At 43.0% G+C, this 57,671-nt stretch carries 43 protein-coding genes (1 of these 43 running past the window's edge); 25 read left to right on the forward strand and 18 right to left on the reverse strand.

Annotation, left to right across the window (positions count from 1 at the left end; translation table 11 throughout):
* Window positions 1-74: 74 nt before the first annotated feature.
* Together SKC38_RS01505 and SKC38_RS01510 are read right to left on the reverse strand one after the other, a co-directional pair.
* The gene (locus SKC38_RS01505) at window positions 75-560 is read right to left on the reverse strand and encodes a GNAT family N-acetyltransferase (RefSeq protein WP_377974483.1); all 486 of its coding nucleotides are present in this window, start codon (window positions 558-560) and stop codon (window positions 75-77) included.
* Window positions 561-636: 76 nt separating this feature from the next.
* Entirely contained in the window at window positions 637-2,697 is a 2,061-nt protein-coding gene (locus SKC38_RS01510; protein WP_377974863.1) for a glycoside hydrolase family 97 protein, read from the reverse strand.
* 217 nt (window positions 2,698-2,914) lie between these two features.
* Here SKC38_RS01510 and SKC38_RS01515 point away from each other — a divergent pair, with 217 nt between their 5' ends.
* From SKC38_RS01515 to SKC38_RS01525, 3 genes are all read left to right on the forward strand, one after another.
* Window positions 2,915-3,736, forward strand: a complete 822-nt coding sequence (locus tag SKC38_RS01515; RefSeq protein ID WP_377974484.1) for a sterol desaturase family protein — start codon at window positions 2,915-2,917, stop codon at window positions 3,734-3,736.
* Between the two features lie 338 nt (window positions 3,737-4,074).
* Window positions 4,075-8,685 carry a T9SS type B sorting domain-containing protein gene (locus SKC38_RS01520; RefSeq protein WP_377974486.1) on the forward strand — a complete coding sequence of 1,537 codons (4,611 nt, stop codon included), beginning with the start codon at window positions 4,075-4,077 and terminating at the stop codon, window positions 8,683-8,685.
* Between the two features lie 31 nt (window positions 8,686-8,716).
* Window positions 8,717-9,643 (forward strand): PorP/SprF family type IX secretion system membrane protein, encoded by a 927-nt coding sequence (locus SKC38_RS01525; RefSeq protein ID WP_377974488.1) that lies wholly within the window; start codon window positions 8,717-8,719, stop codon window positions 9,641-9,643.
* A 258-nt stretch (window positions 9,644-9,901) separates the two neighbouring features.
* Here SKC38_RS01525 and SKC38_RS01530 read toward each other — a convergent pair whose 3' ends face one another.
* Window positions 9,902-10,966, reverse strand: coding sequence for a lactonase family protein (locus SKC38_RS01530; RefSeq protein WP_377974490.1), 1,065 nt, complete (start codon window positions 10,964-10,966; stop codon window positions 9,902-9,904).
* A gap of 6 nt (window positions 10,967-10,972) precedes the next feature.
* Entirely contained in the window at window positions 10,973-11,593 is a 621-nt protein-coding gene (locus tag SKC38_RS01535) for a hypothetical protein (protein ID WP_377974492.1), read from the reverse strand.
* A gap of 65 nt (window positions 11,594-11,658) precedes the next feature.
* On the opposite strand from SKC38_RS01535, the gene SKC38_RS01540 reads away from it, so the two are divergent.
* Window positions 11,659-12,093 (forward strand): GNAT family N-acetyltransferase, encoded by a 435-nt coding sequence (locus SKC38_RS01540; RefSeq protein WP_377974493.1) that lies wholly within the window; start codon window positions 11,659-11,661, stop codon window positions 12,091-12,093.
* On the opposite strand, the gene SKC38_RS01545 is transcribed toward SKC38_RS01540, so the two are convergent.
* Complete coding sequence (locus SKC38_RS01545) at window positions 12,085-13,851, reverse strand: T9SS type A sorting domain-containing protein (protein WP_377974495.1); 1,767 nt, start codon at window positions 13,849-13,851, stop codon at window positions 12,085-12,087. The genes SKC38_RS01540 and SKC38_RS01545 overlap by 9 nt on opposite strands.
* Before the next feature lie 155 nt (window positions 13,852-14,006).
* On the opposite strand from SKC38_RS01545, the gene SKC38_RS01550 reads away from it, so the two are divergent.
* The 3 genes from SKC38_RS01550 (at window position 14,007) to SKC38_RS01560 (ending at window position 19,572) form a co-directional block, all read left to right on the forward strand.
* Window positions 14,007-17,021 (forward strand): amidohydrolase family protein, encoded by a 3,015-nt coding sequence (locus SKC38_RS01550; protein ID WP_377974497.1) that lies wholly within the window; start codon window positions 14,007-14,009, stop codon window positions 17,019-17,021.
* A 4-nt stretch (window positions 17,022-17,025) separates the two neighbouring features.
* Complete coding sequence (locus tag SKC38_RS01555; protein ID WP_377974499.1) at window positions 17,026-18,321, forward strand: amidohydrolase family protein; 1,296 nt, start codon at window positions 17,026-17,028, stop codon at window positions 18,319-18,321.
* A 75-nt stretch (window positions 18,322-18,396) separates the two neighbouring features.
* A complete protein-coding gene (locus SKC38_RS01560; protein ID WP_377974501.1) occupies window positions 18,397-19,572 on the forward strand; it encodes a glycosyltransferase in 1,176 nt (391 codons plus the stop codon).
* Here SKC38_RS01560 and recF read toward each other — a convergent pair.
* Entirely contained in the window at window positions 19,541-20,638 is a 1,098-nt protein-coding gene (recF, locus tag SKC38_RS01565) for a DNA replication/repair protein RecF (RefSeq protein WP_377974502.1), read from the reverse strand. The two genes, SKC38_RS01560 and recF, sit on opposite strands and share 32 nt — an antisense overlap.
* Window positions 20,639-20,778: 140 nt before the next feature.
* Here recF and pdhA point away from each other — a divergent pair, with 140 nt between their 5' ends.
* Window positions 20,779-21,789 (forward strand): pyruvate dehydrogenase (acetyl-transferring) E1 component subunit alpha, encoded by a 1,011-nt coding sequence (pdhA, locus tag SKC38_RS01570; protein ID WP_377974504.1) that lies wholly within the window; start codon window positions 20,779-20,781, stop codon window positions 21,787-21,789.
* A gap of 51 nt (window positions 21,790-21,840) precedes the next feature.
* On the opposite strand, the gene uvrB is transcribed toward pdhA, so the two are convergent.
* Complete coding sequence (uvrB, locus tag SKC38_RS01575) at window positions 21,841-23,859, reverse strand: excinuclease ABC subunit UvrB (protein ID WP_377974506.1); 2,019 nt, start codon at window positions 23,857-23,859, stop codon at window positions 21,841-21,843.
* A gap of 84 nt (window positions 23,860-23,943) precedes the next feature.
* Between uvrB and SKC38_RS01580 the strand changes: the two genes are divergently transcribed.
* Window positions 23,944-24,795 (forward strand): glycoside hydrolase family 16 protein, encoded by an 852-nt coding sequence (locus SKC38_RS01580; protein WP_377974508.1) that lies wholly within the window; start codon window positions 23,944-23,946, stop codon window positions 24,793-24,795.
* Between the two features lie 2 nt (window positions 24,796-24,797).
* Window positions 24,798-25,595 (forward strand): nucleoside triphosphate pyrophosphohydrolase, encoded by a 798-nt coding sequence (mazG, locus tag SKC38_RS01585; protein ID WP_377974509.1) that lies wholly within the window; start codon window positions 24,798-24,800, stop codon window positions 25,593-25,595.
* Window positions 25,596-25,634: 39 nt separating this feature from the next.
* On the opposite strand, the gene SKC38_RS01590 is transcribed toward mazG, so the two are convergent.
* Window positions 25,635-26,774, reverse strand: a complete 1,140-nt coding sequence (locus SKC38_RS01590) for an aldose epimerase family protein (RefSeq protein ID WP_377974511.1) — start codon at window positions 26,772-26,774, stop codon at window positions 25,635-25,637.
* 147 nt (window positions 26,775-26,921) lie between these two features.
* On the opposite strand from SKC38_RS01590, the gene rpsA reads away from it, so the two are divergent.
* The 7 genes from rpsA to SKC38_RS01625 all read left to right on the forward strand — a co-directional run bounded on the left by rpsA (window position 26,922) and on the right by SKC38_RS01625 (window position 37,569).
* Window positions 26,922-28,742, forward strand: coding sequence for a 30S ribosomal protein S1 (gene rpsA, locus SKC38_RS01595; RefSeq protein ID WP_377974513.1), 1,821 nt, complete (start codon window positions 26,922-26,924; stop codon window positions 28,740-28,742).
* 196 nt (window positions 28,743-28,938) lie between these two features.
* Window positions 28,939-30,372, forward strand: a complete 1,434-nt coding sequence (locus tag SKC38_RS01600) for a Gfo/Idh/MocA family protein (protein ID WP_377974515.1) — start codon at window positions 28,939-28,941, stop codon at window positions 30,370-30,372.
* A 75-nt stretch (window positions 30,373-30,447) separates the two neighbouring features.
* Window positions 30,448-30,969 carry a cupin domain-containing protein gene (locus SKC38_RS01605; RefSeq protein WP_377974865.1) on the forward strand — a complete coding sequence of 174 codons (522 nt, stop codon included), beginning with the start codon at window positions 30,448-30,450 and terminating at the stop codon, window positions 30,967-30,969.
* Window positions 30,970-31,064: 95 nt separating this feature from the next.
* Window positions 31,065-31,670, forward strand: a complete 606-nt coding sequence (locus SKC38_RS01610) for a TetR/AcrR family transcriptional regulator (protein ID WP_377974517.1) — start codon at window positions 31,065-31,067, stop codon at window positions 31,668-31,670.
* Complete coding sequence (locus SKC38_RS01615; RefSeq protein ID WP_377974518.1) at window positions 31,667-33,010, forward strand: TolC family protein; 1,344 nt, start codon at window positions 31,667-31,669, stop codon at window positions 33,008-33,010. Before SKC38_RS01610 ends, SKC38_RS01615 begins: the two co-directional genes overlap by 4 nt.
* A gap of 7 nt (window positions 33,011-33,017) precedes the next feature.
* Entirely contained in the window at window positions 33,018-34,130 is a 1,113-nt protein-coding gene (locus tag SKC38_RS01620; RefSeq protein WP_377974520.1) for an efflux RND transporter periplasmic adaptor subunit, read from the forward strand.
* Between the two features lie 64 nt (window positions 34,131-34,194).
* Window positions 34,195-37,569, forward strand: coding sequence for an efflux RND transporter permease subunit (locus SKC38_RS01625; protein ID WP_377974866.1), 3,375 nt, complete (start codon window positions 34,195-34,197; stop codon window positions 37,567-37,569).
* Between the two features lie 279 nt (window positions 37,570-37,848).
* Here the strand turns inward: SKC38_RS01625 and SKC38_RS01630 are convergent, their stop codons facing one another.
* Entirely contained in the window at window positions 37,849-38,517 is a 669-nt protein-coding gene (locus SKC38_RS01630) for a hypothetical protein (RefSeq protein WP_377974522.1), read from the reverse strand.
* A 301-nt stretch (window positions 38,518-38,818) separates the two neighbouring features.
* On the opposite strand from SKC38_RS01630, the gene ggt reads away from it, so the two are divergent.
* The 3 genes from ggt to SKC38_RS01645 all read left to right on the forward strand — a co-directional run bounded on the left by ggt (window position 38,819) and on the right by SKC38_RS01645 (window position 42,795).
* Window positions 38,819-40,507, forward strand: coding sequence for a gamma-glutamyltransferase (gene ggt, locus SKC38_RS01635; protein ID WP_377974523.1), 1,689 nt, complete (start codon window positions 38,819-38,821; stop codon window positions 40,505-40,507).
* 65 nt (window positions 40,508-40,572) lie between these two features.
* Window positions 40,573-41,646, forward strand: a complete 1,074-nt coding sequence (nagA, locus tag SKC38_RS01640) for an N-acetylglucosamine-6-phosphate deacetylase (RefSeq protein WP_377974525.1) — start codon at window positions 40,573-40,575, stop codon at window positions 41,644-41,646.
* Between the two features lie 3 nt (window positions 41,647-41,649).
* On the forward strand, window positions 41,650-42,795 hold the full coding sequence (locus SKC38_RS01645; RefSeq protein ID WP_377974527.1) for a methionine aminotransferase: 1,146 nt from the start codon (window positions 41,650-41,652) through the stop codon (window positions 42,793-42,795).
* Here the strand turns inward: SKC38_RS01645 and SKC38_RS01650 are convergent.
* Window positions 42,790-43,884 (reverse strand): glycerate kinase, encoded by a 1,095-nt coding sequence (locus SKC38_RS01650; protein WP_377974529.1) that lies wholly within the window; start codon window positions 43,882-43,884, stop codon window positions 42,790-42,792. The two genes, SKC38_RS01645 and SKC38_RS01650, sit on opposite strands and share 6 nt — an antisense overlap.
* A gap of 49 nt (window positions 43,885-43,933) precedes the next feature.
* Between SKC38_RS01650 and SKC38_RS01655 the strand changes: the two genes are divergently transcribed.
* Window positions 43,934-44,308, forward strand: coding sequence for a hypothetical protein (locus tag SKC38_RS01655; protein ID WP_377974530.1), 375 nt, complete (start codon window positions 43,934-43,936; stop codon window positions 44,306-44,308).
* A 33-nt stretch (window positions 44,309-44,341) separates the two neighbouring features.
* Here the strand turns inward: SKC38_RS01655 and rnr are convergent, their stop codons facing one another.
* Window positions 44,342-46,588: a ribonuclease R gene (gene rnr, locus SKC38_RS01660; protein WP_377974532.1), complete on the reverse strand. Its 2,247-nt coding sequence runs from the start codon at window positions 46,586-46,588 to the stop codon at window positions 44,342-44,344.
* Between the two features lie 79 nt (window positions 46,589-46,667).
* Between rnr and SKC38_RS01665 the strand changes: the two genes are divergently transcribed.
* From SKC38_RS01665 to thrC, 4 genes are read left to right on the forward strand one after another with little or no spacing between them, the layout of a single operon-like run.
* Entirely contained in the window at window positions 46,668-47,669 is a 1,002-nt protein-coding gene (locus SKC38_RS01665) for a M28 family peptidase (protein ID WP_377974534.1), read from the forward strand.
* Window positions 47,669-48,748, forward strand: a complete 1,080-nt coding sequence (gcvT, locus tag SKC38_RS01670; protein WP_377974536.1) for a glycine cleavage system aminomethyltransferase GcvT — start codon at window positions 47,669-47,671, stop codon at window positions 48,746-48,748. Before SKC38_RS01665 ends, gcvT begins: the two co-directional genes overlap by 1 nt.
* A 1-nt stretch (window position 48,749) precedes the next feature.
* Entirely contained in the window at window positions 48,750-49,451 is a 702-nt protein-coding gene (locus SKC38_RS01675) for a 2-phosphosulfolactate phosphatase (RefSeq protein ID WP_377974537.1), read from the forward strand.
* A complete protein-coding gene (gene thrC / locus SKC38_RS01680; protein WP_377974539.1) occupies window positions 49,448-50,752 on the forward strand; it encodes a threonine synthase in 1,305 nt (434 codons plus the stop codon). The genes SKC38_RS01675 and thrC overlap by 4 nt, the downstream gene beginning before the upstream one ends.
* Window positions 50,753-50,791: 39 nt before the next feature.
* On the opposite strand, the gene SKC38_RS01685 is transcribed toward thrC, so the two are convergent.
* The 7 genes from SKC38_RS01685 to SKC38_RS01715 form a co-directional block, all read right to left on the reverse strand.
* Window positions 50,792-51,154 carry a hypothetical protein gene (locus SKC38_RS01685; RefSeq protein WP_377974541.1) on the reverse strand — a complete coding sequence of 121 codons (363 nt, stop codon included), beginning with the start codon at window positions 51,152-51,154 and terminating at the stop codon, window positions 50,792-50,794.
* Between the two features lie 196 nt (window positions 51,155-51,350).
* Entirely contained in the window at window positions 51,351-52,091 is a 741-nt protein-coding gene (locus SKC38_RS01690) for a glycosyltransferase family 2 protein (RefSeq protein ID WP_377974543.1), read from the reverse strand.
* The gene (locus SKC38_RS01695; RefSeq protein WP_377974544.1) at window positions 52,091-53,155 is read right to left on the reverse strand and encodes an NAD-dependent epimerase/dehydratase family protein; all 1,065 of its coding nucleotides are present in this window, start codon (window positions 53,153-53,155) and stop codon (window positions 52,091-52,093) included. The genes SKC38_RS01690 and SKC38_RS01695 overlap by 1 nt, the downstream gene beginning before the upstream one ends.
* On the reverse strand, window positions 53,152-54,204 hold the full coding sequence (locus tag SKC38_RS01700) for an NAD-dependent epimerase/dehydratase family protein (RefSeq protein ID WP_377974546.1): 1,053 nt from the start codon (window positions 54,202-54,204) through the stop codon (window positions 53,152-53,154). The genes SKC38_RS01695 and SKC38_RS01700 overlap by 4 nt, the downstream gene beginning before the upstream one ends.
* A 50-nt stretch (window positions 54,205-54,254) precedes the next feature.
* Entirely contained in the window at window positions 54,255-55,991 is a 1,737-nt protein-coding gene (gene recJ / locus SKC38_RS01705) for a single-stranded-DNA-specific exonuclease RecJ (RefSeq protein WP_377974548.1), read from the reverse strand.
* Between the two features lie 144 nt (window positions 55,992-56,135).
* Window positions 56,136-56,696, reverse strand: coding sequence for a sugar transferase (locus tag SKC38_RS01710; RefSeq protein ID WP_377974549.1), 561 nt, complete (start codon window positions 56,694-56,696; stop codon window positions 56,136-56,138).
* Window positions 56,693-57,671, reverse strand: the 3' portion of a protein-coding gene (locus tag SKC38_RS01715; RefSeq protein ID WP_377974551.1) for a trans-sulfuration enzyme family protein. Its footprint extends 149 nt past the window's final position; the window shows 979 of its 1,128 coding nt (coding positions 150-1,128); its start codon lies off the right edge, out of view; it ends in the stop codon at window positions 56,693-56,695. The genes SKC38_RS01710 and SKC38_RS01715 overlap by 4 nt, the downstream gene beginning before the upstream one ends.

Here is a 57,671-nt window from a genome sequence, read left to right on the forward strand (position 1 = left end):
CAACGCGCCAACTGTCGCCGCGGCGGGGGCCCCCCCCCCCGCCCCCCTCAACCCCCCCCCCCTCTCTTTCGTGATTATTGATTCAGGTAATATCGATGCATAGCTTTTCCTTCTTTCTCGAAAACTGCTTCTTGCATGAAATTTAGTTTTTGAAGTAATTTAATGGATGCCAGATTGTTGGCCTGGCAAATAGCTAGTACGGTTTTATGCGTTTTTTGTTGGTAGGCCAACCACGCTTTACTCGCTTCGAATGCATATCCTTTCCCTTCATATTCAGGTAGAAGCGCAAAGCCTATATCAGGACTAGGTAGAAAATCGCGTTTGACCCAGGTTACAACCCCTATAGGCTCTTGCTTATCTTTTGTTTCGACAACCCAATAGGTGATGTAGGGATTGGAAAGCATGTTTTGTAGGTATGAATTTGCTTGATCTAATGTTCGGACTTTTCGGTCACCAATAAAACGAATAAAGCCCGGGCAGTTTATCAGTTTCAGCATAAAATCGATATCATCAAGGCCGATTGGGCGCAATAGAAGCCGATTTGTTTCGATGGATTGCATATATCAGGAAACTTTTAAAGTAAGGCGCTAACTTAGACGCTGCCGGGGTCGCAGACCCCGGCAGCGTCAACCCACCCTACAATTTTTTTAACACCACTGCGCATCCACCCCCACGTTGCAGGCGGAAGGTTAAATTGGAGCTTTTGGAAACTAGTTTCTTTTCAATAACATAGGCTTCCGGGTTTTTTTCAAAATCGGCATCATCTGCATCTCGGTATAACATCGCTTCATAGGCCGTTCCTGCATCCAAGAAATCCAAAGCCAACGAAACATTCCGCGCATTCTCGTCCGTAATGGAACCGATGAACCAAGTATCCTTATTTTTAGCTTTGCGCGCGATGCTTACATAATCCCCTGGTTCAGCCGAAAGTACTTTCGTATCATCCCAGTCTACTGCTACATCTTTAATGAACTGAAATGCGTCCAAATGACCCTCATAATTTTCCGGTAAATCTGCCGCCATTTGCAAGGGACTATAAACCGTAATATACAGCGCTAATTGCTTTGCCAATGTCGATCGAACCTTCTGCGTACGAGTCGAATCAAATTGATTTAAGGACATGTGGAATAAACCCGGAGTATAGTCCATCGGTCCACCCATCAAACGCGTGAAGGGGAGAATCGTTGTATGTTCCGGTATAATTCCCAACGTAGGGGCATTGTTAAATTCGGAGCCGCGTGCTGCCTCAGCTGCCATCCAGTTCGGATAGGTGCGGTGTAAGCCGGTTGGGTGCACCGACTCGTGGGAATCAACCATCAAGTGATATTTAGCCGCTTTTTCCGCCACACGATTGTAATGATTCACCATCCATTGGCTGTCGTGATGCTCCCCACGCGGAATGATTTTCCCTACATAGCCTGTTTTCACCGTATTAATTCCTTTTGAAACCATGTACTGATAGGCCTCATCCATCCGGCGCTCATAATTCGTTACAGAACCCGAGGTCTCATGGTGCATGATCAAACGCAAACCTTTGGCCTGCGCATATTGCGTCAAGGAATCTATCGCATAATCCGGATAAGGGCTCACAAAATCGAATACTTCCTCTTTCCAATTTCCAAACCAGTCTTCCCAACCTTGATTCCAGCCTTCCACCAAAACGCCATCAAAACCATGTTGGGCCGCAAAATCAATGTAACGCTTCACATTCGCTGTATTTGCCCCATGTTTTCCTCCTGCCAAAGGCCAATTCGCCTTCCCAATATGCATCTCCCACCACATTCCCATGAATTTCTGAGGCTTAATCCACGTGGAATCCCCAAATTTGGCAGGCTCATTTAAATTCAAAATCAATTTGGATTCCAAAATCTTCTCCGCCTTCTCACTCATGACCATCGTCCGCCAAGGTGTCGAAAACGGCGTTTGTAAATAAGCCTTATTTCCCACAGCATCCGGGACTAAAACGGATTGGAAGGTCTGTGTCGTTTGGTCCAAACGCAAATGCATTGCCGGATAATTGACCAAAGCCGCTTCGTGAATGTTTAGATAAAAGCCATTTGCCGACTTCATCATCAAGGGTGTCTGAACCACATTCTTCCCCATCAATGCCGTTACTGCAATATCCTTTTCCTTCGCCGCAGCTGTCGTCGCGTCAATCTCGCTTAGCTTTGTCTTGTTGTAGGTATATTCGTTTGTGTCATAATCCCCCGGAATCCAGAAAGCAGTATGATCGCCGGACATGTTGAATTGCGTCAACTCTTGATCAACAATGAAATGTTGGAAATTCGCCTGTACTGGAAAATGATAGCGCAACCCCACACCATCATCGAAAATTCGAAATATCAGATCGATCAAAATTCCATTGCTCGTCGTATGTAAAACTAATTCATTGTATTGGTTGGATATTTCCTTCACTTCGCCCCAAATAGGCTTCCACGTCGATGAAACGGCGGAAGAATCGATGCTGAGCACGGTAAACTTCTTCAGCTCTATTGCCGGCTTTTTCAGAATAAATCCTAAGGTTGAGTTCGAAATAACCTCTTTCCCTTTTAGCTGAACTTGATATGTCAAGGATCCGTCGACTGTTTTTACGGTACTTAATTGAATTCCTTTATTTGGGGAATTTAACACCGCAACTTGTTGGGCTAAACTTGGGAATACGACGAATGCCGAAAGCAGGCAAAACAAAAACCTCATCATCTTGTTATCTTTAGGGTGAACAAAAATAGCCAAATCTTTCTTTCTGCCCAATTTTGATTTTGTTTAGGCAGTTTATCATAATACATATAAATGAGCGGCTTTAGGCTATGTTTTCGTAGATAATGATACAATATCAAGAAACTTTTATAAAAAGCTACTAACTTAGACGCTGCCGGGGTCGCAGACCCCGGCAGCGTCAACCCCTACCAGACCTATGCTTGAAAATTTAACTCATTATTTTAACACAATTCCCAGCGCGCATCGCGCCTTCATTTTAGCCGGAGGAATTGCCTTTTTTTGGTTGGTAGAAGGAGGGATTCCTCTTTTTCGTTTCGAATATAATAAATGGAAACATGCGGGGCTCAACTTGTTTTTCACGCTCACAACGATCATCATCAACTTTGCATTTGCCACGCTGATTGTACGAGCAAGTGATTGGTCTATTCAGCATGAATGGGGTTTGTTGCCTTGGTTTGGTCTTAGCGGTTGGGCTCAACTGATTGTGGGCTTATTACTCCTAGATTTAGTAGGGGCCTATTTTATTCACTGGATTGAACATAAAATCAAGGTTTTGTGGAAGTTTCACATGATTCACCATGCAGATACCATGGTGGATACGACAACGGCTAATCGCCATCATCCTGGGGAAAGTGTTTTCCGTGCCATCTTTACGCTTCTAGGTGTTTTGATTTGTGGTGCTCCTATGTGGCTGGTCATGTTATACCAAAGCATCAGTGCGCTCCTTTCTCAATTCAACCATGCAAATATTCGTCTGCCAAAAAGCTTGGACCGGGCCATTTCTTACATTATTGTATCGCCTGATATGCACAAGATTCATCACCATGTCACGCGGCCACAAACGGACTCAAACTTTGGAAATATTTTCGCGATTTGGGATCGTATTTTTGGGACTTTCAACGTCACACCCATTGAGCAAATTCAGTATGGCTTAGATGTTTTACCCGATGAAACGACGGCTGATATACGTTTTCAACTGGGTATTCCTTTCAATTCTCAGATCAAAACGGACGAGTAATTCAATTCTATAGAATCCTAAATCTTTGAAATTTGGCATGCTCATAGGGTAAAATAGATCTGATCAGGATGGTCACATGTCCGGATTTTCGAAAACAGGACATGTAAATTTTCCCCGTTTATGCCTTAATTTCGCTCCCATGGCCTTTTTTTGATTTTGGTACACTCGATAGCTAGGCTCGCGATGCGACTTGACTTGTTTTACTATAGTTGATTCACTTAATTTTACTTTTTGTGAAATATAACGTTTGCTTCCAATTAGCTCCGTTTTCTAAATTATAATAAAAAATGATTGATCAGTCTACACAGAGATCCTCTGGGGGTTTGGCACTAATTCGAGTGCTTAAGTCTCATGTTATTAAATTCTTTCTTTTTTCGCTCGTTTTGGGATTGAACACGACACAATTAGTCGGTCAATGTATCCCCACGGACAAATACGATAAAATCATCAGTTCCTTTCATCAGTCATTGGCAATTAAAACCGATGGTACATATTCCGTATGGGGTGATAAGATGTCCAATAATGGAACTACAGAGGTTCTTTCGCCTCAAGATATTAACTCTACAAATTATCCTGCGTTAACTGGAACTGTTTTAAAAGCGTCTGTTGGTAGTAATGGATTTAATCAGTTAAGTGCTCAAGCTGTATTGTTGTCAACTTCTGGTTTGTTCGCTTGGGGAACGGCTGGGGCTGTTTTGGAATCATCCTTGACAGGTGGGGGCGATAGTTTTCGCAGAATTACAACACCTACGGGAGGCGATGGTTCTACAGGACTTCCTACTGGAGTTGCGCCAACAGATGTAAAAATGTTGTTTACGAGCTATCAAACGCTCGCTATTGTAACTAATGCTGGTAATGTTTGGGTATTAACGCAAGCAGCTATGCAATTAACAGGAAATGGTTTAACAGGGGTACCAACAACTGCACAATCGAAAACTTGGTACAAGGTTAAAACGAGTGCGGGTGTAGATTTGGCCAACATAGAAGCAATTCGTGGTCAAGTTGCAGATGATGCTCATAATGCATTAATGGCCGTATCCACAAGTGGGGATATTTACACATGGGGTGCTTCTACTTATTTGGGTAACGGATCTGCTGTATCAGCTAGAACTTATGCAACTGCCATGAGTCTACCTTCAGGTGTAGTCGGCTCTGATGTAAAAATGATCGGTGTGAATGGAGGTAATCAAACAACCAATTCGACAAATAACACCTATTATATTCTTTCCAACCAAGGCTTTTTGTACGCCATGGGTGAAAACAACAACAGGCAAGTCGGAGATTTTACAACTACTGATCGTTTAACTTGGGTCAATGTAAAACAGAATGCTACGACAAACATGTCGGGAATTGCAACATTTTCCGTACAAGAACATGACGCTAATTTCTCTGCCGCTGTAGCGGTTACTAATTCTGGTGATTTATACACCTGGGGTGAGAATCCTAGAAATATGATCGGTCGGCCAACCTCTAATACAATTTATGATCCGGGAATTCCCTCATCCTTTAACCAAGGAACAGATTTAGCTATTTTTGCAGAAGTTGGTGGACATACTTTGGTTTATTTGAAACAAGGAACTACGCAGTTTTGTTACGTTGGTCACAAGGTAAAAGGAAGTATGGGAGATGGGTCGGCCGTTGATGCCGATATTACAAATTTTGATTGTAGTAATACGCCCTCCCTTTATATTTGCGGCTCTATTCCCGTCGTAGCAAGTCCTATTACGTCACTTATTTCAGCCAGCCAAACAAGTATCAATGCGGATGGTTCATCTACTTCAACGATTACTATTCAGTTGAAAGATGCTTCAGGTAATAACTTAACAACAACAGGTGGAACTGTAACCGTTGCAACTTCTGCCGGAACACTTGGAACTGTTGTAGATAACAATAACGGTACGTATACGGTCATTTTGACGAGTTCAAATACGGCAACGACCGCCAATATTACTTACGTTCTTAATAATACTAATGGCACGAATACTGCGTCAGTAGCTTTTGTTTCCGGAGGAACATCCGCCCCTACAGGAGCCGCAAGTCAAACTTTTTGTATAGATGCATCGCCTACACTGGCCTCAATTGTGGCAAGTGGAACTGCCATTCAGTGGTACGCCGCCTCATCAGGTGGTTCAGCATTAGCAAGCTCAACTGCATTAACGAACGGAACAACTTATTATGCCACTCAAACCGTCAGCAGTGTGGAGAGTGCTAGCCGTTTGGCTGTAACGGTTACCATATCGCCAACAGTCACTATGGCTGTTAGCCCTTCAAGCGCTACACTTACACTCGGCCAGTCGGTTTCCTTAACCGCATCAGGTGCTTCAAGTTATGCATGGTCTCCTTCAACCAATTTATCGGTTGCAACGGGTGCTACAGTCACTTCCACGCCGACCTCGACAATTACATATACCGTTACAGGTACTTCTGGCGCATGTTCTTCATCAGCAAACGTAACAGTTACGTTGGGCTCACTTGACACTGACGGCGACGGTGTGTCCGACACACAAGAAGCTTTAGATGGCACAGATCCCAATAATGGATGTAGTTATAATGCAAGCAGCCAAGTGCTAGCTAATACCTCAACAGCCTGGAGAAATGCAGACTGTGACGGTGACGGTAATCCAAACGGTACGGATTCAGCGCCATTGAATTATTGCCAAGATGGATCTGGCCTCGCCCCACAAGTGGGTACTCCAGCGTATGACTTTTTCCGTGATGCTGATTGTGATGGCGACGGCATTTCTAATGGTTTAGAGTGTCATAATGGCGGTTCAAATTGTGAAGACTTTGATCGTGACGGAACTCCTGATTATTTAGATCAAGATTCTGATAATGACGGAATTTTAGATATTTCAGAAAAGCGTGTTGATTCAGATGGTGACGGACATTTTGATTATATCGATATTGATTCTGATAACGATGGTATCTTAGATAGCCGCGAAACGGCTGCTGATTTCGATCAAGATGGAACACCTAATTTCCTTGACTTGGATTCAGATGGAGACGGGATCTTAGATAGCTTCGAAGGCCTGATTAAATTCCGTAATCAAGTTGACAACAACAACGATGGTCGTGTAGATTGCACAATTGATGCCAATGGAAATGGTTTATTAGATTGTGTTGAAACCGCGATGGGTGGAGCATCTGATGAAGTTCCTGACACGGATGGTGATGGCGCTGCCGACTTCTTGGATTTAGATTCAGATGCCGACGGAATATTAGACCGCATCGAACTTCGTGGCGATATGGATGGTGATAACCTACCAAACTACCGTGATTTAGATTCTGATGGCGATAAATTGGGCGATTCAGTTGAAGGCATATCCGACAAAGACGGAGACGGTGCACCTAATTTCTTAGATTTAGATAGTGATGGTGATGGAATTTTGGATCGAATCGAAGGACCTACAGCTTGCGTAACTTGTACAGATCGCGTTGATAACAATGAAGATGGTTGGGATGATCGTTCCCAATTCGTAGAAGGTGGCTGGTCAGTTGATACAGATAAAGATGGTTCGCCTGATTTCTTAGATATCGATTCAGACAACGATGGTATTCCTGATGCGGTAGAAGCTGGTTCAGATCCATTGAACCCAGTAGACACGGACAAAGACGGCACTCCTGATTTTAGAGATTTGGATTCCGATAACGACGGTATTCCAGATGCGATCGAAGCAGGTAAAGATCCTTCGGTACCTGTTGACACCGACAAAGACGGAACACCTGATTTCAGAGATTTAGATTCTGACAACGACGGCATCACTGATGCAATCGAAGCGGGAGTGGATCCAACGAAACCTTTGGATACTGATGGCGATGGCATTTACGACTTCCGGGAAACCGACAGTGATAATGATGGTATCTTAGATAAAACCGAAGCAGGTGCAGATCCAAGCAAGCCGATAGACACTGACAAAGATGGTTTACCAGATTACCGTGATATCGATTCAGATAACGATGGTATCATCGATAACATCGAGAAAGGACCTAACGGCACGCCGATAGACACGGATGGTGACGGATTACCTGATTACCGCGATTTAGATTCAGACAATGATGGCATCTCGGATAATATCGAGAAAGGTCCAACAGGCACACCGATAGATACGGATGGCGATGGCTTACCGGATTACCGTGATTTAGATTCTGATAACGATGGTATCTCGGATAACACTGAGAAAGGGCCTACATCTACACCAGTAGATACAGATGGCGATGGCTTACCGGATTACAGAGATTTAGATTCAGATAACGATGGTATCTCGGATAACATCGAGAAAGGACCAACAGCTAATCCAATCGACACGGATGGTGACGGTTTACCGGATTACAGAGATTTAGATTCAGATAGCGATACGCTTTCAGATAACATTGAAAAAGGACCAACGTCTACGCCAGTCGATACGGACAAAGATGGCAATGCGGACTTTAGAGATTTGGATTCTGATAATGATGGAATCACGGATAAAGTAGAGGCAGGTCCAGATCCAAAGAATCCATTGGATACTGATAAGGATTTGACTTATGACTTTAGAGATATCGATTCGGATAACGATGGTATTTTGGATAGGGATGAGGACAATTTGAATATAAGTGGCTTAGCGGATTGCGACCGTGACGGTATTCCAAACCGTTTGGATGCTGATAAATGTCCAAGCTTCATGCCACAAGGTATTTCACCAAACGGTGATGGTAAGAACGACACGTTCATCATTCCAGGGATATTGTCTTCGCAACCGAATACGGTAACGATCTTCAACCGTTGGGGTAATATTGTCTATGAGAAAGACAATTACCAAAACGATTGGCATGGCCAAACAGATCGTGCTTTTGATTTATTAGCGAGTGATGGACTAGTACCTGATGGAACGTACTATTATGTCGTGGATTACAAAGGCAACAAATCAAACGTGAAGTCATTTATCTACGTAAACCGATTGGAAAAGTAATCGTCGGATCACATTAAGAACAAGCAATAGCATGAAAGCAAATATAAATTTTAATCAGAGAGTAGATCAATTTAAGTGGACCAAGGGTCTTTTGACCCTTGTTTCCCTTGTTTTGTTGACCTTAACTGCTCAAACAAGTTTGGCACAAGTGGAGTCGATGTATTCATCTTACCGCTTGAATCCACAGATTTTATCTCCAACTCATGTGGGGAGCGATTCTGTGAGTGATATTACGGTCATCAACCGCCAGCAATGGGTTGGTGTGGAAGGCGCTCCGGTAACTTATGCAATTTCCGGAGATTTTAAATTCAAGCAACAAAGTGGCATTGGCTTCAATGCTATGTACGATCAAGCAGGTCCTGTGAAGGTAACAGCGCTTAGTGGGGATTATGCTTATCATATCCGCTTAAACGATCAATGGCGTTTTTCAGGGGGTATCCGTGCAGGCTTATCAAACTTGAGTTTGGACTTTTCCGGATTGTCTTTAGTTCATGACGGGGATGCCTTATTCAGTGGCAGTCGCTCGACGGGTTTGATGTTTAACACAGGATGGGGCTTGAAAATTAACAAAGGAGATGGCTTTTTTGTCAGCTTATCGCAACCTCGTTTATTTAAATATGATTTAGGCAGTGGTTCTTATAAAGATGTTGCCTACTTCTACACGATGATTGGAACGAAATTGAAGTTGAACGACCATGTGAGTATATATCCTTCAGCCTTATTCCGCAGCGCGAAAGATGTTCCGTTGAGTTGGGATGCCAACGTATATGCACATCTGCATGATCGTTTTGATGTGGGATTCAACTACCGCCACCAAGACAGTTGGGGCGTTCGTTTGGGCGTTCAAGCCACTAAGAAGATTTATATAGGTTATGTATATGAGATGCCTACCTCGGCGATGAGCAAGATGAGTTTGCAGTCGCATGAGATTGCACTAAGATATTCATTAGTAAAATAATTAAGAGATAAGAACGAAGAGTTAAGGGGTAAACTGAGTAGCATCCTATTTCAATATTGCTCCTTGTTAATTATTAACTCTTCGTTCTTCATTTAATTTCTAAGAAGAGACCCAAGGTAATTTTTAGGTAGTTGCAATAATTCTCGCGCTACATTTTACTTCTAAACTCTTACCTCTAAACTAACGTCCAACGTCTAAAATGAGGCATCGCGTCACAAGTATAGTTTCATCTCTTACCTCTTAGTTCTTAACTCTTAACTAAAGTCCAATGTCCAATAGCGCCACCGGACTCTTCACCTCAATATCAGCTTTTAAATCAGCCATCTCACCGGTTTCCGGGTTGAATGAAAATTGCTGAATTCGGTTTTCATCTTTACAAGCAACAAATATCTTTTTACCTGATCTGTCAAATTGGAAGTTTCGAGGAACTTTACCTACCATAATTTCACGTGTAAAATTTAGTCTACCTGACTCCCCTATACGAAACACAACCAAGGAATTTTGCGTGATGCGATTCGATGCTAATAACCATTGGCCATTTGGTGAGATGTGAATATCGGCGCTTGCTTTAGGTTCTGTCCCTTTGGAAAAATCAATTGTCTCGCGTTGAATGGCTTTCCATTCTCCGTTTTGGACTGCATAAACATCAACCGTCCCACTTAGTTCTCCCACGATGTACACAAATTTTTCGTCGGCAGAAAAAACAAAATGCCGCGGACCCGTTCCTGCCGGGAATTGCGTGATGCTGTATTTTGTCTCCAATAATCCATCCGGACGAATGGCATAATGGTAAATTTTATCTGCGCCCAAATCCGAGACATGTAATTGATCTTCTTTGGCGGATAATACAACCATGTGCGCATGGGATTCGCTTTGTTGGGGATAAATTCCCTTGCCAAAATACTCCAATTTTTGGCTCATGGCACTAATTTCCCCCTCCTTTGTTTGAAACACCGACACACTACCTCCCATGTAATTGGCCGTGTAAAGTGTTTGGCTTTTCTTCCGAAAATTGATGTGGCAGGGTGCATCTCCTTCAGTCAATTGCTGATTGACAAATTCCCATTTGCCCTGCTTATTTTTCTTGAAACTATGTACAGCACCCGCATTGTTCACTTGCTCGGAAACCGAAAATAAGTATTGCTTGTCGGGCGTCATGTACTGATACGACGCCTGCGGAACGTCCAAGGATTCTAACACCTGTTTGGTTTTGGTATCCATAAATGCAATGCCCGGATTTCCTTGCTGGGTGTAGGAGCCCACTAACAATGTGTCTGCGGGTGTGCTAAACAATGAAATCAAGGTGTGAATGAATACCAACATAGCCAATTAGTTTAAAGGATATAATGTAGCCAAGCTCTGAATCCAGGCTTGAAATAATTTGTTTTCTAAGTCACAGGCCACCGCGGCATGTGTTTCCCAGTCGGGGGAGAATTCCGCCAACTGCGCCTTCATCTCATTCAAATGACCTACCTCTTCCACAATGATTGATTTCACCTGGATTTTGGATTGTTGGGCCGTTAAAATATCTTGATAAATAGGATACAATTCATCTGCGCGCACCTCGATGGCATAAGTAACTAAAAGGTAGGAAGCCCATTTTAGCTCATACCCACTTAAACCCAAGGTTTTTTTGATGTATTTACTTACCCAGACATCTAACATATCTAAATAATATTTCGATGTTTGAGGGCTGATTAACCATGCGTCATCATAATTTTCAAAGCCTTTGGTAGCTAATTTCGAAATCTGCTTCTTTAAATAATATGCATGGCGATGTTCCTCTGCGGCATGTTTTAGGATGAGCAAACTCACATCTGTCTTAGACTCAAAACGGGATATTTTTTTTGCTCCAGTATTCTCCATAAACGATAGTGTATTTAACCATTGCGCATGGACAAAGGGGTCTTTCGTAATTTGTTCGATTAAAGGTTTTAGCAATTGTGTCATGAAGGCGGATTTTAATTCGTTGTAAAGATAAGTTCTCTGTGCTGAAATGAGAAAATAAATTAAATTTGACTCACTTAATTCCTTTTGCGATGTCCATCACTTATCAAGTTAATCCACCCATCACGGCCTCCCATTTCATCGACATTTTGCAGCGATCTACCTTAGGTGAGCGCCGGCCCTTACATGATATAGCGGCCATGGAACAAATGTTTAGCCATGGGAATGTCTATGTAGGGGCTTATGAAGGGGTGAAACTCGTGGGTTTGGCTCGCGTAATGACTGATTTTGTTTTTACATCCTACTTGTCGGACCTAGCGGTAGACGAAGCCTACCAAAATCAAGGAATTGGTAAACAGCTTATTCGTGAGGTACAAAAAGCGATACCTAAAGCCAAGATTATTCTATTAGCTGCTCCTGCCGCCGAGGGCTATTATCCGAAAATCGGCATGCAGCATCATGAACATTGTTATACACTAGCTCCAGGAGAGGAATTAATGTAACACAACCAAACGTTTGCTATAAGTTCTTCCTGTGTTTGATTTGAACGAGACGAAGTAATTAGCCGAAATCCAAGCGCTCGTATTGATTGCTAGATATTTAGCCTTCGTCAGTGCATTTCGATAAACCATTTTACCGGCCATATCATAAATTTCCAATTCGCCATTCGCAGGGTTTTCCCACGATAGTTCTACCTGATCAGTGCTTGGGTTCGGGGTACAATTAAAATCAAAATTTAACTTATCCAACGAAATAACAGGAAAAGCGGAAAATGCGAAAGCACGCATTCCTAACTTATTTTTGATGAAGGGGCCTTGGAATGCAAATTCGCTTTTCCCGCCAATAAAATCGCGGTTATAATCAGGTAAGTATCCGATCACATTACCCAAGTAGTCTTGTGTAAATGTAATAACAACTTTGTTTTCAGTCGCCTCAATCGATTTAATGTAGGGCTCAAATGAACCCATATTGATGGAATCCCAAAAGAAATTTTTGGCTAATTTTCTCGTTACACGGTTCCCTTGATTATCTATGATCGTGGTATCCTGCGTAATACTGATCTCTTGACCTTCATCAAATTCCAAAAAGAGCTTATTTCTTGTTTGCTCAGACTCAAAATATGCACGCTTAATGTTAGGGCTTTCAATCTGTGGACTATATGTTTTTTTATAGATGTATTTCGAGATTAATCTAAATTGCTCGAGTGCCGTTTGCTGGTATCCTTTAATCGAATAATGAAGTCGGTCAAACCCAACGGTCCCAACCGTTGCAAAAGACTTGACATACGGATTACTCGTATGTAATTGTCTTACTGTTTCACGCAATTTTGAAGCCTCAGAACAGGTGAATTCATACACGTTTAATTGTGGCGCGAATACATACTGCACCGATGGGAAAAACTGCTTGTATTTAGCCAATAACTGGTTGAGTTTCCCCGACCAAAGTAATGCTGCATCCTTTTCCGCCGTTTCATTTTCTCCTTGCCGGTATATGATTCCTTTTACATCATTTAGGACACCCGACTTCAGTGCTTTGTAATACATGATATTACCCCCATCGATATTACCATCTATTTTACCATCTAATTGTAGGTGAAAGTCTATGTAACTTCCGCCTGCGCCAGAATTGATCATGGCAACCGGGATGTTTTCGGATTCAATAATTAACCTGGCCATTTCTGCGGCAAATGGTCCTATACGATTGACTTGTTTCGTCGAAACATCGTTTGGAACTGACCATAATGTATCTGCTTTATTATAGGGCCCATAATTATTGGGTGGCTGAACCAGGCCAAATGAGCGAACCCACTCTTTCATATAAACCGTTTCGTCAATCCCCCCAGTCCATGCATTGGATTGCCCAGTAACAAAATATACATCACCTGCGACTAAATTAGTCCTCGATGTGATTTTGGTTGAATCTTTCCCCGTATATGCATATACCTCAACGCCATATTCTGCTAGCTCAGCTTTAATTTGAAATTTCTGCGTAAATGGCGCCGAGTTACCAGAAAATGTTAATTTTTGTTTTGATTGAGCTGCCAATTTTCCATTTCGTAACAGAAAAAAGCCTATGTCAGAATAAGTGTTTTTAGTTGACTTGCCGACAATCGAAATTGTCGCTTCATTGGTTGATTTTCTTGGATATAGCTGAAAATCTTGCGGCAAGGCTGAAAAAGAAAAGTCACCAATTTGCTGCGCAGAAATATTCGTCGTTCCGAAAAATAGGAAAACACAAAATGGCAATAATTTACGAAGCATAGCTGTCCTTTAAATGAAGGTGTTTCTTTTCGCCCACAATTTACAATAAATCGGGTATTAATAATAATTGAAGAATGAATATCGCCGCTCACAACAAGATGGAGCGAAATATTGAAAATTTAACTAACTTGTTTGTTCATCAATAAAGCATACCTATGAAAATATTCTCCTATCGGAGTCTCGGGGTCCTACTCGCTTTCCTCGTGCATGGACTTCAAGCCCAAGTAACTTTTCCTATTAACGATGTCGCCAATCCACGCGCAGGTTATTATGCCTTCGTTCATGCGACTGTCGTAAAAGATGCCAAAACAACTTTGCAAAATGCGACCCTAATTATCAAACAAGGACGCATTGAGGCAGTTGGAACTTCGGTTGCCATCCCAAAAGATGCCGTTGTCATCGAATGCAAAGGCAAATTTATCTACCCAAGTTTCGTGGATGCATTCAGCGATTATGGCATGGATGCTGTGACAGCTAGCAATTATAGCTACCGCGCTCCCTCACAAATGCTGAGCAATACTAAAGGGCCATTCTCTTGGAATCAAGCATTAAAATCAGAAGTTGAACATGCGAAACATTTCGCTGTGAACGAATCCAAAGCGAAAGAACTTCGCAAATTGGGATTCGGTGCAGTTTCTACCTTGCAGCCTGATGGAATCTCTCGCGGAACAAGTGCCCTAGTTTCTTTAGCGAAAGACCGAGAGAATATGGTTATTCTAAAAGAAAAAACGGCCGCTCATTTCTCTTTTGAAAAAGGTTCTTCTACGCAAGATTATCCAGGCTCTTTGATGGGTAGCGTTGCATTGCTTCGCCAAAATTTCTTGGATGCGCAATGGTATAAATCAAAGCCTGCACAAGAAGGTTTGAACTTAAGCTTAGACCGATTCAATCAAAACGCTGGCCTTCCACAGATTTTTGCGGTGACCGAAAAATGGAATGTATTACGTGCCGATAAAATCGGTGATGAATTTGGTGTGCAATACATTATCAAAGGTTCTGGGGATGAATACCAACGAATCGATGAAATGAAAGCGACGAAAGCGTCCTTCATTTTGCCACTAGCTTTTCCACAGACAATTGATGTGGATGACCCGACCGACATGCGTTTTGTGAACGTGGCGGAATTGAAGCATTGGGAATTAGCTCCCACGAATCCAGCCGCTTTTGAAAAGGCAAACATTTCTTTTGCTTTAACGGCGAATGGATTGAAAGACATTAGCTCGTTTATGCCAAACCTTCGCAAAGCCATTCAATATGGTTTGTCGGAGCAAAAAGCAATGGAGGCATTGACGACAATACCAGCACAATTATTAGGTGTTTCGGATTTAGTGGGTAGTCTAGATCAAGGCAAAGTAGCCAATTTTTTCATTGCAAACGGACCGGTTTTTGCTGAGAAATCAGCCATCATCGAAAACTGGGTGCAAGGCAGTGGCTACGCCGTTCAGTCCGATTTATGGACGAATTTAGCCGGAACTTACCAAATCAACTTAGGTTCACCAGCGAAATTAGTCATTCAGGGAGAGCCAGGTTCTTACAAAGCGTCCTTGATCGCTAGTGATACGACGCAAGTAGATTTGACTCAAAAAGAGCAATTAGTGAATCTTGGCTATGCAAGCAAAGCGGATAAATCACAACGTGTTCGTTTGACGGGATCATTTGATGGATCTAGCATTTCAGGTACAGGCCAATTAGCATCAGGCAATTGGATTTCTTGGAAAGCCGTTCGTTCTGAAGCTGCGAAATCAGATTCTGTTCAAGTAAAAACGAATAAACCTGAAGCTGTAGGTGATGTAGTTTTCCCTTTCAATGGTTTTGGTCAAAAGACGATTGCTAAGCAAGAGAACTTGTTAATTCAACACGCTACGGTTTGGACGAACGAAAAACAAGGGGTGTTGAAAGATGCCGACGTACTCGTAAAAGCAGGTAAAATCGTCCAAGTAGGCAAAGGCTTAAAAGACCCAACTGCACGTATCGTTGACGGAACGGGAAAACACGTGACAGCGGGTATCATCGATGAGCACTCACACGTGGGTGCTACCGGCGGAATCAATGAATGTACACAATCTGTTACGGCGGAGGCACGTATCGCCGATGTCATCGATCCCGATGATGTGGATATCTACCGCCAGTTAAGTGGAGGTGTGACTGCGAGTCATATTCTACACGGAAGTTGTAACGTGATCGGTGGACAAACACAATTGTTGAAGTTCCGTTGGGGTCAAAACGCGGAGGCGTTGAAATTTGCCAACTGGGATCCTTTCATCAAGTTCGCTTTAGGTGAAAACGTGAAGCGTTCTTGGAACACATCTAATCCACGTTTCCCGGATACGCGTATGGGGGTTGAGCAAGTGTTGACGGATGCGTTTACACGTGCAAGAGATTATGAGAAATTAGGTCCAGGTAAGCGGATTGATTTGGAGTTAGAAACGCTTTTGGAAATCTTAAACAAGAAACGTTTTATTACTTGTCACTCCTATGTACAAAGTGAGATTAATTCTATCTTGAAAGTGGCTGATAAATTCGGTTTTACGGTGAATACGTTGACGCACATTTTGGAAGGTTACAAAGTAGCTGATAAAATGAAAGCGCACGGAGCAAATGCCTCTACATTCGCGGATTGGTGGAATTACAAAATGGAAGTATTGGATGCCATTCCACAAAACGCGGCTATCATGCAGGCGGTGGGTGTGAATGTTGCGATCAATTCGGATGATGCGGAAATGGCACGTCGTTTGAACCAAGAAGCGGCTAAATCAATCAAATATGCAGGCATGTCGGAAGAAGATGCTTTGAAAATGGTGACCTTGAATCCTGCCAAAATGTTGCACGTCGCTGATCGCGTGGGTAGCATCGCACCCGGAAAAGATGCCGATTTAGTTATTTGGTCAGATCACCCATTAAGTATTTATGCGAAGTCGGAGAAGACCATCGTAGACGGAACCGTTGTGTTTGATCGTGCGGAAGATGCGAAACTACAAGTGGCCTTACAAACGGAAAAACAACGCTTGATTCAAAAGATGATTGCGTCGAAAAAAGGGGGTGCTTCCACGCGACCATCTGCTCCGTCAGTGAAAAAGCAAAACATGTGTGAAGAAGATCACAACCATGATAAGAGCCTTTGGGAGCGTATCGCAAGTCGTTTTATTGATGAAGACCATATTAATGAATAAGAACATGAAAAAGCTATTAATACCTATATTTTGCTTTTTGGGCCTATCATTGATGGCTCAAGAAACCATGCATCCTTCCCCGGCACAAACGAAAAAAATCGTGATTACCGGGGCAACCTTGCATATCGGCAATGGCCAAGTGATTTCCAATGGAACCGTTTCTATCGATAAAGGGAAGTTGACGATTTTGTCCTCAGCTCCGGCTATATCTGCTGATGTTGAGCACATCGATGCGACAGGAAAACACATCTATCCAGGTGTCATTGCACCGAATACCAATTTAGGTTTGGTGGAAGTAAGCTCCACGAAATCGACCGTTGATTTCGACGAATTAGGCGAAATGAATCCGAATATTCGTTCGATTGTCGCATACAATACGGATAGTAAAGTGATCAATACCTTGCGTACAAATGGCGTATTGTTAGCTCAAATCGTTCCGCAAGGAGGCTTGATTTCAGGTTCTTCTACAATCGTTCAATTGGATGCTTGGAACTGGGAAGATGCAGCGTATGCCTTGGATAATGGCGTTCACATGACTTTTCCTGCGTTGATCAATCGTCCAAATGGCGGAGGCGGTCGTCGCGGTGGTGATTCAGATCCCGTGAAAGCGGGATTGGAGCGAATCGAAACGGCACGAGTATTTTTCCGTGAGGCAAAAGCGTATTTGAATGAGAAATCACATGCGTCGGTCAACTTGAAATTTGAAGCAACAAAAGGCCTTTTTGATCGTTCAAAATCACTGTATGTGCATTGTGATTTGGTGAAGGAAATGCTCACGGCGATTGATTTTGCCAAGGAGTTTAACTTCAAATTAGTGATCGCGGGCGGTACGGATAGCTGGATGATTGCAGATATTTTAGCTGCGAACCAAGTGGCTGTTATTTTGCACGAACCTCACGCGCTCCCTGCTGCAGAAGATGATGCGGTAGATCAACCGTATAAAACGGGTGCCCAATTGCAAAAAGCAGGCGTATTGTTTACCATTTGTCAAGACTCAGGTGATGGCTATACACAGATTCGTAACTTGCCTTTCTTGGCTGGAACGATGGCTGCTTATGGCTTAACGCGTGAAGAAGCTTTGTCGGCAATTACCCTAAACCCAGCCAAAATCCTAGGCATCGCTGATCGCACAGGAAGTTTGGAAAATGGGAAAGATGCGAACATCGTAATTTGTCAAGGGGATTTGTTAGATATGAAATCCAGTGTTGTGACACATGCGTTCATTCAAGGGCGTGCTGTCGATTTGAATAACAAGCATACGCAATTATACAATCGTTACAAGTACAAGTATAACTTGTAAGCTTTGTGTTTATTCTTGGGAGGGTCGGCAAAGCAATTTGCCGACCTTTTCATTTATTTAGCCTATTTTTGTTTTGTGAAACAGCGAATTCTTTTATTTGATACGATTCTAGATGGTCATCATCCAGATTACCTTTTCAATCTAATTGGCTATTACAGCGCGTTTCCGGAAATTGATTTATTTGTTGCAACGGGGGCTCTATTTCAAGAACAATTTGAATCTAGGAAACAACAAGAGCAGCTCGTTTGGGGTAAAAACATAACATTTTTGCCTATTCCCATGGAGAAAATCCAAGGTATCCATGCACTGTCGATTTACAAACGCTCCTTTGTCGAGTGGAATTTGATGTTAGATTTGGCCAATCAGGTTCATGCAAGTCATTCACTCCTCATGTATTTTGATTATTTTCAGTTAGGGGCATGGCTGGGTAAAAGAGCGTCTATTCCTGTTTCAGGGATCTATTTTAGACCTAATTTTTTAGCGAATCAAAAGGGTTTTTATCCCCGATTGAAAAAATGGATTCTGAAAAAATCGTTACAATCTGGCCAATTAAAAAACTTGTTTTGCCTTGGGACGGAATCATTGGCTGCCATCCAGGCATTATCGCAAGAGGTTAATGTTGAGGATCTATGTGATCCCGTTAGATTATTCAATATTGATCAAAAAGACCATTCGGACTTTCAGGAGAAATTACAGTTACCTGCGAATAAAAAAGTATACTTAAATTTTGGACACCTTGATAACCGAAAAGGGATTGAATCCTTTTTAAAAGGATGTGAAAATCTGCCAAATTCGGTTTTAGAATCAATGTGCTTGTTGCTCGTGGGTCCTATACGGCCAGCATACCAACAAGTCATCGAAGCTGCAATTGCTCGAGTACCGGGATTACAAGTAATTTGTCGATTTGGGTATCTGCCCGCCCCTGAGGTACAGATGTGTTTTGAAGCGTCTGATGTGGTTTTATTATTATATCAAGGACACCTAGGTTCTAGTTCTGTTCTTGTACGCGCAGCCATGGCGAAGAAGTTGATGTTAGGTTCTGACAAGGGTCAAATCGGAGCTCTAATTCAAAAAAACCATTTTGGTTTGGCGGTTGATTCCTCATCTCCATCTGCAATTAAGGCTGCAATTGAGGAATTACAAGGCAATAAAGTATCCTTGGATATTTCCTCTTGCGACGCATTTGCATCTTCAAATTCAATTCAAAAATTTGGTGATACTATAAGGCTAGGTATTGAATCTTCGTACTAAGATCCTTCAGTAAATTCTTCGTTCTTTCAGGTCGGGCATCCGTAATAAACACCTGACCAAAATGATCTTCTGCCATCATTTCAATCAATCGTTGAATCCGTCGGTCGTCCAATTTATCAAAAATATCATCTAACAGCAGGAGCGGCTTCCGTGGTTTGACTGCGGTTAACGCATCAAATTGTGCCAGTTTTAATGCCACAACAAAGCTTTTGGTTTGGCCCTGGGAACCGTATTTTTTCAAGGGATATCCATTAATCTCAAAATCAAAATCATCCCGATGTATACCGATCGTCGTTCGTTGGGCTGCAAAATCCTGCCGCTCCGCCTGTTTCAAGGCCTCGTCTAATTGACCCGCCACAAACGTAGATTCCAAACGAATCATGACTTGCTCTCGATCATCCGATAGGGCAGCATAATGCGCCTGAAATCGAGGTAAAAAGTCCTTCAAAAACTCAATTCGTGCTTGGTTAATGGATTCGCCCAAGATAACCAGCGGCTCATGGTAGCTTGCAAGCATCAAAGCGTCATGTGTGCCCGTTTCGGCAAACATTTTCAAGAGGCTGTTGCGCTGCTGGACAATGCGATTGTAGCGCATCAAGTTCTCTAAAAATCCGCGGTCTAATTGGGCCATCACACCATCGAAGAAGCGTCTGCGCGTATCACTGCTGTCGCGCACCAAGTCCGTATCGTGGGGATCCATCAATACGATGGGGAAGTTTCCGATGTGGTCTGCGAGGCGTGTATAGGGTTTTTGGTCCCTTAATAAGGCTTTTTTCTGGCCCTTTTGCACGGCACAGGTGATTTGTGTTTCCGTCTCGGGAACATGCTCATCCTTTTGGAAGATGAAACTGCCCTGAACCATGAAAAAGGAATCGCCGTGTCGGATACATAAGGGGTCTGCGACACCTCGGGCACTTTTGGTCAGGGAAAGAAAATGGATCGCATCGAGGAGATTCGTTTTGCCGATTCCGTTCTCGCCTACGATGCAATTGATGTTGGGAATAAATTCAAATTGCGCCTCCTCGTAGGATTTAAACTGTTTGACCTGTAAAGATTTTAGGTACATAGAGACGAGTGAATGGGCACAATGCTGTAAAAATAAAGAATAATACGCGATTTTTTGGCTGCTTGCGTGTTTTGTTTTAATTTCGCCTTGATTTTGACTGGGGCATTTTCCCTAGGCAACAAAAAATTTCCGATCGACAGATGGCAAAGAAAGAAACACAAGCACCTAAGTATTCCAAAGAGACCTACATGTATTGGTATGAGTCTATGCAATTGCAACGCAAATTCGAAGAGAAATGCGGTCAATTATATGGGATGCAAAAAATCAAAGGTTTTTGTCACTTATACATTGGCCAGGAGGCTTGTTCTTCTGGTTCTAAATCTGCCTTACGTGAAGGCGATAAATACATTACAGCTTACCGTGACCACGGTATCCCGTTAGCTTTAGGTACTTCACCGAATGCAATCATGGCGGAATTATACGGTAAAATTACGGGTGCTTCCAAAGGAAAAGGTGGTTCGATGCACATCTTCGATAAAGAAGTTGGTTTCGTAGGCGGACACGGTATCGTAGGGGCGCAAATCCCATTAGGTGCAGGTTTAGCTTTTGCTGAAAAATATAAGAAAACAGGTAATGTTTCAATCACGTATTTCGGTGATGGTGCGTCACGTCAAGGAGCTTTGCACGAAGCGTTCAACATGGCAATGACATGGAAATTACCTGCGATCTTCGTCGTAGAAAACAATGGTTATGCAATGGGTACTTCGGTTGCTCGTACATCGAACGTAACAGAATTATACCAATTGGGAGAAGCTTATGACATGCCATCAGAAGCGGTTGACGCGATGGATGTAGAGGCAGTTCACGAAGCGGTTTCTCGTGCTGCGGCGCGTGCTCGTGCGGGTGAAGGTCCTACGTTTTTGGAATTCAGAACATACCGTTACCGTGGACACTCCATGTCTGATCCACAAAAATACCGTTCAAAAGAAGAGGTTGAAGCTTACAAAGAGCGTGACCCGATCGAGCAAGTAAAGCAACGCATTTTGGATTTTGGTATCGCGACACAAGCAGATTTAGATGCAATCGATGCAAAAATCAAAGTTCAGGTTCAAGAATCTGTTGATTTTGCTGAGGTTTCTCCTTTCCCTACAGCGGATGAAGCATACAAAGATGTATATGTACAGCAAGATTATCCGTTCATCGCCGAGTAATTTTACAGACAATTATATGAGAGGCGCGGGATGTATTCCGCGCCTTTTTTATTATACCAGTAATTTGTCGATAGCCAAAATCTCGTCTCGGAACTTCGCCGCTAATGGGAAATCCAAATCCCGTGCCGCACGTTCCATTTCTTTTTGAACCGCCTCTTTTTGTTTCTTGAGCTCGGGTTTGCTCATATAGGCCAATAGTGGATCTGCCGCCTGTAAGGATTCTTTTGGTGTAATGCCATACGATTTCATCGGTTTCGCCATACGATCCGCAATGGACGTCTGCTCCATGATTTCATCATGACTGCGCCAAATGGTTTTCGGTGTGATGCCATGTTCCGTGTTATAGGCCATTTGTTTTTCTCGCCGACGATTCGTTTCGCTAATCGCACGTTCCATCGAGCCGGTCATCTTGTCCCCATACATAATCACACGGCCATTTTCGTTCCGGGCTGCCCGACCAATCGTCTGAATCAAGGAACGAATATCTCGTAGGAAACCTTCTTTGTCGGCATCCATGATGGCTACCAAAGAAACCTCCGGCAAATCCAAGCCTTCGCGTAATAGGTTGACACCCACCAATACATCTATAACACCTAAGCGTAGTTCTCGCAGGATTTCTACCCGCTCCAAGGTTTTAATTTCCGAGTGAATATATCGACATTTGACGCCCACCCGATCAAGGTATTTGGACATTTCCTCCGCCATGCGTTTGGTCAAGGTTGTGATTAATACACGCTCTTTTTTCTTGATGCGGTCATAGACCTCGTCTAGTAAATCGTCGATTTGATTTTTTGTCGGACGAACCTCGATTAACGGATCCAAAAGTCCCGTTGGTCGAATGATTTGCTCGACCACCACACCCTCGGATTGTTTTAATTCATAATCAGAAGGTGTAGCTGACACGTAAATCGTTTGGCCTACGATATCCTCAAATTCCTGAAAAGTTAACGGCCGGTTGTCCATCGCGGATGGTAAACGGAAGCCGTATTCGACTAAAGATTCTTTCCGGGAACGGTCCCCGCCGTACATGGCACGAATCTGCGGCATAGTTACGTGGCTTTCGTCCACGACCATGAGGAAATCATCAGGGAAAAAGTCGAGCAAGCAGAATGGACGTTGCCCCGGTTTCCGCTGGTCAAAATAACGTGAGTAGTTTTCGATGCCGGAGCAATAACCCAGTTCGCGCATCATTTCTAAATCGAATTCCGTCCGCTGCTTGATGCGTTCCGCCTCTTGCAGTCGGCCATCTTTCCCGAAATATGAGATTTGATTCACTAAATCCGCTTGAATATCTGAAATGGCATTGTTCAAGGTTTCGCGACCTGTCACAAATAAATTCGCGGGGAAGATCGCGACCATCGTTTCTTTGGAAATTTTCTTACCCGTCCAAGGGTCGATGCGATGAATCTCTTCGATTTCATCCCCAAAGAAAATGATGCGATACCCAAAATCAGCATAGGCTAAAAAGATATCCACGGTATCGCCTTTAACGCGGAAAGTTCCACGTAAGAATTCCCCTTCGGTTCTGGAATAAAGAATCTCGACGAGTCGGAAAAGAAATTGATTCCTTGAAATCGTTTCTCCAACCCCGATTCGCATAATCGAATTCTTATATTCGTCGGGATTCCCCATACCATAAATGCAGGAAACGGATGCGATGACGATGATATCTCGCCGACCGGACATCAGGGCCGCAGTGGTTGCGAGCCTTAATTTCTCAATTTCCTGGTTGATGGAGAGGTCCTTTTCGATGTAGGTACCTGTGGAGGCAATGAAGGCCTCTGGCTGGTAATAATCGTAGTAGGATATGAAATATTCGACGGCGTTTTCTGGGAAAAAAGATTTGAATTCGCCGTATAATTGAGCTGCAAGTGTCTTGTTATGGGATAAAATCAGGGTAGGGCGGTTGACCTCTTTGATGACATTCGCGATCGTAAAGGTTTTTCCGGAACCGGTTACCCCCAAAAGCGTTTGTGATCTTTCTTCTTTATTAAGCCCTTCCACCAATTCCTTGATGGCATTGGGTTGATCCCCTGTAGGTTGGTAGGATGAAGCGATTTTAAATTCCATGTTCAAAAGTACATAATATTCGCTTGCGGAGAATAGGAAATGTGGCGGGAATCGGGTTATTTTTGAGGGTAAAAAAATCAACAGATGATCAAAACGATTGCTTTATTAGGCGTAGGCTTTTTAGGATGTGCATCCAAAGAGGTTTCTTCTCCATTTCTGCCCACGGAGCCCACTACGCCCATTGCACCCAAGGTGTACACATTTACAAAAGATCCGATTTGGTCGGACGAATTTGAAACGCCGGGTTTGCCTAATGAAAAATTTTGGTCTTACGATGTAGGCGGTTCGGGTTGGGGTAACAATGAGCTACAATATTATACCAAAGCAGATTTAGATAATGCGCATATTGAAAATGGCCTATTAACGATAGAGGCACGTAAAGAATCTATGGGGGCAATGAATTATTCATCCGCCCGTATCGTCACCAAAGGCAAGCAAGATTTCTTGTATGGCAAAGTGGAAGTTCGCGCTAAGATTCCTGCGGGTCGCGGAAACTGGCCGGCAATTTGGATGTTGGCAAGCCAATCAGATTACGGATCTACCTATTGGCCAGATAATGGCGAGATTGATATTTTGGAACATGTGGGTTATGACCCTGCGGTCATGCATTTTTCGGTGCATACCAAAGCCTTCAATCATGTCATTGGTACACAAAAAACGGCTACAACACGTATTGATGATTTTGATACGGCCTTTCATGTTTATACTTTGGAGTGGACACCTCAGTCGATTAAGTCATACATTGACGACAAGTTGTATTTTACCTTTGAAAATACGGGTCGAGGATGGGAGGAATGGCCGTTTGACAAGAAACAACATATCTTGTTGAATTTGGCTATTGGAGGAAACTGGGGTGGCCAAAAAGGAGTAGACGACACGATCTTCCCGAATAAGTTTTTGATTGATTATGTCCGCGTGTACGGATTAAACCCATAGAAATGAGATACCCAGCAGCGGCGGAGGCCTTTGATCGATTATTGTGCATCATGGATGATTTGCGGGAGAAATGCCCGTGGGATAAGAAGCAAACGATGGAAACCTTGCGTCATTTGACGATCGAGGAGACTTATGAGTTGGCTGATGCCATACTCTCCAAAGACATGGCTGAAATTCGCAAAGAGATCGGCGATGTGATGTTGCATTTGGTGTTTTACAGCAAGATTGGGTCGGAGACAGGTGATTTCGATGTGACATCGGTTTTGCATGGCATTTGTGAGAAGTTGATTTCGCGGCATCCGCATATTTATGGAGATGTGGTGGCTGAGACGGAGGAGCAGGTGAAGGCCAACTGGGAAGCCTTGAAGCTCAAAGAGGGAAATAAGTCGGTCTTATCAGGCGTGCCCAATTCCTTGCCGGCTTTGGTGAAGGCGATGCGGATTCAGGAGAAGGCGCGGGGAGCGGGCTTTGATTGGGAGGAAAAGGAGCAGGTTTGGGAGAAGGTGGAAGAGGAGCTGGGAGAGTTTAAGGAAACCTTTGTGGGCAAAGAATTAACGGAGGTTCAAAAAGAGGAGGCGGAAGGGGAACTGGGTGATTTGATTTTCAGTTTGGTGAATTTTGCGCGCTTTATTGATATTAATCCAGATCAGGCAGTTGAGCGGACAAATCGGAAATTTATTTATCGTTTTCAGCATTTAGAGCGTCGTGCGGCCGAAATGGGCAAGAATTTGCAGGATATGACGCTGGCTGAGATGGATGTACTTTGGAATGAAGCGAAGGTGACGCTGCCAGGGTCATGACCCTGGCAGCGTCTACCGCCGAACGCAAATAAAAGTCGATTATTGCACAGAAAACTGATAAACTGTTTTCGAGGTATAGGTTTCTCCAGGGCGTAAAACCGTCGACGGGAAGTTGGGTTTGTTTGGAGAATCTGGGTAATGCTGTGTTTCTAGGCAGAAGCCTGTACGTTTGTTGTAAACGGCACCATATTTACCAATCAAATGTCCATCTAGATTATTTCCTGTATAAAATTGTACACCTGGCTCTGTGGTGAACACTTCCATAACTCTACCTGAAGAAGGATCTTCCACGCGTGCGATTTTTCCGAAGGCACCAGGAGCTTTATCAAAAGCATAGCAATGGTCATATCCACCTCCAAATGTAATTTGCTCATCAGCAGCATTAATGTCCAAGCCGATTTTTTTAGCGGATGTAAAATCGAATGGCCCACCTTTTACGGATTTAATTTCGCCCGTTGGGATAAGAACCTTGTCAATTGGTATAAAAAACGGCGCATTCAATTGTATTTTGTGATCCAATACATCGCGTTTCACATTTCCTGAAAGGTTGAAATACGAGTGATTGCAAATATTCAGAACCGTTGCCTGATCTGTTTTTGCTACGTAATCCATGGACAAGGCATTATTATCGCCCAACGTATAAGTTACTTGAACTTCGAGGTTACCAGGAAAACCTTCCTCGCCATCTACGGATAAATAGCTTAGGGTAATGCTGCCATCTTTTTTGGCAACTGTTTTCCATACTTTTTTATCGAAACCTTTTAAGCCACCGTGCAGATGTTGGCCATTATTTTGAGCTGCAAGCGTATACGTTTTTCCATCTAGGCTAAATTTTCCGGCAGCAATTCGGTTGCCGTATCGTCCTACAACCGCGCCGAAATATGGAGAATCTTTGATATAGTCATCCACCTTGTCGAAACCTAATACGACGTCTTCCATGACCTTGTTTTTATCAGGTACGATAATTTTGGTAATGATGGCACCGTAATTCATGATTTGGACCTCCATTCCCTTGGTGTTTTTCAGGGTGTAGAGTGTCACGTCTTCATTAGAGGGAGTTTTTCCTAAAGGTTTTTCGCTAATTAACATGCTGGTTATAAGAGGTTTAGTTTGTGCCATGCCCATAAAAAAGGTGCAAGCAAAAATGGCTGTCGCGAGCCTGGAAACTGATTTTTTCATGGCAAATAGGTTATTGAACATCCAATTTAAAGAATTTGCTTGAAAATAAAATTATTCTCCCTATCTTTGCACCCCAATTTAAAAATTGTTTTACACTTAATTTCAGCACGTTAGCCCAGCGTGTTGATGTATCTAGGGCAAGCAAATATGTCAAAAGTTAAAAAAGATTTCGACTGGGATTTAGTTGAAGGAAAAGGATTCGGTGGTAATTATACTGCTGATCAAAAAGCACAAATGGAGGCAGCTATTGAGGCTACTCTTAACTCGGTAACTGAGAAGGAAGTTGTGAAGGGGGTTGTTGTGAGCAAGACAGACCGTGAAGTAATCGTAAACATTGGATTCAAATCTGATGGTTTAGTATCTGCATCTGAATTCCGCGATATGCCGGATTTGAAAGCTGGAGATGAAGTTGAAGTTTACATTGAGAATCAAGAAGATGCAAACGGCCAATTGATTTTATCTCGCAAGTTAGCGAAGGTAATGGGCGCTTGGACGAACATTGAGAAAGCTTTGGAAGAAGATACAATCATCAATGGTTTCGTAAAACGTCGTACAAAAGGTGGTTTGATTGTGGATATTTTTGGAATCGAGGCATTCTTGCCAGGATCTCAAATTGATGTGAAGCCAATCCGTGATTTCGATATTTTTGTTGGCAAAAATATGGAAGTTAAGGTGGTTAAGATCAACCATACAAATGACAACGTAGTTGTTTCTCACAAAGTATTGATCGAGAAAGATCTTGAGGCACAACGTCAATTGATCTTGAACAACTTAGACAAAGGTCAAGTATTAGAAGGTGTGATCAAAAACATGACTAATTTCGGTGTGTTCATCGACTTAGGTGGTGTGGATGGTTTATTGCACATTACAGATATCTCGTGGGGACGTATCAACCACCCACAAGAGGTGTTGAAATTAGATCAAAAAATCCAAGTAGTTGTTTTAGACTTTGATGAGAACAAGAAACGTATCTCATTAGGTATGAAGCAATTGCAAGCACATCCTTGGGAAGCATTAGCTGCTGAGGTTGAGGTTGGATCAAAAGTAAAAGGTAAAATCGTTAACGTTGCGGATTACGGTGCTTTCTTAGAAGTATTGCCAGGCGTTGAAGGTTTGATCCACGTTTCTGAGATGTCATGGTCTCAGCACTTGCGTAACCCACAAGATTTCTTGAAAGTTGGCGATGAAATGGAAGCAGTTGTGTTGACATTAGATCGTTCTGAGCGCAAGATGTCTTTAGGTATCAAGCAATTGACTGAAGATCCTTGGAACAAGACAGATTTATTGTCTAAATATGCTGTTGGAACGAAGCACAAAGGAACTGTTCGCAACTTAACTAACTTTGGTTTATTCCTTGAGTTAGAAGAGGGAATCGATGGTTTGGTTCACGTTTCCGACTTGTCATGGACAAAGAAAATCAAGCACCCATCTGAATTCGTGAAAGTAGGCGATTCATTGGATGTTATCGTGATTGAGTTAGACGCGGATAACCGTCGTTTGGCATTAGGTCACAAGCAATTAGAAGAGAATCCTTGGGATACATTTGAAAGTGTGTTCACAGTAGGTTCAATACATAAAGCAACTGTTATTTCGAAAAATGACAAAATGGCTACTTTGGAATTACCTTACGGTATCGAAGGTTTAGCTGCTTTGAAACAATTGACGAAAGCAGATGAGTCAGTAGCTGAAGCGGGTGAGGCATTGGATTTCGTTGTAACGGAATTCCACAAAGAAGATCGTAAGATTATTCTTTCGCACACACGTACATTCTCAGGTGCGCCAGTTGAAGAAGTAAAAGTAGAGAAGAAAAAAGCAACAAAATCTACAGAGAAGACGGCTACAGTTACAGCTGAGAAGTCGACAATGGGAGATATCGGAGCTTTATCTGCTTTGAAAGAGCAAATGGAAGGTGCTGAGCGTGAGCAAGCGATCAAAAAATTAGAGAAGAAATCTAAGAAAGCAGAATAATATTTGTTTTAAGTTTTGATCAAAAGGGGATTCGGAAACGAATCCCCTTTTTTTGTGCTATCCTGACCGAAGCACACAGATTTGTAAAATATCAAGAAAAGAATTGCTTATTTCGAGGTATTTTGACAACTTAGGGGCTTGACTGTGAATGGAAAAAGAGTCCAGCCACGTCCAATCAAACTAAATCATTTAAATTATGGGAAATAATTCACGGAGAGACTTTCTTAAAAAAGCTGGATTAGCTGCAGGAAGCTTTTACATTGTACCGCGGCATGTATTGGGAAAGGGTTTTACGGCTCCTTCCGACAAATTAAACATCATGGGTATTGGTGCTGGTGGAAAAGGCCAGAGTGATATCATGAATTCATTCAATAAAGGCAAAGAGAACATCGTTGCCCTTGTCGATGTAGATGATCGTCGCGCTGTTCAGTCGCGTAAAGATTTTCCCAAAGCGAACTATTACCGGGATTTCCGTAAAGCTTTGGAAGCTGAAGGAGATAATGTAGATGCGGTGATTGTATCAACTCCCGACCATACACATACAACGATTGCCATGGAAGCCATGCGTCGCAAAAAACACGTGTATGTTCAAAAGCCATTGACGCATGACATTTATGAGGCGCGTATGATGACTGAAAAGGCACGTGAGATGAAAGTGGTGACTCAAATGGGTAACCAAGGATCTTCAGGTGATGGCGTTCGTCAAATGGTTGAATGGTTTGATGGTGGAGTAATTGGTAAAGTATCTGAAGTATTGGTTTGGACGAATCGTCCAGTTTGGCCACAAGGAATTTCGTATCCAGCTGCGGGACATCCCGTACCGGCTGAATTGGATTGGGATTTATGGTTAGGACCCTCAAAATATCGTGAATTTAATCCAGCCTTCGTTCCGTTCAAATGGAGAGGCTGGTGGGATTATGGTACAGGTGCTTTAGGTGACATGGGTTGCCACTTATTAGATCCTCCATTCAAAGTATTGGGTATCCGTGATGCCTTAAACGTAGAATGTTCAGTAGGTTCTGTATTCTTAAATGACTGGGTTCCGGAGTGGATTCCAGAAGGATGCCCTCCATCATCGATGGTAACCTTGAATTATGGACCATCTGCAAAGAATAAATCGAATGTAAAATTAACTTGGTTTGATGGTGGTCTCCGTGCTCCACATCCTGCAGGTATCCCAGCGACTGAAATCATCGGAGATCCAGATGGAACGAATGGTGTAATCTTGATTGGTACAAAAGGTATCATGACTTGTGGAACTTATGGTATGTATCCGAAAGTGTTCAAAGACGGCAAGCGTGTAGACGAATCGGAGCTTCCAAAGCCAAAATTAGCGCGCGTCGAAGGCGGTGCTGGTGGCCACAATACGCAATGGGTAGAGGCTTGTAAAGCAGGTTACGGAAATATGGAAGTAAGTTCTCCTTTCGATTATGCAGGTCCATTTACGGAATCTGTATTGATGGGTAACTTAGCTATCCGTTCGTACATGTTGCGTGAAGGCGAAGGCCGGAATGCGAAGTACATTGGCCGCCAACAACTCGAGTGGGATGCGGCGAATATGCGCATTACCAATTTCGAAGCAGCGAATCAATTCGTGAAGCGCGAATACCGTGCGGGCTGGACCATGTAATAAGTTATTACTTGATTAATTGAAAAGACGGGGGTTCTCTCCCGTCTTTTTTTTATTTTTGTGAAAAGATTTATTATGCTCCCTACGTTTCAATCATCCCTTCAGGCCGCTCATGTTTTCACGCAAGTGAACGCTTTTATCCAACAGGAGGGATATGAAATTGCTTCATATGATTTTGACCGTCCATGGGGAGGTTTTTTTGTGTTACAAGAAGATCAAGCAGCCAAGTTTGCCAAGCAGTTTTTCCCATCCGTTGATTTTGATTCCATTCAAATTACCCAAAAGCTGAGTCCCAAGTTTTTAGTAGTTGCCCCTAATAAGCGCTTATCCTGGCAGTACCATTTCCGCCGTGCTGAATTATGGTCGGTGACCTCCGGCCCCGTAGGCGTTGCGATTTCCGAAACCGACGAACAATCGCTACCTAATACTTATTTAGTTAATGACATCATCACATTGCCGATCGGTACACGTCACCGCTTGGTGGGTTTAGATCAATGGGGCATAGTGGCAGAAATCTGGCAACATACGGATGTTGCAAATCCTTCCGACGAATCCGATATCGTCAGATTACAAGACGACTTTGGCCGTTCGTCGTAATTTTCCGCCACTCATCTAAAAATAGTACAAGAAAACTTTGTAGTCTTCGAAAGTTTCCATAGTTTTGCTTCCCGATTAATCAAGGGGTTGAGCAAATGAAATCGCGTATTCTAGAAAAAGGAACTGAATTATTTTTTCGTTACGGTGTGAAAACGGTGACGATGGATGCCATTGCATCAGATTTGGGCATTTCGAAAAAAACGATTTATCAACATTTCCCAGATAAAGACTCCATGGTTTTTGAAGTCGTTCAGGTCTTCATTGAAAAAGATCTAGTGAAGTGGAAGGAACTTGATCGATTGTATTCCAATGTGATCGAGAAGATGTTTAAGTCGTTCGAAATGACGAAGGATTTATTGTTAACCATGAATCCGCGTTTACTTTTCGAAATACAAAAATACTTCCCGAAGGCCTTCCAACTATTTAAAGCGCATGGAGAAAATTGTATCCATGAAAATCTCATAGCAGATTTTAAGAAAGGTGCCCAATTTGGCTATTTCCGAAATGATATCGATTTTGAATTACTTGCGCGCTTGCGCATGGCAGAAGTTGATCTCGCTTTCAACCTTGATTTTTACCCGAGCAACAAACTTTCCTTATACGAAACACAAATGGCTCTGATGGATATCTTCCTACGAGGCATTTTAACGGAAAAAGGATTAACACTTTATACATCTTACCAAAACAATTTAAAATCATGATCCGCCTAAGAAAAATTTATGCCGGTCTATTTTTACTTTGCTCCGTGTCAGCAAATGCGCAATCTTTCAGCCTAAAAGACGCTGTAGATTATGCCATTGTACATCACGTTCAAGTGAAAAATAGCCAGATCGACTTGCAAAATGCAGGTGCGAAAATCAATGAAATCAAGGCAATGGGCCTGCCGCAGGTGAATGCTTCGCTGGCATTAACGAACAACGTAATCATGCAACGTATGTTTATCCCCGCAAAAATCTTTAATCCAGCTGCTGCGGAAGGAGAGTTAATCGCTGCTAAATTCGGTGTGGAAAATTCAGGTTTTTCTAGCGTAGGAATTAACCAGCTCGTCTTTGACGGAAGTTATTTATTAGGCTTGAAAGCATCTCAAGTGTATAAGGACCTTTCCATAAAAACCTTAACGCAAAGCAAACAACAAGTAGCAGAAAATGTAACCAAAGCATATTATGGTATTTTGGTGAACGAAAAACGCTTATCGATTTTGCAAGCGAACGTGGGCCGTTTGGATACCTTGTTGAAAGAATCCAAAGCCCTTAATGCGCAAGGTTTTGTTGAGAAAATTGATGTGCAACGTTTAGAAGTTCAAGCGAACAATTTGCGTACGGAATTGGAAAACGTCTATCGTTTGCAAGAGTTGAGCTATTCCTTATTGAAGTTCCAAATGGGATATCCGATGGAAACGCCGATTCGTTTAGCTGAAACCTTGGAGCAAATCGAATTGAGCCATCGCTTATTGGAAGATCAAGATTTGCCTTTCAACTACGGTAATCGCATCGAATACTCGATTCTAAAAACACAAGAAAATTTGGCAGAGCTAGATTTGAAAAGCATCAAGGCTGGTTATCTTCCGCGGGTTTTGTTGGCTGGTAATTATGGATACAATGCTGGGGCAAATGCGCTTGGCGATTTGTTCAGCAAACAATGGTTCGATAATGCAGCGATCACCTTGTCGATTCAAATCCCAATTTTCGACGGATTTTCGAAGAAATACAAGGCTTTACAATCAGCAAACAATCTTCAAAAAGTTCGTCAAAGCTATGATTTGTTGAAATCGTCGATCGATTTACAACGTAGTCAATCCATCATTTCTTTGAAGAATGCTTTAGAATCATTGAAAGAACAAAAAGCAAATCTTGACTTGGCCAACGAAATTTCCCGCGTAACGCGTGTGAAATACACACAAGGGGTAGGTTCGAATTTGGAAGTTCTGAATGCTGAAACTTCCATCAAGGAATCTCAAGGAAATTACTTTACCGCACTTTACAATGCCTTAATCGCCAAAGTAGAGCTAGCAAAATCTAACGGAACATTATACTCAGAATAATACGAACATGAAAAAATTAACTATCCTCCTAAGCTCCATTGTCTTATTTGCGGCATGCAATAAGTCGGCAGATAAGAAAACAGAATTGGCCAACTTAAAAGCAGAGGCCAAAGAAATTAATGCGAAAATCGCTTCCTTGGAAAAGGAATTAGGCGCAGGTAAAGAATCTGCATCATCGAAAGTAATTGCGGTTACGGTTACTCCCATCGCACCTGTTGCCTTCAAACATTTTGTTGAAGCTCAAGGAAATGTAGTTGCAGAAAATACCGTTTTGGTTAGCCCACAAACAGGCGGAATGATTGTTTCGTTGCCAGTGGTAGCGGGCCAACAAGTTTCTAAAGGACAATTGATTGCGACCTTGGATAACAGCATCTTGAAGGAATCCATGGAAGAGGTGAAACACCAATTGGAATTAGCGAAGACCTTGTTTGAAAAGCAAAAGACGCTTTGGGACCAACAAATTGGTACCGAGGTTCAATACTTAAGCGCGAAATCGAATAAGGAATCTTTGGAGAAGCGTTTGGTTACGTTACGTGCTCAATTAGGCTTGTCACGTGTGGTGGCGCCTATCTCAGGAACGATTGAAATCGTGCGTCAAAAAGCAGGTGAAATGGCAGCTCCAGGGATGCCAATTGTGCAAATTGTCAACTTAGGTAACTTGAAAATCGCTGCGAAAATTGCAGATGCTTACGTAGGTTCTGTGAAACAAGGTGATCCAATCAACATCAAATTTCCAGATATCAATAAGGAAATTACTGCACGTATTTCTTTGGTTTCTAAAATGGTGAACCCATTGACGCGTACGTTTGATATCGAGGCGCGCATTCCAAACGCAGGTGGTGATTTGAAACCGAATCAATTAGCTGTCATCAACATCAATGATTTGTCTAAGGCAAATGCCTTGGTTTTGGATGAAAACATCATTCAAAAAACAGAAAAAGGTAATTTGGTCTATGTGGCTGTTGAAGAAAATGGCAAAAAAGTGGCTAAGGCACGTGTCGTAACAATCGGTTTGACATACAACGGACAAGCAGAAATTGCTACAGGTTTACAAGCTGGTGATCAAGTTATCACACAAGGCTACCAAGATTTAGTTGACGGACAAGCAATTTCATTCTAAGTCAAGCATGGAAAAGAATTTAAAGAACGAGCAACTGCCCGAGGGGAAAGGCTTGATTTATAACATGGTCGGCTGGTTAGGCCAAAACCGTACCACTGTTTACATTTTTACGTTTATCATTTTCGTAGCAGGTTTGGGTATTTATTCGCGCCTTCCGAAAGAGCAGTTTCCGGATATCGTTGTTCCGCAAATGGTTATTCAAACGGTTTATGCGGGAACGACTCCGGCGGATATTGAGAATACGATCAACAAACCGATCGAAAAGCAATTGAAGTCGATTTCAGGCATTAAAAGTGTCAAATCGAATGCATTGCAAGATATCTCAGTAATCATTGTTGAATTCAATACGGACGTTTCTGTTCCCGTTGCCAAACAACGTGTGCAAGATGCCGTGGACAAAGCAAGTAATGACTTACCAAAAGATCTAACGCGTGATCCTGCTGTGGCCGAGGTGAACTTCTCGGAGTTCCCGATCATGAACATCAACATCGCTGGGGATTATCCATTAGATAAGTTGAAGAAATACGCAGAAGATTTACAAGACGAGATAGAGGGTATGCCTGAAATCACGCGTGTGGATATCGTAGGTGCTTTGAAACGTGAAATTCAGGTGAACTTGGATCTGTACAAGATGCAGAGTTATGGCTTGACTTTTTATGACATCCAACAAGCTGTTCAGGGTGAAAACGTGAACATTTCAGGAGGTGATTTAGACGTGAATGGCGTTCGTCGTTCGTTACGTGTGGTAGGAGAGTTTAAGTCGGTGGATCAATTGGCCAACTTGATGGTCGGTTCTTCGACGGGAGCTCGCGTACGTTTGAAAGATGTGGCGGATGTGCGTGATGGATTTGAGGAGAAGCAAGATTTTGCGCGTTTGGATAACAAATCGGTTATTACCTTGAACGTGATTAAGCGTAGTGGCGCGAATCTAATTAACGCGGCGGACCGCATTGAAAAGACGATTGAAGAATATCGCGAGAGTCGTTTTCCTGCGGGTTTAGTTGTTTCCGTGACAGCTGACCAGTCGGAGCGTACGCGTGGTGACCTTGCGGATTTGATTAACACGGTAATCCTTGGATTTATTTTCGTGGTGGTAGTATTGATGTTCTTTATGGGTGTGCGTGATGCGGCATTTGTAGGTCTTTCAGTGCCTTTGTCTGCCTTATTGACTTTCTTGTTCATGCCAGGTTTGGACTTTACGTTGAATACCATAGTATTGTTTGCGTTCTTGTTGGGCTTAGGAATTGTGGTGGATGATGCGATTGTGGTGATTGAAAATGCCCACCGTTTGTTCAATAATTTCAAAAAATTATCGATCACGGAAGCAGTTAAATTGGCGGCATCTGAAGTATTTGTTCCAGTTTTAACGGGAACATTGACAACGATTTCTCCTTTCTTGCCTTTGTTATTCTGGCCGGGTATCGTGGGTGAATTCATGAAATTCTTGCCGATTACCTTGATCATTACCTTGTTTGCGTCCTTGTTTGTGGCATACGTGATGAATCCGGTGTTTGCAGTTTCGTTTATGAAACGTCATGATGAGGAGGTGAACGATGTGAAAGAACCTAAGTTTGCGGATATCCGTCGGACTGTGTTTATTCTTTTGAGCTTAACTATCTTCGGATATGTGATAGGCTTTGGTTTAGGACATTTTGGATTCGGAAACTTTGGCCTTTTGGCCTTGGTATTGTACGTTTTCAATCACTTTATTGTGACGCCAAAATGGGTTGTTCCTTTCCAAGAGGAAACCTTACCAGCATTTAAAAATGCATACCGTCGGGTTATTTCGTGGGTATTGGAGGGTCGCCGGGCTGTTTATGCTACTATTGCTGCCTTTGGATTATTGGTTGCGACGATCGTATTGATGGGTATTGTGAAGCCGAAGGTTATTTTCTTCCCAGCGTCAGATCCGGATTACATTTATATCTATTCAAAAATGCCGATTGGGACGGATTCCAAAGTGACGGATTCTGTTACAAAGATTGTTGAGCAACGCGTTTTTGCTTTCATCAAAAAGGAAAATGCGGGTAAGGCTGTGAACTCGGTGATTTCAAACGTAGGTAAAAATGCGGGAGATCCGATGCAACCTGATCGCGGTGCGACACCACATAAGAGTAAGGTGACGATTGCATTTGCTCCGAAACAAGAGCGTGGAGAAATCTCTTCAGGCGACATGTTGGAAAAGATTCAAAAAGAGTTCTTTGAAAAACCTATCCCAAGTGTGGAAATGGCGATTGAGCGGGAGGCTAAAGGGCCGCCAACGGGTAAGCCGATTTCTATTGAGATTGCGGGCGATGATTTTGTTGTTCTTCAGGAATTAGAGCAAAAGGTTCGGAAGATTATTCAGAAGTCGGGCATTGAAGGAATTCAAGAATTGAAGTCGGATTTGGTGACGAATAAGCCAGAAATTATCATTGATGTAAATCGTGAGAAGGCGAGTCGGGAAGGAATTTCATCCGCACAAGTTGCGATGGCTGTTCGTACGGGATTATTCGGTGCTGAGATTTCGAAGTTCCGCGATATCAAGGATGAATATCCAATTCAATTGCGATTGAAAGGGGATTCTCGTAATCAAATCGAGAAATTATTGTCGATGAACATTACCTACCGTGACATGAATATGGGGGGAGCCTTGCGTCAAGTGCCTTTGAATGCGATTGCGGATATTCGTTATGCGACTTCATTTAGTCAGATTAATCGCAAGAATCAGGAGCGTGTAGTTACCTTGGGATCCGATGTGGTTCAGGGTTATAATGCGAATGAGATTGTGGGTGAATTGGAGCAATTGTTTGAGACGATTGATATGCCGCAGGGCTACAAAATCCGTATGGGTGGCGAGCAGGAGCAGCAGAAAGAATCAGGTGAATTCTTGGGAATGGCCTTTATGGCTGCCTTGGTGTTGATCTATTTGATTTTAGCGACGCAGTTTAACTCGGCGGTGAAACCATTCATTATTTTCGCGACGATTTTGTTATCCTTGATTGGTGTGTTCTTAGGCTTTATGGCCTTTGGAATGACATTCTCGGTGATTATGTCCGGAGTGGGTATCATTGCCTTGGCAGGTATCGTGGTGAAAAACGGTATTTTGTTGATCGAGTTCATTGAGGAGCTACGTTTCAAACGTGGTTATGAATTGAAAGAAGCGATCATTGAAGGTGGTGGAATTCGTTTGACGCCGGTATTGTTGACCGCTTCGGCTGCGGTATTAGGTTTGATTCCATTGGCAGTAGGCTTGAGCATTGACTTCGTCTCGATGTTTACGGAGCTGAATCCACATATTTTCTTTGGATCGGAATCTGCGGATTTCTGGGGGATTTTGGCTTGGACGATCATTTTTGGATTGACGTTCTCGACGGTCTTGACCCTGGTGATTGTGCCTTGTATGTATTACATCTCGGAGCGCATTAAGCAGAAGTTTTTTCCAAAACGTGTTTATTAATTTGGTGGTTCAAAATGTAAAAACCCTCGAACAATGTTCGGGGGTTTTTTGTTTCAAGGCCTTAATTCTTGGAGGCATTTACAGCAAAATAGATGATCATTCCCCAACATGGTAGGAACAAGACGAGTAGGATCCAATTAATTTTTTGAACATAGGAAAAGGTACTCGTTTGCAAAATCTGCCTGATAGCCCGCGCGACGATGAAGAAATATAAGAAAATTATTGCCCCAACAATTATTCTAAATAATTGAGCGGATTCGGGTGAAATTAGATTCATGATTAGCTAGCTATATTGCATTTGAAGGTTGAAATCGTAACACATCCTAAGGATTCAAAGAAACAAGAATTACTAGTGCCAAGTAATGTACATTCATATTTTTTTATTTCATCAACAGAACCACCTCTAGCCGAGAGCTCATCATCAATAGATTGCTCCCTTGTAAATCCCCAACCAATCGTAAATGAATAGATTGATTTACCAATTGGGGATTCATTCTCACTACGTATGCTTGAACCATTTACAAGGTATGGATTAGATACGCGAAATTCATCATAGTAGTTTAATAAAATTATTGCCACCAAACGCTGCCGACTTGTCATGTCTAACTTCTTTTGAAGGTTAAATGAAACATTATTTAATTTCATAATGAATGAGTTTGTTGCATTATCTACTGAAAGACTTGCAGTTACTCCCCAATCCTTGAAATAGGTATTAAGAGTATAACTTAGTGCAGTTATTTTTTTAAAAACTATTTTTGAATTATTTAAGTTGATAATCTCTCCGTTTATGATGTTGTTTTTCCCCCCAACGACCAATGTCATTTCATCAGGCTGGCTTTGTCGACTTTTCGTATATTTATTAACTCCTAATAAATAACTAATCTTAGAGATATCGGTTTTTACAGAGTCAAAAGAGACTTCTTCTGATTTGATTTCTATTCCTAACATCAGAGGATTCTAAAGCATTTTTGTTAACACATCCTTGATTGAATATTAATCCAATAATTAATGAAAAAAAGATGATTGTTTTGTGTGTAGTTAGGTATGTTTTCATGATAAATAAATAATAATTTCCCTACTCTTGATTGGTTTTTCGGGGGCCTCCATTACTTGTTTTTTTAGGTTAGGTTATGATTTGAATGGAAAGCTAACATTAAAGAGGTTGATTTGTTATTCTATTTTCGACTAATTAAAAAAAGATTGTATTTCAACGAATGAAAACTTAATTTACCCCCTCAAAATCAACAACATGAAAAAACTTCTCCTCTTATTCGTATTGCCTTTTTTAGGACAGGCACAAGATAGAACCTATGGAAAATTATGGGCAACCCGTTCGCAAGTTATCGCCCAAAATGGCATGGCGGCAACCTCACACCCATTGTCGACGCAAGCTGCCTTAGATGTCTTGAAAGCTGGTGGTAACGCCATCGATGCGGCTATTGCGGCGAATGCCATGGAAGGTGTTGTGGAACCCCATGTGAATGGAATCGGAGGCGATTTATTTGCCATCGTTTGGGATGCCAAATCCAAGAAACTATATGGCTTAAATGGTTCTGGCCGTTCACCGAAATCCCTGACTTTAGCCGAATTTAAAAAGCGCGGATTAACGCATATTCCTTCTTTGGGACCCCTTCCTGTTTCTGTTCCCGGTGCTGTGGATGCTTGGTTTGAATTACATAAAAAATTCGGGTCGATGCCCATGAACAAGGTGCTAAATGCGGCCGTTTCCTATGCGCGCAATGGCTTCCCGGTTCACGGTGAATTTGCCTCTGCCTTAGCACGCGTCGAAGCGAATTATGGTAAATTTCCGAACGTAGCCCAGCACTATTACCCTACTGGGAAAGTGCCTGTCGAAGGAGATATTTTTAAGAATCCGAACCTTGCGAATACACTCGAGAAGATTGGTCGGGAAGGTCGTGATGCATTTTACAAAGGCGACATGGCGCGGACGATGGATGCATTCATGAAGAAAAATGGCGGTTTTTTGAGCTATGAGGATTTAGCAACGCATACGTCTACATGGATTGATCCGGTGTCGGTGAATTACCGTGGCTACGACGTGTGGGAATTGCCACCCAATGGTCAAGGCATTGCCGCATTACAGATGTTGAATATCTTGGAAGGCTATGATTTTTCCAAAATCAAGGTTGGTTCCGCGGAGCATGTCCACTTATTTACTGAGGCCAAAAAACTGGTTTTCGAAGATCGTGCGAAATATTATGCAGATCCAGAATTTGCCAAAATTCCGGTAAAGAGTCTTATCTCAGAAGAATATGCGGCTGAGCGTCGGAAATTGATCAATCCGAATCGCGCATCCAAACATTTCGATGCGGGTAACCCAGCTTTGAAAGATGGCGATACGATTTATTTGACGGTGGCAGATAAGGATGGAAATATGGTTTCGTTGATTCAAAGTAATTACCGGGGTTTTGGTTCGGGGATGATGCCAGACGGTTTGGGATTTATGTTCCAGGATCGCGGGGAATTATATAGTTTGACGGAAGGGGAGAACAATACTTATGCGCCAGGGAAACGTCCATTCCATACGATTATTCCAGCTTTTATGACGAAAGACGGTCAGCCGATTATGAGTTTTGGGGTGATGGGTGGAGCATTCCAACCGATGGGACATGTGCAAATTGTGATGAATGTGGTGGATTTTGGGATGAATGTGCAAGAGGCAGGAGATTTTCCGCGGATTAATCATGAGGGTTCTTCAGAACCTACGGGGGAAAAGATGGAGCCAACCGGCGGTATGATTTCCTTGGAATATGGTTACCCTTACGAAGTGATTCGTGAATTGCTTCAAAAAGGCCACCAAGTGGGTTATTTAAATGGTATTTACGGAGGCTATCAGTGTATCAAATGGGATCCTATTCGCAAGGTGTATTTCGGCGCGACGGAATCGCGTAAAGATGGACAAGCTGCCGGTTACTAACCTCTCCCCCTTACCTTTGGCAATCCTCCAAGGTTTGCCAAAGGTAGTGGTGAAAAACGACAAAAATGACAAGTAAACTGATATTCAAAAAGGTATTCACCGGACATGCTTGGTTGGAAAATCAAGCCATATTAATCGAAGACGGGCGGATCAAATCACTCGAACGAGTGGCCGACGGAGTAGCCGATGGATTCTTGGTTCCGGGCTTCATCGACTTACAAGTCTATGGAGGTGGAGGAATTCTTTTTTCGAATCATCAGACGGAAGAGGCGATTCAAGCCACCTTCGATGAGCATGCGAAAACCGGTACAATCGCTTTTCAGATTACCCTAAATTGTTCTCCTAAAAGTAGCATGTGGGCTGCCATCGATGCTTGTCAAAATTATAAAGGAAAAGGACTAGTTGGCCTACATCTCGAAGGACCCTTTTTTAATCCGGTAAAACGCGGCGCTCATCAAGAGGAATATGTGCAAGAACCCACCATAGATTTTGTGAAAGAAATCATTGAACGCACGAACGGTCTTCCCACCTACATGACGATTGCTCCAGAAATGTTTGAACCGGAGGTGTTGGATTTATTGAAAAACAGCCACATTATGTGTTCCATGGGACATTCGGATGCGACGTTTGAGCAAGCTCAAAAAGCCGGCATTTCACGCATCACACATTTGTTTAATGCGATGTCGCAATGGCAAAGTCGGGCTTTAGGCTTGGTAGGAGCAAGTTTTCGTTCGGATGCTTGGACAAGTATCATTGCCGATGGACTGCATTGTGACTTTGAGTCTTTACGTTTAGCCAAACAACTCAAAGGCGAAAAGCTCTTTTTAATTACGGACGCCGTTACTCATGACGAGTCGGGGCCCTATGTTTTTTCCAAAAATGGCGCACGTTTCACGAATGAGGCCGGTGTCCTCTCCGGTTCCGCGCTAACCATGGACGAGGCCATCCGAAATTGTGTTAATAAAGCAGGGATTTCCACCGAGGAGGCCATTCGCATGGCAACGGTATATCCCGCGGAAGTGGCGAATTTGCATGATTTAGGGACAATTGAGGTCGGGAAGCGCGCTTGTTTTGTGTATTTATCAGACGATTTGCAGGTGAAGCAAGTTTGGTATGATGGAGAAGCTTTGATAAATTAGTGTATGATTCATTTCCCTTCCAAACAGCCGCAGGTTCAAACAACGATTTTTACCAAAATGTCTCAACTCGCCTTGGAGGAAGGGGCGCTGAATCTTTCGCAAGGTTTTCCGGGTTTCGACTGTTCCGAAGAGCTGCAAGAGTTGCTCAAATTTTACTCCAAAGGATTTAATCAATATGCTCCCATGGCGGGTGTTCCGGCCTTGCGAAATAGCATAGCCGAGAAAACGAGGGCTTTTTACGGAATTGACCTGGATGCAAATTCCGAAGTAACCGTCGTTTCCGGTGCGACAGAGGCTCTTTTTGCCGCGGTTCATTGCTGTGTTTCACCGGGAGATGAGGTGATTATGTTCGATCCTTCTTATGATGCTTATGATCCCATCGTGCGTTTGGCGGGTGGTGTTCCGGTGCATATTCAATTAAAAGCAAGCAAAGGTTTTCGAATCGATTGGGCTGAATTAGCTCGCAAAATTACGCCCCAAACGCGCGCGATCATGGTGAATACGCCGCATAATCCGACAGGATCTGTTTGGTCTATGGAAGATTTAGAAGCTTTTGCAGACATCGTGAAAGGAACGAATATGTTGATTATTTCCGATGAGGTGTATGAACATATTGTATTTGATGGTGCCCAACATGCCTCCGTTTTATTGCATCCTGAGTTGCGCAAACGTAGTTTTGTCTGTGGCTCTTTCGGAAAAACGTACCACATTACGGGTTGGAAAATAGGCTATTGCCTAGCGCCCGAATATTTGACAAGTGAGTTTCGAAAGCTCCATCAATGGGTCACTTTTTCAAGTGCGACACCACTGCAATATGCCTTAGCTGATTACCTGAAAACCCCAGAACATTATCTAGGTTTATCCGATTTTTACCAAAAAAAGCGGGACCTATTCGCTTCGTTTTTTGCAGGTTCTCGCTGGAAGGTTTTGCCTTCACAGGGTAGCTTTTTTCAATGTTTGGATTATTCGGCGATTAGTGATGAGGCGGATGTAGATTTGGCGGTCCGACTGACCCAAGAACTCAAGGTAGCCTCCATTCCTGTTTCTGTCTTTTATGAAACGCCTCCAGCGGATCGTATTTTGCGTTTTTGTTTCGCGAAAAACGATGACATGCTTCAAGAAGCCGCCCAAAGACTCGCGAATTTATAGGTACTTCAAGGCGATCGCCTCCCCAATTTGCGTCAAGTATTGCGCCGCATTTTCCATAGCATCTGTTGGACTCGTGGCAACATCTGTAATGCTGTAAACCTCCCGTGGATCCAAAAATAAAGGTATTTTTTCCGGGTCCTCAAACAGCCCACAGACTAATATAGATTGCTTTAATTGCTTGTCGGCACGTTCCACGATGTTGGATACTAATTTCCCCGACCAGCTTTGTTGGTCGATTTTTCCTTCTCCTGTGATGATAAAGTCGGCCTTGCGAATAGCGCGGTTGATGTGAATCTTGTTCAATAACCATTCCGCACCTGGCTCCAGCGTTGCGCCTAAAAAATAGACAGCTCCAGCTCCTATTCCCCCAGCAGCTCCCGCACCTGGCATGTCGGCAGGAAGCCATTTGCTTACATTAATTAGACCCTTGTCTAATTGTTTAATCATCGTGGCGTTTGCTCCTTTTTGTTTGGCATAAACCTGTGCGGCTCCTTGAGATCCATGTAAGGGATTGGAAACATCACTCAAGACAATGAACTGAATATGGGGATAGGGGGTTGATCCCTTGATTTCTGTGATATTTTCAAGTGTTGAACCAATGGGTTCAAGCGCGGCACCCGAGGCGTCTAAAAAAGAATAACCTAAGGCTGCCGCCATCCCGATTCCCGCATCATTGGTTGCGGATCCTCCTATGGTTAACACAATACTCGTCGCACCGGCTTCCGCCGCATGACGAATTAATTCTCCCGTCCCGAACGTACTTGTTTTTAAGGGATTCTGCTCTTTTTTCAGCAATAAGCCTAAGCCGGAGGCACGCGCCATTTCGATGTAGGCTGTTTTTTGGTCGGCCAACCATAAATAAGATGCCTCGATAGGCCGAAAGAGTGGATCATTGACCTGAACGGAAATCCATTGTCCCCCATGCATTTGTTGGACTACCTCCAAGGTTCCCTCCCCGCCATCAGCCAAAGGAATAGATTGAATACTGGATTTTTTCCGTTTATTAAGGATACCTTTGGCAAGCGCTTCGGCTGCTTCATGGGCACTTAAAGATCCTTTGAATTTGTCGGGGCAGATTAATATGTTCACTTGTGCAAGTTAGGGACATTTCTTTAATTTGTATTGCTAACCCCCAGCCATGAAGTACCTACTTTTTATCCTCATTACTTTTTTGATTTCCGCTTGTACGCACCAGCCTGATTTGACAGGTTTTGACGCGGAAGCGTTTAAAATGGATAGAGGCGGCTGCAATGGCCAACGTGCTAAGCAAGTGGCCTGGTTAAAAGCGCATAAGATGGAATTGCGTGGGACAACGTCAAATAACATGGAGGATATTCTCGGCAAACCTGATATCCAGCAATTAGCCGATCGGAATCAAGAATATTACATTTATTTCCTAGAGCTAGGCCCTCATTGTAATCAAAAAACTTCTCAAGCCAAATCGATCGCCTTTCGTTTTAGTGCAATGGGCATCGCGACTGAAATCACATTTCAAGCTGGCGTACCTCTATAAAAAAAGCCCTCAATTTTCATCAAGGGCTTCCTATTATCTTCTTCGTTTTCCTCTCGGAATCACTTTCGAACTTCGCGCGCCGCGTGGCATATCACGTTTCCGTGAGCGGTTATTCGCATAAGCTCCCGCTCCACGCATCCCCACCATTTCTAAATCGATGGTTCTTTTAGCCAAATTCGTATCACGCACTTTGACTTTTACAGCATCGCCAAAAGTAAATACGCGACCGTTCGATTTCCCTACAATCCGGTAATTGTCCTTATCTAAATCGTAGAAGTCGTCATTTAAATCCACCATGCGAACCAATCCTTCGCAAGAGGTATCGCCGATTTCCACAAACAAACCAAATTCTGTGACGCCTGTTATGATACCATCAAAAATCTGAGGTTCATGCAAGCTCATGTATTCCACTTGCTTGTATTTGATCGACGCACGTTCCGCATCAGCTGCTAATTTTTCACGATCCGATGAGTGCTTACATTGAATTTCCAAAGGTGCGCGCTCCGGAGAAGCACCTCCATCTAAATAATGTTGGAGCAAACGGTGTGTCATCACATCCGGGTACCGACGAATCGGACTCGTAAAGTGTGAATAGAATGGAAATGCCAAACCAAAGTGCCCAATCGCATCTGTGCTGTAACGCGCTTTGGACATGGTCCGCACCGCTAAACTCTGCAAGACATGCTCCTCGCCTTTGCCTTCGATGGATTCCATCAAAGCATTGAATGATTTACTAACCTGCTTAGGTTCTGTGGTTACTTGATATCCGAATTTCTTCGCGAATGTCGAGAATACCCGCAATTTCTCTGGATCTGGAGCCTCATGCACCCGGTAAACCATCGTATTGCGCGGATCCGTTTTCTTTAAATCATGCACATAAGTCGCCACACGCTTATTAGCCAATAACATAAATTCCTCGATCAACTTGTGCGCATCTTTACGAACGCGAGGATGTACCGCTATCGGCTTGCCAGCTGCATCCAATTCAAAACGAACTTCTGCCGTCTCAAAATTCACGGAGCCATGTGCAAAACGTGCATCACGTAATTTGTGAGCTAATTGATTCAAAGCCTTGATGATGGGCTCGTATGAATCCGTCACCTCACCCGTGTGCTCAATTAATTCTTGTGCTTGTTCGTAGGCAAATCGACGATCGGAATGGATCACGGTTCTTCCAAACCATTCTTTGAGAATTACACCATTCGTGTCAAATTCAAATACGGCTGAAAACGTTAATTTGTCTTCATTAGGGCGTAATGAACAAAGTCCATTAGATAATTTTTCGGGCAACATCGGCACCACGCGATCCACTAAATAAACAGAAGTTGCGCGTTTGTAAGCCTCTTGATCCAATAAACTACCCGGTTTCACATAATGGGAAACATCGGCGATGTGAACACCAATTTCCACGTTGCCATTTTTCAAGACTTCATAGCTTAATGCATCGTCAAAATCTTTGGCATCAATCGGGTCAATCGTGAAACTCAAAACCTTCCGCATGTCGCGGCGTTTTTTGATTTCTTCCTTAGGTATTGAAGTATTGATGGATTCTGCCATGTATTCTACATCAGCAGGAAATTCATAAGGCAAGCCAAATTCCGCTAAAATAGAGTGCATTTCTGTCTCATTTTCGCCTGCTTTACCTAATACTTTAATCACCCGACCCTCTGCTTTTTTGCCTGGGCTACCCCAACGGGTAACTTCGACAATCACTTTGTCTAGATGATTAGCGCCCATTACTTCTGTGCGCGGCACGTAGATATCTTCGTAGATTTTCTTGGAATCCGGGATCAAAAATGCATAATGTGGTGTCACCTGAATTACGCCAACTACATCCGTTGATCCGCGTTCTAAAATCTCAATGACTTCTCCCTCAGGGCGGTCGTTCTTCTTTTTTTCTGAAGGTTTACGTGCTTGTACACGTACTCGGTCACCATCTTTGGCATTATTTAAGTCGGCAGTTGCCACCCAAATATCCTTTCCTTCTCCCTCTACCACGACAAACGCAAAACGCGAATTGACGTGGTCTACGCGACCTTCCACAACGAATGATTCGTTGTCAAAGCGAAAATTGCCATCTTCTTGGCGGATTAATCGGCCATCCGAAGCCAAGCGATTTAATACATCGCCGTAAATTTCTTTTGTCTTGCGATCGCGAATCGCGAACGCTTTATGAATCTGATTTAACGAGTATGAACGGTAGTCGTTCAATTCGAAAAAGTCCAATACTTCTTGTTGGAGTCCTTGAAAAAACTTCTCCTCTTTTGGGTTCCTTCCCATAATTATTTTCTATTAGCCTGCAAGGTACATAACCTTCACAGCGTTTCAAATCTTAAAACCTTATTTGTATCTTTACGGGATGAATCGCTCCCGCATTGCGCTATTGTTATTGGTACTCCTCGTTCTTTCTGGAGTTTATTACGGATACCAATCTTTCCAAACAGGTACTCAAGAAACCGCATCGGCTCCTAGTTTAGTTCCAACACCGGAATTTGCCGCGGATTCGGCCTATGCCTTTATTGCCAAACAAGTAGCTTTTGGGCCTCGTGTACCCAATTCTCCTGCGCAAAAAGCCTGTGGAGCTTGGATTGTAGCGAAGATGAAATCCTATGGTTTACAAGTTTCGGAGCAGCCATTTGAGGCGAATCGCTATGATGGAAAAAAATTGCAAGGCCTTAATATCATCGCATCGTTTAACCCTGCCGCGACAAAACGCATATTGATTGCCGCACACTGGGATTCACGTTCGATCGCCGATAAGGATTCTGTTCGCAAAGATGAACCGATTGATGCTGCGAATGATGGTGCATCGGGTGTAGGGGTTATGATTGAATTGGCGCGCGTATTATCAGAGACAAAAGATAAGCCTGCGGTAGGTGTTGATTTCGTGTTTTTTGATTTGGAAGATCATGGGGAACCGCATGACATGGAGGCGGGGAATCCATTAAGTTGGGCCCTAGGCTCACAATATTGGGCGGCACATTTGATGCCGGAAAACTACCGACCTTACTATGGGATTTTATTGGATATGGTGGGTGCCAAAGGTGCGGTTTTCCCGCATGAAGGCACTTCGATGCAATATGCACCGGGTTTAGTTCGCTCGATTTGGTCAACGGCCTCAGATTTAAGATATGGGAGTCAGTTCATTGACGCGGATGCTTTTGGTATATCCGATGACCATACGGCTGTGAATGAAGTTGCCAAAATTCAGATGATAGACATCATCGATTTACGTCCCGTGAATGGCGGATTTGATTTTGGATCCTACCACCACACCCATCAAGATAATTTATCGAACATCGACAAATCCACGTTGAAAACCGTGGGCCAAACACTTTTACAAGTTTTATACCGAGAATAATGGAAGAATTATTGCAAGTACATTTGAATGATACGCACGTAGCTTTGGGTGCGAAAATGGTTCCTTTCGCGGGATATAACATGCCTGTGCTTTACACAAACCTGATCGAAGAGCATAATTGTGTTCGCAATGGAGTGGGTGTTTTTGATGTGAGTCACATGGGAGAATTTTTCTTGAAAGGGGAGAAGGCTTTGGATTTGATTCAATATGTCACTTCCAATGACGCTTCGAAATTAGTGGATGGTAAAGTGCAATATTCTTGTTTGCCAAACGCAACAGGCGGTATTGTAGATGACTTATTGGTTTATAAAATTCGAGATAACGAATATTTATTGGTCGTGAATGCCTCCAACATTGATAAAGATTGGAACTGGATTTCTTCGCACAATACCTTCGGGGTTGAGATGACGAATGCAAGTTCGAAATATTCATTATTTGCCGTTCAAGGTCCTAAGGCAGCGGGTGTTTTACAAACATTGACGACTGTTGATTTGTCGACAATGCCCTATTATACCTTCAAAATTGGTTCTATGGCCGGATTTGATGATGTGATCATCTCGAATACGGGTTATACGGGAGCTGGCGGATTTGAAATCTATGTGAAGAATGAAAATGCCTTAGCGATGTGGAATGCCATTTTTGCGGCAGGAGCTTCGGAAGGTATTCAGCCGATCGGTTTGGGTGCGCGGGATACCTTGCGTACGGAAAAGGGCTATTGTTTATATGGTCATGACATTGATGACACGACTTCACCGATTGAAGCGGGCTTGGGTTGGATTACTTCTTTCAATAAAGATTTCATCATGAAAGATCACCATGCGGCGATTAAAGCGGCAGGTCCTTCGAAGAAATTAGTAGGCTTTGAGATGATTGATCGTGGGATTCCGCGTCAGCATTATCCGATTTTAAATGCTGCGGGTGAGGTGATTGGAGAGGTTACCTCAGGTACACAATCGCCTACGCTTTCGAGGGGAATCGGAATGGGTTATGTGTCCACGGCACACGAGGGTTCAGAAATTTTTATATCCATTCGAGAGAAGGCTTTGAAGGCTGAAATCGTTAAAATGCCATTTGTATAATATGCAGAAAATCGATGTCTGTTTATCGCCTGACTTAATTCACCTCTATGATTTAGTGGGGAAAGCGGTCGTGGTTGTGGATATTTTTCGTGCCACATCGTGTATGGTAACTGCTTTCGCGTATGGTGCTGTCGAAATTATTCCTGTGGAAGATGTGGATGTTTGTGCGTCGCATCGGGAGCAAGGCTATTTGATTTCAGCGGAACGCAATGGTGTGACGCCGGCGGGATTTGATTTTGATAATTCTCCTTTTTCTTATCAGGTAGATCGCGTAAAAGGTGCGAAAATCTGTGTGACGACGACGAATGGAACTGTCGCTTTGCGTCGTTCCGTGCAGGCTGCTCAAGTGTTTGTTGGAGCATTTTTGAATATTTCCTCGGTGGTTCGAGCTTTGAAAGCTTGGGCTGGGGATGCCATCGTCGTTTGCGCAGGCTGGAAAGGGAAACCGAATTTAGAAGATACTTTATTTGCGGGGGCGCTCATTGATGAGCTTGTGGGTCAATACAGCGTCGCAGACGATGCGGCATTGATGGCTTGGAAACAGTTTAATGTGGCCTCGAGTGATTTAATTACGGCCGTGAAGCATTCATCCCACGTGAATCGTTTATTGGGATTGGGTATAGAAAAAGATATTACGTTTTGTTTGGAGCGGGATCGTTATGACGTGTTACCGCACTTACAAGGCGATAAATTAGTATTATGAAATTATACAGCACACAACACGAAAGTGCCGATGTAGATTTGCAGGAAGCGATTTTTAGAGGCTTACCGCCGGATAACGGTTTGTATATGCCTTATGAAATTCCTGCAATGCCGGCTTCGTTTTTTGAATCCATCCACACACTTTCTTTGCCGCAAATTGCCAAAGCCGTTTGCAAGAATTTGTTGGGGGCCGACTTAACGGATGCTGAAATTGATAGAATCATAGACACATCGATGACTTTTGAGGCGCCGGTGGTACCCTTGGAAGAAAATGTAGGTGTACTGGAGTTGTTTCATGGTCCTTCCATGGCATTTAAAGATTTTGGTGCGCGCTTTATGGCGGCGATTATGTCGCATTATTTAGTGAAGGCCAAACGTGAGATACGCATTTTAGTCGCTACTTCAGGTGATACGGGCGGTGCGGTTGCGCAGGGATTTTACAATACTCCTGGTATTTCGGTAACGATTTTGTATCCAACAGGCAAGGTTTCCGATATTCAAGAGAAGCAGTTGACGACTTTAGGTGGCAATGTAACAGCTTTGGAGATTGATGGGACGTTTGATGATTGCCAACGCTTAGTCAAGCAGGCGTTTTTGGATGCAGATTTGCGGTCAGCATTTAATTTGGCATCTGCGAATTCCATTAATATTGCTCGTTTGATCCCGCAGTCCTTTTATTATTTTGCGGCCTATGCCGCATTGCGTAAGCAAGGAGTTGCGAAGCCGGTGGTATTCAGTGTGCCGTCGGGTAATTTCGGAAACTTGAGCGCAGGATTAATGGCTTATCAAATGGGCTTACCCGTTCATGCATTTGTAGCGGCATGTAATGCGAATCATCCGGTGCCCGATTATTTGGCAACAGGAAAATATGAACCAAAACCATCGGTCGAATCGATCTCAAATGCGATGGATGTAGGTGCTCCTTCCAATTTTATTCGGATGCGTTTATTGGCAGGCGAGGAAATTGACCAAGTACGTAAAATCGTCAAGGGCTACGATACCACCGACGAAAAGACTAAGGAAATCATGCTGGATGTATACCAACGAACAGGCTATGTGATGTGTCCACATACGGCCGTTGCTTATGATGGCTTGTTGCAATATGCTGCTGAATACCCAGGTGATTATTATGGTGTATTATTGTCTACGGCGCATTATGCGAAATTCTTACCTACCGTTGAGTCAACGCTAGGAACGCGCGTAGAGGTTCCTGCGCGTTTAGCTGAGCTTTTGGACAAACAAAAAAAGTCGATCCCTATGGGTACCGACTTTGAAGGTTTTAAGCAATACTTGCTTGGATAAAAAAAAGGCCATCCGTCAATTGAGGGATGGCCTTTTTCATTATAAAAGTGCCTTGAATTTGTCTTTATCAAGGTAAGCTTGCATTAATATCAAAACAACAACTGGAATTCCTACGCCCACTGTTCCGGCGATGTAGATATCAAATAATAAGATATTTACGGCAATCGGAGCAAGAATTAAAAGCGCTTTTGCACGTTGCGCTGGGAGTAAGATTAATGCACCTCCAATGATTTCTAACACTTTAATAACGGCTAAGTAGCCTGTTCCTCCAAATAGTTTCATGAATTCTGGAGCTCTTCCTGGCATGGGTTGATCAGCGCCCACATGTAAGAAGTAAGTGATTCCTCCCGCTAGGAAAAGTAGCCCTAATAATACGGCAGGTACGTGTTTAAGTAGTTTCATGTGTGTAAGTTTTTGGTTTAATTTTTTCGAAATAAGGATAATCTTTTTAGAATTCCAACATATTTCAGGGATCTTCGGAACTGATTTATTTAATTCCGAGGTCATTTAAACTTACGAGAAATCGCTCATAGTAATTTTATGCAATGTTTTTATTCGAATGAATTGAAAGCAATATGCGATGAAGAATGTACTTGTTCTAGGCTTCTCTTTTCAAATAGTCATTCCGCGATAAATACTTTTCGATAATGACATAAAGCAATATAAATAGGTAGCGGCTACCCATTTCTTTGATCTTTAAGTTTGACTCGCCCGCTTTCCGATTTCGCCATGAATTGGGGAGAACGCCATAAGAATAACCGCGAATAATGGCTTTTAATGGCAATTCGATGGTTAAATTAAAATGGGCTGACAGGAACGGTTTCAGCCCTAGAATAGTCGATTTTTTGTACAACTTGAACGCATTCGTTGAATCATTGTAGGACATGCCTAGTAGCAAGCGAATCAAGGTATTTGCAAATCGATTAATTAAGTATTTGTGCTTTGGATAGTCATAGGTTGCTCCCCCTCGAATGAACCGAGAACCAAATACGCAATCTAAATTTTCAGCGACCATCTTCCGATAGAACGCAACAAGGTCTGCTGGGTCATCAGATAAATCAGACATCATAATCGCCACACAATCCCCTTGAAAACGTTCTAAGCCATAACGAATGGCATAACCAAAACCATTCGGTCCATGATTTGTATGAACAACTAAGCTTGGGATGGTTTGCTGAATTGTTGTCAGTAAGCCGAGTGTATTATCCTTTGAATTGTCATTGATAACGACGATTTCGTGGTCAATTTGTTCTTCCTGCAATTTGGCATAAAGCGTTCGTAGGGTCTCTTCGATGGAACCTTCTTCATTATATGCTGGGAGAACGATGCTTAATTTCATTAGGCTAAAATGGCTTTTAATGAGGCTTCATCTGCGATAAACCACTCATGAACTTCTTGAAGTAGGGTAGGAACGCTGATTTCAGGTTTCCAGCCGCTAAACTCCGCGATTTTGCTGTTATCTGTAATGTAAATAGGTAAGTCGCCAGGTCTGTTTTCTAGCGATGAGCCCATTTCAATCGTATTTCCTGTGATTTGCGTACATAAATCAGTCAATTCAGCTAAGGAAACGGTGTTTTCAAGACCTCCTCCTACGTTGAAAATTTGACCTTTTTGTAATCCCAAATTGGCAATCTGCCATTGAACCAAGCGGAATAAATCACGAACATGCAACACATCGCGCGCTTGTTGGCCTAAACCACCATAGCCAATGTATCCCAAACGACCTTTCCAGAAATGTTTGGCCATCCAAAGTACGATAACCCCTTGGTCAATTTTGCCCATTTGGTAAGGGCCACTTAATACACCACAACGGTTAATCACGGCGGGTAGGCCAAAATTATGGGCGAATTCTTGGATGAAGTATTCAGACGCTAATTTGGTCGCTCCGTATAACGAACGTAAACCTTCTAAAGGATAGTTTTCGGCTACGCCTTGCTCCGACAAGCCCTTCAGTGCTTGGTCGTTTGATAGATTAAAGCGCTTGGGAGAAGCAACTAAATTGGCTTCAGCGAGGGTATCGTAAGGGTAAACGCGTGAAGTTGAAAGGAAAATGATTGCCGCTTGATGTTTTTTGGCAAAATAGAGCGTGTTAATTGTCCCGTTTAAGTTGGTGTCAATTAAGTTTTCTAATTCTCCCGGTACTTTTCCCGCTAAAACAGAAGGTTCTGCAGCTGCATCAATCACGATGTCAACGGCAGGAATGCGATCGAAATCCGTTTTTACACGAACATCGCCATGCACAAATTGCCCGCCGGCAGCGATGACTTTTTGCAAGTTGACCTCCGAGCCTCTGCGCGATAAATTATCTAAGCAATAGACTTCAGAATCCGTGTAATATTGTTTGAATAAAACGGCAAGGTTTGAACCTACGAAGCCGCAACCTCCTGTAATTAATATTTTCATGCTTCCATGTAACGGTTGTAGATGTCAACAAAAACATCTTCCAATGATTTCGTAATGTCCCAATTTGGGTAATGCGCTTTCATTTTGCGCAAATCACTGTAATAGCAAATGTGGTCACCGATGCGGTTTTGGTCCACATATTTATATTTCATGGGCTTACCAGAAATTTTTGCGATCAAGTCAAATGCTTCTAAAATTGAAACTGAATTGTCTTTTCCTCCACCGATGTTGTACACCTCAGCTACGCGTGGCGCTTGGATGAATTCCTCGATGAAACGAGCTACATCGTATGAGTGAATGTTATCACGAACTTGCTTTCCTTTATATCCAAAAACGCTGTATTCACGTTCTTCAATGTTACATTTGATCAAATAGCTCAAGAAGCCATGCAATTCAACACCCGCGTGATTGGGTCCTGTTAGGCAACCTCCACGTAAACAAGCAGTTGGCATATTGAAATAACGGCCGTATTCTTGTACAGAAATATCCGCTGAAACCTTGGATGCGCCAAACAAGGAGTGTTTCGATTGGTCAATGCTGAAATGTTCAGCAATTCCATGTTCGTACGCCGCGTCATCGTAATCAAAGCGAGTTTCTAACTCCTTCATTTTGATGTTGTTAGGCGCGTCTCCGTAAACTTTATTTGTCGATAAATGTACGAAAGGCACCTCAGTCGAATAGCGACGAAGGGATTCTAATAGATTGAATGTACCTACGGCGTTTGTGTCAAAATCCTCGAAGGGTATCGATGCAGCGCGGTCATGGCTCGGTTGAGCTGCCGTATGAACAATTGCATCAGGTTTGATTTGTGGAATGATGTCTAAAATGGCTTGACGATCACGAATATCAATGTTCGTGTACAATTTGTATTGACTGCCATATTTTGCCAATCGGTCTTTGTTGGAAGAATTATCTCCTTGTAGGCCAAAGAAAATAGCACGCTGATTGTTGTCAATCCCGTGTACTTCCCATCCTTTTTCTAAGAAATATTCACTTACTTCAGAGCCAATAAGACCCATCGAACCTGTTACGATTAATTTTTTAGACATCTCAAATTTATTTAAAAGACAAAGTTAACAAAAATGTCAATTTTTACCATCTATTGTGCCATATCTAATATGCGCAATTGCAGTTTTCGGTCACCTCTGAATTCATTAATATCCAAATGATAAACGATTTTGATAGGTATTTGCTTCTCATAGGCATCCACCAATCCTTCATAATAATCTCCTCGAATTCCAAATCCTACGGCTTCCCAAGCCTGTCCTCCCGGTTGATCTGAAATGACAATTTTCAAATGTTCCTCTTTCATGATTAAGGGTGCTCGGCAAAGGTAAACTTGGCTGCTTAGGAAATTCGGGAGCATGTTGGCAGGACCATAAGGAGATAGCCTACACAGCAGATTATCATAAAATTGTAGACTCAAAGCTTGCAAAGGAATTTCCATGTCGACTGTTAAATCTGCTTTTTGTTCACCTTCAGGGGTTCCTGCTTTAACCAAACTTTCGAATCGTTCGATGAATGCGGGTAATGCTTCTTTGGTCAAATGTAAACCTGCGGCATGAGTATGGCCTCCAAATTGTGCCAACAAATCCGCACATTGTTCGAGTGCATGATGTATGTCAAATCCCTTAACGGATCGTGCAGATCCCACGACTTGACCATGTGATTCGGTTAAAATGATAGTGGGGCGGTAGTAATATTCTTGAATTTTACTAGCTACAATTCCCACGACGCCTTTGTGCCATCCCGACTGAAAAAGCACGGTGCTATTCGCGTTTTGTAGAAAATCATTTCCTTCAAATAATTGTAGGGCTTGTTGGACAATCTCTTTTTCCACCACCCGTCTATCCAAATTTTGTTGGATGACCGCTTCTGCCATCATACCTGCTTCTGTTTCGTCTACCGCTAATAGCAATTTAACGGCACCATGGGCGTGATCCATGCGACCGGCGGCATTGATGATGGGCGAGATGGAAAAAACGATATCCGAAATTTGAATCGGGGCTTTTTTGTTGGCTTTTTGCAATAAATAGCCCAACCCGGGACTAGGGTTCGTGCCTAATTTTTGTAAGCCGAAATAGGCTAGAACCCGATTTTCATCAATAATTGGAACCATATCGGCCGCAATGGATGCGGCCAATAAATCGATTCGATCCATCAGAGGGTCCATGTCCAAATCATTTTCCTGGATGAATCCTTGTAATAATTTGAATCCTACGCCACAGCCGGTGAGCTCTTTGAAGGGATATCCGCAATCTTTGCGTTTGGGATCGAGGACAGCGTATGCTTCTGGTAGGGTTGCTTCAGGAAGGTGATGGTCACAAACGATAAAATCGATTCCGTTTTCGTTGCACCATTGCACGCGTTCATGGGCTTTGATGCCGCAGTCTAATGAAATAATTAAGGTGTAACTATTGTCGGCGGCATATTGAACCCCGGCTTGGGAAACTCCATATCCTTCTGCATAGCGATCAGGAATGTAATAATCGCAATCGGCACCTAATTCCAAAGTTAAGTAGCTGTAGACCAATGCGACCGATGTGGTTCCGTCGACGTCATAATCGCCGTAGATTAGGATTTTTTCGCCGGTTTCGAGTGCTTGGTTAAGTCTTGCCACGGCCTTATCCATGTCTTTCATGAGAAAGGGGTCATTTAATTGTTCCCAGGTAGGGACCATAAATGTTTTTGCTGCTGCTAAGGTGTTGAGCTTGCGTGAAACGAGCAAGCGTAAAAAGTAGGGATTGATGTTGGCTTGGAATTCATCTCCCAGCGCTTTTACCGCTTGGGGATTGGGTTCAGGGACATAGATCCAGTTTTTTTTCGCTTGCAACATGTTGGTTTTTTTTTGGCAATTTGCATTCGCGATTGTGCTAATGCAAGGATTAGGAAAGATTATCAGGAAACTTTTAGGACAATTTCGGAAATTAGGTGGGGGTAGACGCTGCCGGGGTCGCAGACCCCGGCAGCGTCACACCGCTCAATGCTGAATCCCCTCACGCTTCACCACCTTATAAAAGGTCAATAGCACGACGTAAACGTCGAAAATGAGTGATTTTTTATCAAGATATTCATAATCTAGTTGCACCTTTTTTTCTAGAGGGATCTCATCCCGACCGTTCACTTGGGCCCAACCGGTTAGGCCGGGTTTCAAGACCTGAATTCCTTTGGTGGTACGCGCATCGATTAAATCTTGTTGGTTCGATAAGGCTGGTCGGGGACCTACCACCGACATATCTCCACGGAGAATACACCACAATTGAGGCAATTCGTCAAGACTACTTTTGCGTAAAAAAGATCCAATGGGCGTTAAATAAGCATCTGGATTCCCTAATAAGTGCGTAGGTAACACGGGAGTTTCCACCTGCATCGTGCGGAACTTTGGCATATCGAATAATACATTTTCCTTGCCCACGCGTTTTGACCAATATAACATGGGACCTTTGGAACTGAGCCAAACGGCGATTGCGACGAGCGCCATGGGGATTGCAAAAATGATACCCGCTACGAATACAACGATTAAATCAAAAAGTCTTTTCATGCACCGAGTATCGCCTGATTTAAATCTTCCCACAAATCTTCCACATGTTCCAAACCGATGGATAATCGCAATAGATTCCCGGGTGTTTTGCTTTCAGGTCCCTCAATAGATCTGCGATGTTCCACTAAACTTTCCACACCACCCAGGCTGGTTGCTTGTTGGAATAATTGCAAGCGATTCGCAACCTTTCTTGCCTTTGCTTCATCGCCTTTGATCTGTATGGAAATCATCCCACTTTGGCCATTGGGCATTTGTTTAATCGCCAAATCGTAATTGGGATTCGAGGGCAATCCTGGATAATGTACTTGTTCAATGCCGGGGTGTTTTTCCAAATGTGTCGCTAATTCCAACGCATTTTTGCTGTGTTCCCGCATGCGCAAGGGCAATGTTTTAAGTCCACGGGCTAGTAAATAGCAATCCAATGGATTTTGCGTGGCACCCATCAAAATTTGAACGCGTTTAACGCGCTCCGACCACGCAGAAGCTTCCTTGAATATCACTGCTCCTCCTAATACATCTGAATGTCCGCCGATGTATTTCGTGGTTGCGTGCATTACGATGTCTGCGCCAAATTGAATCGGATTCTGTAAAATGGGGCTTGTTAATGTGTTATCAACCCCCACTAAAATATTGTGGGCATGCGCAATCTTACAAATTGCCTCAATGTCACTTAACGTCAACAATGGGTTTGCTGGTGTTTCCACCCAAATTAATTTCGTTTCGGGTTGGATGGCCGCTTCAATCGCCGCTAAATTGGTCATGTCCACTTGCGAAACCTGCAAGCCCCAAGGGCCCATGATTTCTTCGGCTAATTTATAGCTGGCATAATAGCCTACGTTGGGCATTAACACGTGGTCGCCTGATTTCATGCATTGGAAAACAGCCGAAACGGCAGCAAGTCCTGAGCCGAAAACAAAGGCAATTTTCCCTCCCTCTAACTGGGCGAGTCCTTTTTCTAGCGCATCGCGATTCGGA

Source organism: Aquirufa echingensis, assembly GCF_042714525.1.
GTDB classification, from domain to species: domain Bacteria; phylum Bacteroidota; class Bacteroidia; order Cytophagales; family Spirosomataceae; genus Aquirufa; species Aquirufa echingensis.

What these genes read in the sequence shown, in the direction of transcription:
- SKC38_RS01615 (WP_377974518.1), top strand. Translation starts at nt 31,667, where the DNA reads ATGATCCGCCTAAGAAAAATTTATGCCGGTCTATTTTTACTTTGCTCC.
- recJ (WP_377974548.1), bottom strand. Translation starts at nt 55,991, where the DNA reads ATGTTGCAAGCGAAAAAAAACTGGATCTATGTCCCTGAACCCAATCCC.
- rpsA (WP_377974513.1), top strand. Translation starts at nt 26,922, where the DNA reads ATGTCAAAAGTTAAAAAAGATTTCGACTGGGATTTAGTTGAAGGAAAA.
- SKC38_RS01515 (WP_377974484.1), top strand. Translation starts at nt 2,915, where the DNA reads ATGCTTGAAAATTTAACTCATTATTTTAACACAATTCCCAGCGCGCAT.
- SKC38_RS01685 (WP_377974541.1), bottom strand. Translation starts at nt 51,154, where the DNA reads ATGAAACTACTTAAACACGTACCTGCCGTATTATTAGGGCTACTTTTC.
- SKC38_RS01590 (WP_377974511.1), bottom strand. Translation starts at nt 26,774, where the DNA reads ATGAAAAAATCAGTTTCCAGGCTCGCGACAGCCATTTTTGCTTGCACC.
- SKC38_RS01620 (WP_377974520.1), top strand. Translation starts at nt 33,018, where the DNA reads ATGAAAAAATTAACTATCCTCCTAAGCTCCATTGTCTTATTTGCGGCA.
- ggt (WP_377974523.1), top strand. Translation starts at nt 38,819, where the DNA reads ATGAAAAAACTTCTCCTCTTATTCGTATTGCCTTTTTTAGGACAGGCA.
- recF (WP_377974502.1), bottom strand. Translation starts at nt 20,638, where the DNA reads ATGTACCTAAAATCTTTACAGGTCAAACAGTTTAAATCCTACGAGGAG.
- rnr (WP_377974532.1), bottom strand. Translation starts at nt 46,588, where the DNA reads ATGGGAAGGAACCCAAAAGAGGAGAAGTTTTTTCAAGGACTCCAACAA.
- SKC38_RS01605 (WP_377974865.1), top strand. Translation starts at nt 30,448, where the DNA reads ATGCTCCCTACGTTTCAATCATCCCTTCAGGCCGCTCATGTTTTCACG.
- gcvT (WP_377974536.1), top strand. Translation starts at nt 47,669, where the DNA reads ATGGAAGAATTATTGCAAGTACATTTGAATGATACGCACGTAGCTTTG.
- SKC38_RS01690 (WP_377974543.1), bottom strand. Translation starts at nt 52,091, where the DNA reads ATGAAATTAAGCATCGTTCTCCCAGCATATAATGAAGAAGGTTCCATC.
- nagA (WP_377974525.1), top strand. Translation starts at nt 40,573, where the DNA reads ATGACAAGTAAACTGATATTCAAAAAGGTATTCACCGGACATGCTTGG.
- SKC38_RS01550 (WP_377974497.1), top strand. Translation starts at nt 14,007, where the DNA reads ATGAAAATATTCTCCTATCGGAGTCTCGGGGTCCTACTCGCTTTCCTC.
- SKC38_RS01555 (WP_377974499.1), top strand. Translation starts at nt 17,026, where the DNA reads ATGAAAAAGCTATTAATACCTATATTTTGCTTTTTGGGCCTATCATTG.
- uvrB (WP_377974506.1), bottom strand. Translation starts at nt 23,859, where the DNA reads ATGGAATTTAAAATCGCTTCATCCTACCAACCTACAGGGGATCAACCC.
- SKC38_RS01655 (WP_377974530.1), top strand. Translation starts at nt 43,934, where the DNA reads ATGAAGTACCTACTTTTTATCCTCATTACTTTTTTGATTTCCGCTTGT.
- SKC38_RS01525 (WP_377974488.1), top strand. Translation starts at nt 8,717, where the DNA reads ATGAAAGCAAATATAAATTTTAATCAGAGAGTAGATCAATTTAAGTGG.
- SKC38_RS01645 (WP_377974527.1), top strand. Translation starts at nt 41,650, where the DNA reads ATGATTCATTTCCCTTCCAAACAGCCGCAGGTTCAAACAACGATTTTT.
- SKC38_RS01610 (WP_377974517.1), top strand. Translation starts at nt 31,065, where the DNA reads ATGAAATCGCGTATTCTAGAAAAAGGAACTGAATTATTTTTTCGTTAC.
- thrC (WP_377974539.1), top strand. Translation starts at nt 49,448, where the DNA reads ATGAAATTATACAGCACACAACACGAAAGTGCCGATGTAGATTTGCAG.
- SKC38_RS01535 (WP_377974492.1), bottom strand. Translation starts at nt 11,593, where the DNA reads ATGACACAATTGCTAAAACCTTTAATCGAACAAATTACGAAAGACCCC.
- SKC38_RS01700 (WP_377974546.1), bottom strand. Translation starts at nt 54,204, where the DNA reads ATGTCTAAAAAATTAATCGTAACAGGTTCGATGGGTCTTATTGGCTCT.
- SKC38_RS01710 (WP_377974549.1), bottom strand. Translation starts at nt 56,696, where the DNA reads ATGAAAAGACTTTTTGATTTAATCGTTGTATTCGTAGCGGGTATCATT.
- mazG (WP_377974509.1), top strand. Translation starts at nt 24,798, where the DNA reads ATGAGATACCCAGCAGCGGCGGAGGCCTTTGATCGATTATTGTGCATC.
- SKC38_RS01580 (WP_377974508.1), top strand. Translation starts at nt 23,944, where the DNA reads ATGATCAAAACGATTGCTTTATTAGGCGTAGGCTTTTTAGGATGTGCA.
- SKC38_RS01510 (WP_377974863.1), bottom strand. Translation starts at nt 2,697, where the DNA reads ATGAGGTTTTTGTTTTGCCTGCTTTCGGCATTCGTCGTATTCCCAAGT.
- SKC38_RS01675 (WP_377974537.1), top strand. Translation starts at nt 48,750, where the DNA reads ATGCAGAAAATCGATGTCTGTTTATCGCCTGACTTAATTCACCTCTAT.
- SKC38_RS01505 (WP_377974483.1), bottom strand. Translation starts at nt 560, where the DNA reads ATGCAATCCATCGAAACAAATCGGCTTCTATTGCGCCCAATCGGCCTT.
- SKC38_RS01600 (WP_377974515.1), top strand. Translation starts at nt 28,939, where the DNA reads ATGGGAAATAATTCACGGAGAGACTTTCTTAAAAAAGCTGGATTAGCT.
- SKC38_RS01625 (WP_377974866.1), top strand. Translation starts at nt 34,195, where the DNA reads ATGGTCGGCTGGTTAGGCCAAAACCGTACCACTGTTTACATTTTTACG.
- SKC38_RS01665 (WP_377974534.1), top strand. Translation starts at nt 46,668, where the DNA reads ATGAATCGCTCCCGCATTGCGCTATTGTTATTGGTACTCCTCGTTCTT.
- pdhA (WP_377974504.1), top strand. Translation starts at nt 20,779, where the DNA reads ATGGCAAAGAAAGAAACACAAGCACCTAAGTATTCCAAAGAGACCTAC.
- SKC38_RS01530 (WP_377974490.1), bottom strand. Translation starts at nt 10,966, where the DNA reads ATGTTGGTATTCATTCACACCTTGATTTCATTGTTTAGCACACCCGCA.
- SKC38_RS01630 (WP_377974522.1), bottom strand. Translation starts at nt 38,517, where the DNA reads ATGTTAGGAATAGAAATCAAATCAGAAGAAGTCTCTTTTGACTCTGTA.
- SKC38_RS01545 (WP_377974495.1), bottom strand. Translation starts at nt 13,851, where the DNA reads ATGCTTCGTAAATTATTGCCATTTTGTGTTTTCCTATTTTTCGGAACG.
- SKC38_RS01695 (WP_377974544.1), bottom strand. Translation starts at nt 53,155, where the DNA reads ATGAAAATATTAATTACAGGAGGTTGCGGCTTCGTAGGTTCAAACCTT.